Origin of the sequence: Erysipelothrix piscisicarius, from assembly GCF_003931795.1 — a bacterium.
GTDB lineage: Bacteria > Bacillota_I > Bacilli_A > Erysipelotrichales > Erysipelotrichaceae > Erysipelothrix > Erysipelothrix piscisicarius.
Window position 1 is genome coordinate 1612903 of sequence record NZ_CP034234.1, and the last position, 56577, is coordinate 1669479.

The 56577-nt window shown below is 36.5% G+C and carries 68 protein-coding genes, 10 tRNA genes and 4 pseudogenes (2 of these 82 cut by a window edge); 34 read left to right on the forward strand and 48 right to left on the reverse strand.

What is annotated here, in order from left to right; genetic code table 11:
- Both pflB and EEI45_RS07950 read right to left on the reverse strand, forming a co-directional pair.
- Positions 1–1814 carry the 5' portion of a formate C-acetyltransferase gene (gene pflB / locus EEI45_RS07945; protein WP_125164816.1) on the reverse strand. 424 nt of this gene lie to the left of the window's left edge, so 1814 of the gene's 2238 nt are visible here — the first part of the coding sequence; its start codon is at positions 1812–1814; its stop codon lies beyond the left edge, outside the window.
- Between the two features lie 449 nt (positions 1815–2263).
- Complete coding sequence (locus tag EEI45_RS07950) at positions 2264–2785, reverse strand: type 1 glutamine amidotransferase domain-containing protein (RefSeq protein ID WP_125164817.1); 522 nt, start codon at positions 2783–2785, stop codon at positions 2264–2266.
- A gap of 129 nt (positions 2786–2914) precedes the next feature.
- Between EEI45_RS07950 and EEI45_RS07955 the strand changes: the two genes are divergently transcribed.
- The 11 genes from EEI45_RS07955 to EEI45_RS07995 all read left to right on the forward strand — a co-directional run bounded on the left by EEI45_RS07955 (position 2915) and on the right by EEI45_RS07995 (position 8487).
- The gene (locus tag EEI45_RS07955) at positions 2915–3748 is read left to right on the forward strand and encodes a deoxyribonuclease IV (protein ID WP_125164818.1); all 834 of its coding nucleotides are present in this window, start codon (positions 2915–2917) and stop codon (positions 3746–3748) included.
- 86 nt (positions 3749–3834) lie between these two features.
- Positions 3835–4272: a LytTR family DNA-binding domain-containing protein gene (locus EEI45_RS07960; protein ID WP_125164819.1), complete on the forward strand. Its 438-nt coding sequence runs from the start codon at positions 3835–3837 to the stop codon at positions 4270–4272.
- Positions 4272–5039, forward strand: coding sequence for a LiaF transmembrane domain-containing protein (locus EEI45_RS07965; protein ID WP_125164820.1), 768 nt, complete (start codon positions 4272–4274; stop codon positions 5037–5039). The genes EEI45_RS07960 and EEI45_RS07965 overlap by 1 nt, the downstream gene beginning before the upstream one ends.
- 126 nt (positions 5040–5165) lie before the next feature.
- Positions 5166–5248 (forward strand) — tRNA-Leu (locus EEI45_RS07970).
- A gap of 107 nt (positions 5249–5355) precedes the next feature.
- Entirely contained in the window at positions 5356–5667 is a 312-nt protein-coding gene (locus EEI45_RS07975) for a DUF7000 family protein (RefSeq protein WP_228410337.1), read from the forward strand.
- A gap of 28 nt (positions 5668–5695) precedes the next feature.
- Positions 5696–5824, forward strand: a complete 129-nt coding sequence (locus EEI45_RS10120) for a hypothetical protein (protein WP_407644016.1) — start codon at positions 5696–5698, stop codon at positions 5822–5824.
- A 135-nt stretch (positions 5825–5959) separates the two neighbouring features.
- A complete protein-coding gene (locus EEI45_RS09680) occupies positions 5960–6286 on the forward strand; it encodes a hypothetical protein (protein ID WP_228410338.1) in 327 nt (108 codons plus the stop codon).
- Complete coding sequence (locus EEI45_RS09685) at positions 6255–6674, forward strand: B3/B4 domain-containing protein (protein ID WP_228410339.1); 420 nt, start codon at positions 6255–6257, stop codon at positions 6672–6674. The genes EEI45_RS09680 and EEI45_RS09685 overlap by 32 nt, the downstream gene beginning before the upstream one ends.
- Positions 6675–6691: 17 nt before the next feature.
- Entirely contained in the window at positions 6692–7216 is a 525-nt protein-coding gene (locus EEI45_RS07985) for a ClbS/DfsB family four-helix bundle protein (RefSeq protein ID WP_125164821.1), read from the forward strand.
- A 14-nt stretch (positions 7217–7230) separates the two neighbouring features.
- A complete protein-coding gene (locus EEI45_RS07990) occupies positions 7231–7611 on the forward strand; it encodes a hypothetical protein (protein ID WP_125164822.1) in 381 nt (126 codons plus the stop codon).
- Positions 7612–7740: 129 nt separating this feature from the next.
- Positions 7741–8487: a phospholipase D-like domain-containing protein gene (locus EEI45_RS07995; RefSeq protein WP_125164823.1), complete on the forward strand. Its 747-nt coding sequence runs from the start codon at positions 7741–7743 to the stop codon at positions 8485–8487.
- Between the two features lie 22 nt (positions 8488–8509).
- Here EEI45_RS07995 and EEI45_RS08000 read toward each other — a convergent pair whose 3' ends face one another.
- The 5 genes from EEI45_RS08000 to EEI45_RS08010 all read right to left on the reverse strand — a co-directional run bounded on the left by EEI45_RS08000 (position 8510) and on the right by EEI45_RS08010 (position 11413).
- Positions 8510–9055 (reverse strand): sugar O-acetyltransferase, encoded by a 546-nt coding sequence (locus EEI45_RS08000; protein ID WP_323368220.1) that lies wholly within the window; start codon positions 9053–9055, stop codon positions 8510–8512.
- Positions 9048–9263: a hypothetical protein gene (locus EEI45_RS09690; RefSeq protein WP_228410340.1), complete on the reverse strand. Its 216-nt coding sequence runs from the start codon at positions 9261–9263 to the stop codon at positions 9048–9050. Before EEI45_RS09690 ends, EEI45_RS08000 begins: the two co-directional genes overlap by 8 nt.
- A gap of 12 nt (positions 9264–9275) precedes the next feature.
- Positions 9276–9893, reverse strand: coding sequence for a hypothetical protein (locus tag EEI45_RS09695; RefSeq protein WP_228410341.1), 618 nt, complete (start codon positions 9891–9893; stop codon positions 9276–9278).
- Positions 9862–10119, reverse strand: a complete 258-nt coding sequence (locus EEI45_RS09700; RefSeq protein WP_228410342.1) for a hypothetical protein — start codon at positions 10117–10119, stop codon at positions 9862–9864. The genes EEI45_RS09695 and EEI45_RS09700 overlap by 32 nt, the downstream gene beginning before the upstream one ends.
- A 61-nt stretch (positions 10120–10180) precedes the next feature.
- On the reverse strand, positions 10181–11413 hold the full coding sequence (locus EEI45_RS08010; RefSeq protein WP_125164825.1) for a DUF349 domain-containing protein: 1233 nt from the start codon (positions 11411–11413) through the stop codon (positions 10181–10183).
- Positions 11414–11812: 399 nt separating this feature from the next.
- Between EEI45_RS08010 and EEI45_RS08015 the strand changes: the two genes are divergently transcribed.
- The 4 genes and pseudogenes from EEI45_RS08015 (at position 11813) to EEI45_RS08030 (ending at position 14531) form a co-directional block, all read left to right on the forward strand.
- Positions 11813–12496 (forward strand): DUF969 domain-containing protein, encoded by a 684-nt coding sequence (locus EEI45_RS08015; RefSeq protein WP_125164826.1) that lies wholly within the window; start codon positions 11813–11815, stop codon positions 12494–12496.
- Positions 12497–12540: 44 nt separating this feature from the next.
- Positions 12541–13448, forward strand: a pseudogene (locus EEI45_RS08020) (DUF979 domain-containing protein).
- A gap of 25 nt (positions 13449–13473) precedes the next feature.
- The gene (gene pcp / locus EEI45_RS08025) at positions 13474–14115 is read left to right on the forward strand and encodes a pyroglutamyl-peptidase I (RefSeq protein ID WP_125164827.1); all 642 of its coding nucleotides are present in this window, start codon (positions 13474–13476) and stop codon (positions 14113–14115) included.
- Complete coding sequence (locus tag EEI45_RS08030) at positions 14115–14531, forward strand: gamma-glutamylcyclotransferase family protein (RefSeq protein WP_125164828.1); 417 nt, start codon at positions 14115–14117, stop codon at positions 14529–14531. Before pcp ends, EEI45_RS08030 begins: the two co-directional genes overlap by 1 nt.
- A 51-nt stretch (positions 14532–14582) precedes the next feature.
- On the opposite strand, the gene EEI45_RS08035 is transcribed toward EEI45_RS08030, so the two are convergent.
- The 7 genes from EEI45_RS08035 to EEI45_RS09720 form a co-directional block, all read right to left on the reverse strand.
- A complete protein-coding gene (locus EEI45_RS08035) occupies positions 14583–15092 on the reverse strand; it encodes a DDE-type integrase/transposase/recombinase (RefSeq protein WP_228410283.1) in 510 nt (169 codons plus the stop codon).
- On the reverse strand, positions 15071–15394 hold the full coding sequence (locus EEI45_RS09705; protein ID WP_228410258.1) for a hypothetical protein: 324 nt from the start codon (positions 15392–15394) through the stop codon (positions 15071–15073). Before EEI45_RS09705 ends, EEI45_RS08035 begins: the two co-directional genes overlap by 22 nt.
- A gap of 47 nt (positions 15395–15441) precedes the next feature.
- On the reverse strand, positions 15442–15657 hold the full coding sequence (locus EEI45_RS08040) for an ArsR family transcriptional regulator (RefSeq protein ID WP_125164829.1): 216 nt from the start codon (positions 15655–15657) through the stop codon (positions 15442–15444).
- Complete coding sequence (locus EEI45_RS08610; protein ID WP_164503737.1) at positions 15633–15806, reverse strand: hypothetical protein; 174 nt, start codon at positions 15804–15806, stop codon at positions 15633–15635. The genes EEI45_RS08040 and EEI45_RS08610 overlap by 25 nt, the downstream gene beginning before the upstream one ends.
- A gap of 105 nt (positions 15807–15911) precedes the next feature.
- The gene (locus EEI45_RS09710) at positions 15912–16124 is read right to left on the reverse strand and encodes a hypothetical protein (protein WP_228410343.1); all 213 of its coding nucleotides are present in this window, start codon (positions 16122–16124) and stop codon (positions 15912–15914) included.
- A 115-nt stretch (positions 16125–16239) separates the two neighbouring features.
- Positions 16240–16842, reverse strand: a complete 603-nt coding sequence (locus EEI45_RS09715) for a beta-galactosidase small subunit-related protein (RefSeq protein ID WP_228410344.1) — start codon at positions 16840–16842, stop codon at positions 16240–16242.
- On the reverse strand, positions 16830–17354 hold the full coding sequence (locus EEI45_RS09720; protein WP_228410345.1) for a hypothetical protein: 525 nt from the start codon (positions 17352–17354) through the stop codon (positions 16830–16832). The genes EEI45_RS09715 and EEI45_RS09720 overlap by 13 nt, the downstream gene beginning before the upstream one ends.
- 169 nt (positions 17355–17523) lie before the next feature.
- Between EEI45_RS09720 and EEI45_RS08050 the strand changes: the two genes are divergently transcribed.
- On the forward strand, positions 17524–18006 hold the full coding sequence (locus tag EEI45_RS08050) for a hypothetical protein (RefSeq protein ID WP_125164830.1): 483 nt from the start codon (positions 17524–17526) through the stop codon (positions 18004–18006).
- A 29-nt stretch (positions 18007–18035) separates the two neighbouring features.
- Here EEI45_RS08050 and EEI45_RS08055 read toward each other — a convergent pair whose 3' ends face one another.
- The 4 genes and pseudogenes from EEI45_RS08055 to EEI45_RS08070 form a co-directional block, all read right to left on the reverse strand.
- Complete coding sequence (locus EEI45_RS08055; RefSeq protein ID WP_003775485.1) at positions 18036–18284, reverse strand: metal-sensitive transcriptional regulator; 249 nt, start codon at positions 18282–18284, stop codon at positions 18036–18038.
- Positions 18285–18286: 2 nt separating this feature from the next.
- Positions 18287–18583 (reverse strand): rhodanese-like domain-containing protein, encoded by a 297-nt coding sequence (locus tag EEI45_RS08060; protein WP_125164831.1) that lies wholly within the window; start codon positions 18581–18583, stop codon positions 18287–18289.
- A 62-nt stretch (positions 18584–18645) separates the two neighbouring features.
- Positions 18646–18957: a thioredoxin gene (gene trxA, locus EEI45_RS08065; RefSeq protein WP_125164832.1), complete on the reverse strand. Its 312-nt coding sequence runs from the start codon at positions 18955–18957 to the stop codon at positions 18646–18648.
- Between the two features lie 211 nt (positions 18958–19168).
- Positions 19169–20504: pseudogene (locus EEI45_RS08070) on the reverse strand (IS3 family transposase).
- Positions 20505–20569: 65 nt separating this feature from the next.
- On the opposite strand from EEI45_RS08070, the pseudogene EEI45_RS08075 reads away from it, so the two are divergent.
- Positions 20570–21500 (forward strand): annotated as a pseudogene (locus EEI45_RS08075) (IS30 family transposase).
- A gap of 37 nt (positions 21501–21537) precedes the next feature.
- Here EEI45_RS08075 and EEI45_RS08080 read toward each other — a convergent pair.
- The 8 genes from EEI45_RS08080 to EEI45_RS08110 form a co-directional block, all read right to left on the reverse strand.
- Positions 21538–22854, reverse strand: coding sequence for a HAMP domain-containing sensor histidine kinase (locus EEI45_RS08080; protein WP_125164833.1), 1317 nt, complete (start codon positions 22852–22854; stop codon positions 21538–21540).
- Positions 22847–23542, reverse strand: a complete 696-nt coding sequence (locus EEI45_RS08085; protein WP_125164834.1) for a response regulator transcription factor — start codon at positions 23540–23542, stop codon at positions 22847–22849. Before EEI45_RS08085 ends, EEI45_RS08080 begins: the two co-directional genes overlap by 8 nt.
- A gap of 95 nt (positions 23543–23637) precedes the next feature.
- Positions 23638–24588, reverse strand: coding sequence for an SGNH/GDSL hydrolase family protein (locus EEI45_RS08090; RefSeq protein WP_125164835.1), 951 nt, complete (start codon positions 24586–24588; stop codon positions 23638–23640).
- A gap of 8 nt (positions 24589–24596) precedes the next feature.
- Positions 24597–25271, reverse strand: coding sequence for an MBOAT family O-acyltransferase (locus EEI45_RS09725; RefSeq protein ID WP_228410346.1), 675 nt, complete (start codon positions 25269–25271; stop codon positions 24597–24599).
- On the reverse strand, positions 25268–26107 hold the full coding sequence (locus EEI45_RS09730) for an MBOAT family O-acyltransferase (protein ID WP_228410347.1): 840 nt from the start codon (positions 26105–26107) through the stop codon (positions 25268–25270). The genes EEI45_RS09725 and EEI45_RS09730 overlap by 4 nt, the downstream gene beginning before the upstream one ends.
- Positions 26107–26337 carry an acyl carrier protein gene (locus EEI45_RS08100; RefSeq protein ID WP_125164836.1) on the reverse strand — a complete coding sequence of 77 codons (231 nt, stop codon included), beginning with the start codon at positions 26335–26337 and terminating at the stop codon, positions 26107–26109. The genes EEI45_RS09730 and EEI45_RS08100 overlap by 1 nt, the downstream gene beginning before the upstream one ends.
- 161 nt (positions 26338–26498) lie before the next feature.
- Entirely contained in the window at positions 26499–27509 is a 1011-nt protein-coding gene (locus EEI45_RS08105) for an alanine racemase (protein ID WP_228410348.1), read from the reverse strand.
- A complete protein-coding gene (locus tag EEI45_RS08110; RefSeq protein WP_125164837.1) occupies positions 27506–29020 on the reverse strand; it encodes an amino acid adenylation domain-containing protein in 1515 nt (504 codons plus the stop codon). The genes EEI45_RS08105 and EEI45_RS08110 overlap by 4 nt, the downstream gene beginning before the upstream one ends.
- A gap of 135 nt (positions 29021–29155) precedes the next feature.
- Between EEI45_RS08110 and EEI45_RS08115 the strand changes: the two genes are divergently transcribed.
- A complete protein-coding gene (locus EEI45_RS08115) occupies positions 29156–29686 on the forward strand; it encodes a 4'-phosphopantetheinyl transferase family protein (RefSeq protein WP_125164838.1) in 531 nt (176 codons plus the stop codon).
- Between the two features lie 131 nt (positions 29687–29817).
- Entirely contained in the window at positions 29818–30603 is a 786-nt protein-coding gene (locus EEI45_RS08120; RefSeq protein ID WP_125164839.1) for an aspartate dehydrogenase domain-containing protein, read from the forward strand.
- Between the two features lie 45 nt (positions 30604–30648).
- Here the strand turns inward: EEI45_RS08120 and EEI45_RS08125 are convergent, their stop codons facing one another.
- From EEI45_RS08125 to EEI45_RS08165, 10 genes are all read right to left on the reverse strand, one after another.
- Positions 30649–31884, reverse strand: a complete 1236-nt coding sequence (locus EEI45_RS08125; protein WP_125164840.1) for an ABC transporter permease — start codon at positions 31882–31884, stop codon at positions 30649–30651.
- Entirely contained in the window at positions 31877–32785 is a 909-nt protein-coding gene (locus EEI45_RS08130) for an ABC transporter ATP-binding protein (protein ID WP_125164841.1), read from the reverse strand. The genes EEI45_RS08125 and EEI45_RS08130 overlap by 8 nt, the downstream gene beginning before the upstream one ends.
- A 165-nt stretch (positions 32786–32950) precedes the next feature.
- Entirely contained in the window at positions 32951–34693 is a 1743-nt protein-coding gene (locus tag EEI45_RS09735) for an InlB B-repeat-containing protein (RefSeq protein ID WP_228410349.1), read from the reverse strand.
- A gap of 159 nt (positions 34694–34852) precedes the next feature.
- Entirely contained in the window at positions 34853–35101 is a 249-nt protein-coding gene (locus EEI45_RS09740) for a hypothetical protein (RefSeq protein WP_228410350.1), read from the reverse strand.
- Entirely contained in the window at positions 35095–35907 is an 813-nt protein-coding gene (locus EEI45_RS09745; protein ID WP_228410351.1) for a hypothetical protein, read from the reverse strand. Before EEI45_RS09745 ends, EEI45_RS09740 begins: the two co-directional genes overlap by 7 nt.
- A 180-nt stretch (positions 35908–36087) precedes the next feature.
- Positions 36088–36873 (reverse strand): InlB B-repeat-containing protein, encoded by a 786-nt coding sequence (locus EEI45_RS08140; RefSeq protein ID WP_125164842.1) that lies wholly within the window; start codon positions 36871–36873, stop codon positions 36088–36090.
- Between the two features lie 93 nt (positions 36874–36966).
- Entirely contained in the window at positions 36967–37461 is a 495-nt protein-coding gene (locus EEI45_RS08150; RefSeq protein WP_125164843.1) for a hypothetical protein, read from the reverse strand.
- 536 nt (positions 37462–37997) lie between these two features.
- A tRNA-Gln gene (locus tag EEI45_RS08155) sits at positions 37998–38072 on the reverse strand.
- Between the two features lie 150 nt (positions 38073–38222).
- The gene (locus tag EEI45_RS08160; protein WP_125164844.1) at positions 38223–38525 is read right to left on the reverse strand and encodes a hypothetical protein; all 303 of its coding nucleotides are present in this window, start codon (positions 38523–38525) and stop codon (positions 38223–38225) included.
- A gap of 51 nt (positions 38526–38576) precedes the next feature.
- Positions 38577–39680, reverse strand: coding sequence for an ABC transporter ATP-binding protein (locus EEI45_RS08165; protein ID WP_125164845.1), 1104 nt, complete (start codon positions 39678–39680; stop codon positions 38577–38579).
- A gap of 97 nt (positions 39681–39777) precedes the next feature.
- On the opposite strand from EEI45_RS08165, the gene EEI45_RS08170 reads away from it, so the two are divergent.
- The 9 genes and pseudogenes from EEI45_RS08170 (at position 39778) to EEI45_RS08210 (ending at position 44675) form a co-directional block, all read left to right on the forward strand.
- On the forward strand, positions 39778–40605 hold the full coding sequence (locus tag EEI45_RS08170) for a helix-turn-helix domain-containing protein (RefSeq protein ID WP_125164846.1): 828 nt from the start codon (positions 39778–39780) through the stop codon (positions 40603–40605).
- Between the two features lie 93 nt (positions 40606–40698).
- A complete protein-coding gene (gene pta, locus EEI45_RS08175) occupies positions 40699–41679 on the forward strand; it encodes a phosphate acetyltransferase (RefSeq protein ID WP_125164847.1) in 981 nt (326 codons plus the stop codon).
- A 243-nt stretch (positions 41680–41922) separates the two neighbouring features.
- Positions 41923–41998 (forward strand) — tRNA-Val (locus tag EEI45_RS08180).
- A gap of 5 nt (positions 41999–42003) precedes the next feature.
- Positions 42004–42079, forward strand: a tRNA-Thr gene (locus EEI45_RS08185).
- A gap of 14 nt (positions 42080–42093) precedes the next feature.
- A tRNA-Tyr gene (locus tag EEI45_RS08190) sits at positions 42094–42175 on the forward strand.
- A gap of 7 nt (positions 42176–42182) precedes the next feature.
- A tRNA-Lys gene (locus EEI45_RS08195) sits at positions 42183–42258 on the forward strand.
- A gap of 8 nt (positions 42259–42266) precedes the next feature.
- Positions 42267–42334 (forward strand) — tRNA-Leu (locus tag EEI45_RS08200).
- 242 nt (positions 42335–42576) lie between these two features.
- Positions 42577–43404 carry an acyl-CoA acyltransferase gene (locus EEI45_RS08205; RefSeq protein ID WP_125164848.1) on the forward strand — a complete coding sequence of 276 codons (828 nt, stop codon included), beginning with the start codon at positions 42577–42579 and terminating at the stop codon, positions 43402–43404.
- Positions 43405–43534: 130 nt separating this feature from the next.
- Positions 43535–44675, forward strand: a pseudogene (locus tag EEI45_RS08210) (IS3 family transposase).
- A gap of 42 nt (positions 44676–44717) precedes the next feature.
- Here the strand turns inward: EEI45_RS08210 and glpK are convergent.
- Positions 44718–46208: a glycerol kinase GlpK gene (glpK, locus tag EEI45_RS08215; protein ID WP_125164849.1), complete on the reverse strand. Its 1491-nt coding sequence runs from the start codon at positions 46206–46208 to the stop codon at positions 44718–44720.
- 204 nt (positions 46209–46412) lie between these two features.
- On the opposite strand from glpK, the gene EEI45_RS08220 reads away from it, so the two are divergent.
- The 6 genes from EEI45_RS08220 (at position 46413) to EEI45_RS08245 (ending at position 48295) form a co-directional block, all read left to right on the forward strand.
- Positions 46413–46488 (forward strand) — tRNA-Val (locus EEI45_RS08220).
- A gap of 18 nt (positions 46489–46506) precedes the next feature.
- Positions 46507–46582 (forward strand) — tRNA-Thr (locus tag EEI45_RS08225).
- A gap of 4 nt (positions 46583–46586) precedes the next feature.
- Positions 46587–46662: transfer RNA gene (locus tag EEI45_RS08230), tRNA-Lys, on the forward strand.
- Positions 46663–46814: 152 nt separating this feature from the next.
- Positions 46815–47129 carry a CidA/LrgA family protein gene (locus tag EEI45_RS08235; protein ID WP_228410600.1) on the forward strand — a complete coding sequence of 105 codons (315 nt, stop codon included), beginning with the start codon at positions 46815–46817 and terminating at the stop codon, positions 47127–47129.
- Positions 47129–47833 (forward strand): LrgB family protein, encoded by a 705-nt coding sequence (locus EEI45_RS08240; RefSeq protein WP_228410352.1) that lies wholly within the window; start codon positions 47129–47131, stop codon positions 47831–47833. Before EEI45_RS08235 ends, EEI45_RS08240 begins: the two co-directional genes overlap by 1 nt.
- A 12-nt stretch (positions 47834–47845) precedes the next feature.
- Positions 47846–48295, forward strand: coding sequence for a low molecular weight protein-tyrosine-phosphatase (locus EEI45_RS08245; protein WP_125164851.1), 450 nt, complete (start codon positions 47846–47848; stop codon positions 48293–48295).
- 8 nt (positions 48296–48303) lie between these two features.
- On the opposite strand, the gene EEI45_RS08250 is transcribed toward EEI45_RS08245, so the two are convergent.
- The 11 genes from EEI45_RS08250 to leuS all read right to left on the reverse strand — a co-directional run.
- The gene (locus tag EEI45_RS08250) at positions 48304–49218 is read right to left on the reverse strand and encodes a permease prefix domain 1-containing protein (protein ID WP_125164852.1); all 915 of its coding nucleotides are present in this window, start codon (positions 49216–49218) and stop codon (positions 48304–48306) included.
- Positions 49215–49556, reverse strand: a complete 342-nt coding sequence (locus EEI45_RS08255) for a PadR family transcriptional regulator (RefSeq protein ID WP_125164853.1) — start codon at positions 49554–49556, stop codon at positions 49215–49217. The genes EEI45_RS08250 and EEI45_RS08255 overlap by 4 nt, the downstream gene beginning before the upstream one ends.
- A 122-nt stretch (positions 49557–49678) precedes the next feature.
- On the reverse strand, positions 49679–50479 hold the full coding sequence (locus EEI45_RS08260; RefSeq protein ID WP_125164854.1) for a metallophosphoesterase: 801 nt from the start codon (positions 50477–50479) through the stop codon (positions 49679–49681).
- Between the two features lie 56 nt (positions 50480–50535).
- Positions 50536–51309, reverse strand: a complete 774-nt coding sequence (locus EEI45_RS08265; RefSeq protein WP_125164923.1) for a type III pantothenate kinase — start codon at positions 51307–51309, stop codon at positions 50536–50538.
- Between the two features lie 387 nt (positions 51310–51696).
- Positions 51697–51849, reverse strand: a complete 153-nt coding sequence (locus EEI45_RS08615; RefSeq protein WP_003775800.1) for a hypothetical protein — start codon at positions 51847–51849, stop codon at positions 51697–51699.
- Entirely contained in the window at positions 51846–52562 is a 717-nt protein-coding gene (locus EEI45_RS08275) for a hypothetical protein (protein WP_228410602.1), read from the reverse strand. Before EEI45_RS08275 ends, EEI45_RS08615 begins: the two co-directional genes overlap by 4 nt.
- 1 nt (position 52563) lies before the next feature.
- Positions 52564–53280 carry a beta-carotene 15,15'-monooxygenase gene (locus tag EEI45_RS08280; RefSeq protein WP_228410353.1) on the reverse strand — a complete coding sequence of 239 codons (717 nt, stop codon included), beginning with the start codon at positions 53278–53280 and terminating at the stop codon, positions 52564–52566.
- 95 nt (positions 53281–53375) lie between these two features.
- The gene (locus EEI45_RS08285) at positions 53376–54362 is read right to left on the reverse strand and encodes a CpaF/VirB11 family protein (protein ID WP_228410354.1); all 987 of its coding nucleotides are present in this window, start codon (positions 54360–54362) and stop codon (positions 53376–53378) included.
- Complete coding sequence (locus EEI45_RS08290) at positions 54337–54954, reverse strand: SAF domain-containing protein (RefSeq protein WP_228410355.1); 618 nt, start codon at positions 54952–54954, stop codon at positions 54337–54339. The genes EEI45_RS08285 and EEI45_RS08290 overlap by 26 nt, the downstream gene beginning before the upstream one ends.
- A 64-nt stretch (positions 54955–55018) precedes the next feature.
- Complete coding sequence (locus tag EEI45_RS08295) at positions 55019–55339, reverse strand: hypothetical protein (protein ID WP_125164858.1); 321 nt, start codon at positions 55337–55339, stop codon at positions 55019–55021.
- A gap of 74 nt (positions 55340–55413) precedes the next feature.
- Positions 55414–56577, reverse strand: partial view of a leucine--tRNA ligase gene (leuS, locus tag EEI45_RS08300; RefSeq protein WP_125164859.1) — the final stretch only. Its footprint extends 1239 nt past the window's final position; the window shows 1164 of its 2403 coding nt (coding positions 1240–2403); the start codon falls outside the window, past its right edge — the gene reads right to left on this strand; the stop codon is at positions 55414–55416.

The window sequence follows — 56577 nt, forward strand, 5'->3', positions numbered from 1 at the left end:
GCTTTACCATAAACAACATTTGATGTGATTGTAAGCAAGCTTAATGTTGGTGTTGAGTTGCGGTATGTATGGTGACGTTTGATTTGTCCCATGAAGTATTGTAATGCCCAGTTTGCAAGATCATCTGCACGGTCATCATCATTACCATATTTAGGGAAGTCTCCTTCGACTTCATAATCTACTACTAAACCTTTTTCGTCACGGATCGTCTTAACCTTAGCGTATTTGATTGCTGATAAGGAGTCAGCAACGTGTGAAATACCTGCAATACCAGTTGCAAACGTACGTTTAAGATCGGAATCCATTAATGCAAGTTGGGCTTTTTCATAAGCATATTTATCATGCATGTAGTGAATTGAGTTTAATGTATTTACATATAATTCAGCTAACCAGTCCATCATGTCTTGGTAAGCAACTTTAACTTCATCAAAGTTTAAGTATTCTGAAGTAATTGGACGTAAACGTGGTCCAACTTGTGCTTTTGTCACTTCATCAATACCGCCGTTGATAGCGTAAAGTAAACATTTAATTAAGTTCGCACGTGCTCCAAAGAATTGCATATCTTTACCAATTACAGTAGCGGATACACAACATGCAATCGCAACGTCGTCTGAACCCCATTTTTCACGAAGTAATGTATCATTTTCAAATTGAATTGAAGATGTTTCAATAGCAATTCGTGAAGCAAATGTACGGAATCCTTCTGGTAATTCTTTACAGTAAAGAACTGTTAAGTTTGGTTCTGGTGAAGGTCCCATGTTAATGAGTGTATGAAGTAAACGGAAGTCTGTCTTTGTAACGAGTGAACGTCCATCAAATTCCATACCTGCGATTGATAATGTTGCCCAAATTGGGTATCCACTAAATAGTGCATTATATTCAGGTGTACGCGCAAATTTAACCATACGTAGTTTCATTACGAGGTGGTCAATAAGTTCTTGTGCTTCTTTTTCAGTAATCACACCATTGTCTAAATCACGTTGGATATAGATATCAAGGAATTCTGAGATACGTCCAATTGACATCGCTGCACCGTTATTTTCTTTGATTGCTGCTAAGTAACCAAAGTATAACCATTGAACTGCTTCTTTTGCATTTCCAGCAGGTTGTGAGATATCGAATCCATAAGCTGCAGCCATTTCTTTAATTTCTGCTAATGCGTGAATTTGATCACTAATTTCTTCACGAAGACGAATGACATCGTCAGTCATTGTTTTATAACCTGTATGTGCTAAATCATTTTTCTTTCCAGCTACAAGACGATCGATACCATAAAGAGCAATACGACGGTAATCACCAATAATACGTCCACGTCCGTAAGCATCTGGAAGACCAGTAATAATCTTATTCTTACGTGCTGCACGCATTTCTGGTGTATAAACATCAAATACCCCTTGGTTGTGTGTTTTACGCCATTTTGTAAAGATATGTACTAACTCCTCATCGGGTTCATAACCATTACTTTCAAGAGCTTTCACAGCCATTCCAATTCCACCGAAAGGAATAAATGCTTGTTTTAATGGTTCATCTGTTTGGAACCCAACAATTTGCTCTTTATCCTTATCCATGTAACCTGGACCGTGTGAACTTACAGTTGATACAATTTTTGTATCCATGTTGTAAACGCCAGCTTTTTCACGTTGTACAGCATTCATTTCTTCAAGTTGTTCCATAAGATCCAACGTATTTTGAGTTGGTCCTTCTAAGAACTCATCGTTACCAGTATACTCTGTGTAGTTATTTTTAATAAAATCACGAGTATCAATGTTTTCTTTCCAATAGCTTCCTTTGAAGCCTTTCCATTGATTATACATTAAGATACCTCCTTATTCTCGGGTTTGATTCCCAATATCTTATTTGTATTACACGCATATTATATCAAACTTAGTACAATACGTTTTATTTTTCACATCCTTTTTAGGCACGTTCTGGTATACACTTGTGCTTAATTGCTTCAAATCATACTAGTTTGCGAATTCACAGACTTTTTTCACAAAATTAATTACACCACTTGGAAATCAAAAATGCTCATTTCTAAGTGAACTTCGTTCAAATGAAAACCTTTTCGAATTGTATACCCAATTCACAAACTCACTCGCACCAATTAGCACTATCTTGCTCTATACTGTTCGTGTTACCGACAAGCGAGAGGCGATTTAAGTATGGTTTTAATGTTATTCATTAAGAATGTATTGCTTTCTCTATGGATTTAAAGATTTAAAAGCAAGATTGTTTCAATTAAAATAAAAAGACTGATATAAAATCAGTCCTTAAGTGCTTCAATCAACATTGGTAAATAAATTGGTAGATCCGGTGGACGTCTCCCAGAAACAACATGCCCATCTCGAACTGCAGGTTCATCAACCCAATGTGCACCGGCATACATTAAGTCATGCTTAATCCCAGGCGTACTGGTCACTGTTTTCCCCGATAAGACCCCTGCTGAAGAGAGTACCCAGCCCGCATGACATATTTGTCCAATAACTTTTTTATGGGAATCCATGTACTTCACAAAGTCAAGCACAGGATCCAATCGTCTTAAATAATCTGGAGCCCATCCTCCAGGAATTACAAGCCCATCATAAGTTGTAATATCCACATCATGAAATGCTAAATCACTTACAACCGATAGCCCATATTTTCCACGATAGGTCTTCGCTGACGCTTCAGCAGCAACATCAACATGAGCACCTGCTTCACGAAGCCGAAGGATTGGATACCATAATTCTAAGTCATCAAAATCATCACTTACAAGGGTTAAAACGCGTTTTCCACTTAATTCCATGTCATCACCTCTTATATAAACCCTATCAATATCCCTTTTGAATGTATAGTTATTTGCTTAAAGATTGTAGTCTCAGAGACATCTTGTTACGATACATATATATATATATATATATAAGGAGGAATTTTTATGTTTTATCTTGGTTGTCATCTCTCATTTGCGAAAGGTTATGAAGCAATGGGACATGAATCACTTCGTATTGATGCCAATACGTTTCAGTTTTTCACGCGAAGTCCTCGCGGCGGAAAAGCAAAACCCCTCAATCTTGAGGATCTCGGAAAGCTTAATACGTTAATCAAAGCAAATCATTTCAAACATATCCTTGCTCATGCTCCATATACCATGAACCCATGCAGTAATAAGGATTATACGCGTGATTATGCAGAAGAACTCATGCTTGATGATTTGTCTCGTATGAGCCACATCAAGGGAAGTCTTTATAACTTCCATCCGGGAAGTCATGTCGGACAAGGCGTTGAACCCGCGATTGTTATGATTTCTGATATGTTAAATCGTGTCTTAGATCCCACTCAAGAAACCATAGTTTTACTTGAAACGATGGCGGGCAAAGGAACTGAGGTCGGACGTACGTTTGAAGAAATTGCAGCAATCATTCATAATATAACGGTCAAAGAAAAGATTGGCGTATGTTGGGATACCTGTCATATCTATGACGCAGGGTATGATATTGTTAATGATTTAGATGGGGTTATAGAACACTTTGATAACGTTGTTGGATTGGATAAGCTTTATGCAATTCATCTCAACGATAGCAAAAATCCATTTAAATCCCATAAAGACCGTCATGAAAAAATTGGTCAAGGGTACATCGGTTTGGAGACATTTGAGAAAATCATCAATCACCCTAAATTACGTCATCTTCCTTTTTATCTTGAAACCCCACAAGATGATAATGATGGTTATAAGGCAGAGATTGAACTTCTAAGATCTCTACGTAAATAACAACTTACCACTTATTTATGACATCTTGATCCTTTTTTATATCGAATCAACGATAATTATTTATAATAGTATCAGGAGGAACATCCGTGAAAATTAAGGTTATTATCAATCCAAAACTTGAAGACGATGTTGTTTTGGAATGTCGTGAAATGACACCGCAGATTGAGAAATTAATTAAAAATTTGGAAACACAATCGATTCACGCAAGTCACCGTGGGAAAGATATATCGATCAATCTCAATGATATATGTTTTTTTGAAACAGAGGATGATGCTGTGTACGCGCATACAGCCAGGGATTCATTTCGAACACACTATCGTTTGTATGAATTAGAATCATCTCTTCCCAGTTCATTTATGAGAGCATCAAAGTCGACCATCGTGAATTTGAATCAAATCGATTCCATCGAGCGTAATATCACCTCTTCGCGAAGTGTTCAATTTTATGGCAGTCATAAAATAACGTATGTTTCACGCATGTATTTCCAACAGATTAAAAAACGATTAAAGGAGGAAAGCATTTAATGAAGAAAAATGATTATTTTTGGGGATTTGTACTCGTATTACTTGCATTTGGGTTATTTGGCAGTGCCTTTAACCTTTATAGTTTCGGACCTAATGTCTTTAAAATTGCCTTTACAGTGGCGCTTGTTGCTTTCGCAATTTCAAACATGCCTAAATTAAATTTCTTTGGGATAATTTATCCACTTACTTTGGCACTTTGGATTAACCGTGTATATTTTAATATTCATGGGAATGGTGGCATGTTGTTTTGGGCAAGTACGTTTTTAGCAATTGGTCTTTCAGTAATTTTTAAACGACGTAAACGTCAGGTAAATTTTAAGAAGTATGAATCATACCGTGAAAGTACAACCTATGCCACAGACGAAGATGGCAATCATTATGAGTACCATACTGGGACACAACATAACCGTTCCGGTTATTGGGATGATGATCACGCCGACTTTATAAATATCGAAGCAATTTTTACCGATCGCACGCGTTATATTCGTTCAAAGAACTTTACAGGTGGATATATTGATAATACATTTGCTTCATTGTCAATCTATTTCGACCAAGCACAGTTTAATCCATCAGGTGCACAACTTGAAGTAAATTGCGCGTTTGGTCAAGTGAAATTGTTTATCCCTTATAACATTAATGTCATAAACAATATCGATAATACATTGGCAAGTGTAAACGATCCACACCGTAATACGGTCGTTGATGGTCCTACATTAACTTTAAATGGCGATGTAAGACTCGGTGAAGTTAAAATTGTATACGTATAATCACTCTTTAAGCGGTTTTTAACCGCTTTTTTTTATTTTTTTAATCTTTTTTAATTTTTATTGAATTTGGGCATTGCTTTCTTAGAAATGGCTTGTTATAATCTATTAGCAATACAAAGTGAATACGCGGGCGTGGTGAAATTGGCAGACACACTAGACTTAGGATCTAGCGCTTCGGCATGGAGGTTCGAGTCCTCTCGCCCGCACCAATTATTAAATCACAGTCATTACTTCGGTAATGACTTTTTTATGCCGGAATGGTCTCTAATTGTTTTCAAAATAAGAATTTGTTATAGTTGGTGAAAAGGAGAGCACAATGAAACTTTCGATCAACCAACGAATCCTTAGATACCAAGAAAGCATCAATAAAAACGACATACCTTCAACGTATAAATTTCTAATTGACACAATGAGTGTGATTCAGCGCAATTTCAAACTTGATTCATTCACAGCGAAATCTGTCCTGAATGGCTATCTTGATTACACCTATTTTTATTTCGATGATGGTTTTCTTCGTTCAAAGGGTTTAAAGTTAGGCCTTATCTTAAATCATCAAGAAATGAAGTTTGAGCTTTGGCTTATGGGACGAACAAAACTGATTCAAAAAAAAATATTGGGATGTCTTTAAAGCGTCCCCCTTGAATAGTTTAAAGGAGATGCCTCAGTGGTTTATTGTCTCAATCGATTTGGAGACGCATCCGAACTTCGAAGATCTTGACGCACTCACACAAAACCTTCTCCAAAAGGTTCCTCGTGCTTATGCTCTAATGCACGCTTATCTCTAAGTGAAAAACTTGATACACGATCAAGTTTTTTTATTTTGAGCCGTTTTAGAACATGGTTTTTCTTTTTTCATCACATTTACAACCACACCCTCGCACCGGTGTACTATAATAAGCATATAGAAAGAAGGTACTTCCATGAAACAATTTATTATATCCGATGATTTTTGGTCTTTATTTCGTGACGCTTGTTTTGGGATTGTGCTCGCACACAATGTCCGAAACAAGGATATCAACCCTGAATCTATGAATGCAATTACTAAATTTCTTGAAGCGAGTCATCATGACGCTCACAAGTATCTTACCGAAGATGTTTTGAGTCAAAATGATGTCATTGCAGTTTGGCGTGATGCGTATCAAAAATTTAAAACCAAGAAAGGAGCACGTGTATCGATTGAGGCTTTATTAAAGCGTGTCTCAAAGGGAAATGGGGTTGGATCAATTAATCCCCTTGTCGATATATAATGGAATCTCGCTGACTTATGGCCTTCCTTGCGGTGGAGAAGACATCGATACCTTTGTAGGTTCGTTACAGTTAATAAAAACTCAAGGTGATGATCACTTTATAGCACTTGGCGATTTGGAACCTGACAATACCCTCCCTGGCGAAATCGCATACGTTGATGATGTTGGTGCGGTCTGTCGTTGTTGGAATTGGCGTGATGGTCAACGAACCATGTTAACAGATGACACAACGAATGCATTCTTAATTATTGAGTGTGTCGATCCAACACGTCGTGACGATTTAGAAAAGGCTACTCAACACCTTGCAACATGTGTTGAGAAGTATCTTGACGGATCCGTTAAACATGTTATTATGGACCGGAATAATGCAATCCTAGATCTCGAATAACTAAAAGGAGAATCATAATGGCACGGCCACAAACAAAAGAAGCACTACTAGAAGCAGCAAACCTAAATTTCAATAAACTCATGAGCTATATCGATGCCTTAAGCGAGCAAGAACGTCATGCGACATTTGTACTTGAGGATCGAGATCGAAATTTACGCGATGTTTTATGTCATCTTATTGAGTGGCATAAGATGCTCGCTGGATGGTACCAGGTTGGTGTCGTTGAAAACGGAATGCCAGATATCCCTGCAAAAGGATATACATGGAAAACGACCCCTGAACTCAATCAAAAAATTTGGGAAGCATATCAAAACACATCTTTGGAAGCGGCGCTTCAAGAACTCAAAAAAACACACACAGAAATTGTAGCGTTAATTCCTCAACATTCCCAAGAATCCCTGTTTGATCGTAAGGTTTATCCTTTCACCAAAACAACAACATTAGGTGCCTATTTTATTAGTGGCACTTCATCCCACTATGACTGGGCTCTAAAAAAATTGAGAAAGCATTATAAGGCGTTGAAGCGTGATATAATAGATTAAAAGGAAGTGATACCATGAGTATTGAGGATTGCTTTAATTTTCGTCCTAAAGAAGTCCTCGAACACGATCGCGCAAACTATCAGAAGAAAATCTTTCCACGAGGCGATCAACAGAAAGCGATGATTCAAACGGTTTTACTCGAATTGTTTCCAAAACGAGATCAGATGGAATTGCTCTACCATTATATTGTTTGTAAAGAGATAATAACAAATGATGCATTGGATCCCTTTGATCAAATTCATAGAATTGAAAAAGCACTGAAACGGATCCGTCCAAAATTAGATTTTACTGAAACAGAGACGTTATCCAATCTCCTTTATATCGATGCGAATGAATTCGATATAATTGATGCACAAAAACTACTTAAACGTGTTAAACATAAAGCCATCGTATGATGGCTTTTTTATTGAATCTATCGCAATTTTTGCCCTTTTAGTACCCGTTTCTTGTGCGATTGAACGCGTAATCTTGTAAGTATTTCGTTCCTTAATTATGATGTGTATCGTTACTAAAGGAGATTTATTGTGTCTAATCATTTAAATTTAAATCGTGTCGATGGCGATCTTTATATTGGTAAAGGTGCCGGAAAAGAAATTATGGCCCGATTTAATCAAAGCAAACATACAATTAAAATTGTATCCCCTTATGTTAATAAGGAATATGTCGAGAAGTTGATTCAGCAACATCAATCAGGTATTACAACAGGTTTAGTATTTACCTGGGATTATAAACAAGGTCAAAAAGCAAATCAAGAATTAGCGCGTTCCCTCTTTACTCAAACGCGTACTCAAAGTGATGATGCACTTCGAAAAAAACGGATGGGTCGTTTGATTGCTCTTGGATGGTGTTTTGTTAATTTCATCATTTTGGCTCATGCCATAACGCTTAAAGGTAGTGTCGGTTTTTGGTTTGAAATCAGTGTAGTCATCTTGCTATTCGCTGCAAATTTTAAATACTTTGATCGAGTTCATAAAACCCCTATTTATAGTTATGGTTACGAACCTAAAATGCCCATCGCAATTTGGAAAACAAATCGTTATCAAAAACTTCATACGAAGCTGTATCTTGTGGATGATATCGCATTTATCGGTTCGTTGAACTTTACAAAAAATGGATTTTATACAAATTATGAATCCTGCATGAGCATTCATCAAAAAAATGAGGTAGACGATTTACATCGGTATATTGATTCCCTCTTAAACGACAAAGAATATCAACAGTTTTATTTTAATGAGATTGGAAAACAATATTTTGAAGAACCTGCATATTAAAAAAGTCCGAATACGGACTTTTTTAATATGCATTCGTTTGAATGATTTTCTCGGGATTTCCCGCAATGACGACATTATCACCAAAACTTTGTGTCACAACTGAACCCGCACCAACCACGACATTATTTCCCAATGAAACACCAGGTAAAATCACACAACTACCGCCCAACCAGACATTATTTCCAATTGTTACCGGTTTTCCATACTCCCACCCAGAATTACGCTGTGTAGGATCGATTGGATGTGTTGCAGTATAAATCTGTACGTTTGGTCCGCACATACAATGATCTCCAAATCGGATCTCGCAGACATCCAACATCACACAGTTATGATTCGCAAAAAAATGATTACCCAGATGGATATTTATACCATAATCGCACGCAAATCCCGGACAAATACAAAAGGTTTCCGGAGCTGTTCCTAAAATCTCACGATAGATTTCTGATCTTAGCGCTCCGCTCGGTTCCAAGTTGGCTCGAATCGTACACGTCAATGCCTTTAAATTCAGTTGCATTAAGGTTGGATCATCACTTCGATACATCTCCCCGCGAATCATTTTCTCAAACATTTCCATGGTTTTGTTTCGCTTCGAAATCCATGAGTTCTTTATAGATTAATTCTACATCATGACGATAAGGGTAATGTTTCGTATCCTTTAAAAATGTAGCAAGGATATGAGCACCACGTTCTGGGTTTTTATCAACCACAACCGCTTTTAAATACTCAAACTTAAGACAATCCGGATTGCCCTTTATTTTCTTTACAATTGTATTCATCATGGGGGTCGGTTAGACGATTTCTCCTTCCAACATCAAACACGAAGCATGATCAATCTCAACCAAAACTTTTTGAAGTGGAATCATATTCATTTCTTGAAGAGCTTCATATGCCGCAATACGTTCACGATTTGATGATAGCGATTCGATATAAATAAGCTGTGCTGTGAGTCCAATCGGATTGTCGCAATCACGAAGTGGAATTGATTGAAGGAGATGAGGATCAAGTTCATCATACCCTTTTCCAAGTGCCTGCATGCCAATAACATAGAGTTGTAACCAGAAATAAGGACGCAATTCTGGTCGATGTCTCAATAATGAAGCATTATAACCATCGTTGGGTGTATCTTCCATGATGAGCCCATTAACTAGAATTGCGAAAATCCCAAGTAAGATGAGTAATGTTAGGAATATTTGCATATAGGGAACCAAGAGTACACCTAAGGACACTAAAGCAATCACGCCATTGGTAATAATTCCGCCTAGATTATAAAGTTGCGTTGGAAATGGTTCATTCATCGTTTTGGGTGGCATCATTAAACATTGCCCTGCTGTTCCTGGAATATTTAACGACTTTAATTGATAACCCTGATCCGTTTTAATCAAAGCAATGGAAAAAAAACGGATCAAGATAAATTGATAACCGGTGATGCGTCCAAAAAAAAATAAGATGACCGGTTTCATGCATCACAATATGAATGACAAAACTGAGTATGATAAACCCCATTGAAGCGAGAAAAATATTAAGGGGCCCCATACTGTAGGTAAAAGATAATTTTTGGGCCATATGACCCCCTGCAAATCCTAAAAATGCACAAAGAAAAACTAACGTTGCTTTCATTAATTTATTTTTCATAGAATCCTCTTTTCATGTTTATTAGACCATAAAAAAACCACTCATGCAAGAGTGGTTAATCCTAGAAGATCCGATTTAATTCGTTTTGAAGTTTTGCTTGTTCACGAACATATTCATCGAGCTTTGCTTCATTTTCTTCATAGTTGTTTTTAAGACCCGCAATTTCTTCTTGTAACGTTTCAGAATCATTGGTTTGTGCTTGTCCCTCTAGACTCGCAATCTTAATTTTAATTTTTTCGTGGAGTTCTTCTAAAGCATCACAACGTACATCAAGAAGTTCAAGTTCTTCTTCAATTTCATGACGACGGGATTCTTGTTGATTAAAATCGCGATTTTTTATGCGTGCATAGAAATCGTCTTGAATGCTTCTAAAGGTATCCCATAGTTTTGGCTCATGATCACGTCCACTATGACCTGCCTCTTTCCATTCATTAAACAACGCTTCCATATTTTCGCGTGTCGTTGCATCATTAAATGATTCCACGAGCGCTTTTGCTTTTCCAATAATCACTTCTTTTTTCTCACGAGCACTATCTTGTTCTGCACGCAATCCGTCAAAGAATTCACGTTGCTTTTGATAGAAACTTTGACGATGACCATTAAACACTTCCCATAGACGGTCTTCATGTTCACGTCCCGCAAAGCCAGCTTCTTTCCAACGTGTCATTAAGTCACGCATTGCATCGGATGTTTCTTTCAATTCCGTTGAATCTTTAATGGCTTCGACTTCTTCAATTAAGGCTTCTTTCAATGCTTTCGCATCTTTACGAAGCAATGTCATCTCTTCGAAATGAGCACTGCGAGCATCAAAGAACTCATCATTAATTGCACGGAATTTTTCCCAAAGTTCTTGATCAACATCTTGACCTGCAAACCCTGCTTCTTTCCATTGTTTTTGAAGTTCTTGTAATTTAACTGCAGTTTTATTCCAGTCTGTAGATTTTTTTAATTGATCAGCTTGTTCAATCAAGTCTTTTTTAATTGCACGTGCACTTTCAAGTCGTTCTTGACGATGTTCGTATTGATCAAGTGCTGCTTTAAATCTTTCTTCCAAATCTTCATCGATTCCTTCTTCTGATAAAGATTCCCACTCTTTCTTGACAAACTCAATGCGTTCATCATCCCCTGTACTCATAACACTGTATACTTCTGAAATTAATTGGTTTTGTCGAGACGTTTCCACAGAAGCAAGACTTTCCCAGCCAAAATCATGTCGTGAAAATTCAGGCTCTCTTACTTCCTTTTCTACTACTTCTTCTGTCTCATTAATTTGTTTCTCGTTAATGTCGAACACCTCTTTCTTATCAATAAAAATATTTTATCATACGCAATTCATACGTAGTGTAAAACACTTCTTTTTTATCTAATAAATCATATCATTTATATGTGATTGAAACGTGAAAATCATGTGTGCAAACGCGCGTTTTTCGATTTCTTACATTTATTTTGATTAATTTTTTCAGTTTATCACGCATTCCACTCTGAAAATCGCTGAAACCGTTAAATACTCCCTGTTTAAAGCCTCAATTCTTTGATTTGTGATTAATTTTTATCGCATATATTCATGAAAATAAGTTGGTTTTTGGAAGTTGATGGCTTCAATCATAAAAATACCGACGTCTTATAGTTGTAATGAATCCTGTTTCATTTTATAATCTTACGTATAGTTAAATCTATACGAGAGGAGAAGTGTATGGTCGATACTGTTAATCTTTGGCTCCTAGTTGGAGTACTTATTATTGTTGTTGGATTTGCAATGAAAATTGATTCAATCGCTGTTGTTTTAGTCGCTGCCGTTGTTACCGCGTTAATTGGTGGTATGAACTTTGTCGAGATTTTAGAAACATTGGGTTCTAACTTTGTTAAGTCCCGTGGTTTAACAATCTTTGTCCTAACGTTACCAGTAGTTGGGGTATGTGAACGTTATGGATTAAAAGAACAAGCTGTAAAACTAATTCAAAAAATGAAAGTTCTTACAGCAGGACGTGTAATTTGGGTTTACCAACTAATTCGTCAAGCTGCCGCTGCTGGCGCATTACGTTTAGGAGGACATCCACAATTTGTCCGTCCACTCATTCATCCAATGGCTGAAGGTGCTGGAATTCAAGAAAAAGGTTCTGCACTTACGGTTGCCGAGGAAGAAGAAATTAAAGCAGGGGCTGCTGCCGCTGAAAACTATGGGAACTTCTTTGGTCAAAACTTATTTCCTTATGCAAGTGGTGTTATCTTAATTGTTGAAACACTGGTTGAACAAGGTTATGACGTAACACACCAAGGCATTGCACTTTGGAGCGTTCCAGTCTTTGTAATTGCTCTAGTACTTGGAGGCGTTCAAACAGTTCTGTTAGATCGCCGCATTAAGAAAGGGGCTAAATAATTATGACAGCAAATTTTTGGGAATTATTCTTAGAAATGTGGTATATGATTGTCGGATGTATTTTTATCGCTACAGCGATTTCAGCATACCGCAATATTGATGATAACCGTAAATACGGTGCCGCATCATTTTGGATTATTTTAGCCGTACTATTTATGTTAGGTAAATATATTCCTAATAATATTAATGGATTACTTGTCTTAGCACTTGGAGTTCTTTCATTTATGAAGACGGTTAATATTGGAGATATTGAGCAAATTTCTCAAGATTTCCGTGATGAACAATCAGATCGAATTGGATTTAAAATCTTTATTCCTTCTGTATTTATTGCAATTGGAGCATTCTTATTCTCCTTTGTATTACCCAAAATTGCACCCGGTGTTAGTGCTGGTGTTTTAGGGTATATTGCAATTGGATTATCTGCAGCATGTGGATTAATCGCAACCTTTATTATTACAAAAACAAAACCTAAAGGGGTCGTCAATGATGCAACGCGTCTCATGCGTACAATGGGTTCATTCAGCATCTTGCCACAATTACTTTCAGCGCTTGGCGTTGTCTTCACAACTGCAGGTGTCGGAAATCTTATCGCAACACTACTTGGTAGCTTTATTCCTAATGGAAACATCTTTGCAGGTGTTGTTGCTTACTGTGTTGGTATGGCCATCTTTACTATTATTATGGGAAATGCGTTTGCGGCATTTACCGTTATTACAATTGGAATTGGGCTTCCATTTGTATTTGCTCAAGGTGCAAACCCACTCATTGCAGGTGCGCTTGCAATGACAGCAGGGTTCTGTGGTACTTTACTTACACCCATGGCTGCGAACTTCAATATTGTTCCGGCTGCTTTACTTGAGACACACAATATTGTATTATTAAATATCAAGCACCTATGGCTCTTATTATGCTCGTAATCCATATCTTCTTGATGTATTTCTTAGCTTTCTAATTAATTATTGAAGGAGGACGTATCTATGAAAGTTTTAATTACAGGTTTTGATCCATTTGGTGGGGAAAAAATGAATCCTGCTTATGAAGCAGTTAAATTACTCCCTGATACAATCGAAGGGGCCGAAGTACTTAAACTCGAAGTTCCAACCGTCTTCAACAAATCGGTTGAGGTATTAGATGAAGCGATGGCTAAACATCAACCTGACATTGTCATCTGTGTTGGTCAAGCTGGAAATCGTTTTGGGGTTACACCAGAACGTGTAGCCATCAACCAAGATGATGCACGCATCAAAGACAACGAAGGGAATCAACCTATTGATGAAACAATCTTTGAAGATGGTAAAGCAGCCTATTTCGCTACCTTGCCAATCAAAGCAATGGTTGAGAATATGAAACAAGCATCAATTCCTGCAAGTGTTTCGAACACTGCGGGTACCTTTGTATGCAATCACCTGATGTACGGATTGCTTTATCTTGTTGATAAAAAATATTCTAATGTTCGTGGTGGATTTATTCATGTTCCTTTCGCAACACAACAAGTTATGGACAAGCCTACTGTACCAAGTTTAACCTTAGAACAAATCGCTAAAGGTTTAGAAGTGTGTATCGCAACAGCTGTAACCGTTAAAGAAGATCATAAGATTCAAGGTGGCGCAATTAGCTAATGAATAATCAAATGTTTGTTTATGGATCTTTAATGGAAGGGTTTTTTAATTATAATAAATATGTCGATGGACATGTTGTTTCAATTGAAAAAGCATATGTTCTTGGAACCTTGTACGATATGCCTTATAAAGGATATCCCGCGCTTCTTCAAGAAGGCGACACAAAGGTTTGGGGTGAAATCATTACAGTCAAAGACCTCAGTCTTATCATCGATGATATTGATGCAATGGAAGGGTTTAATGGCCGTGATGATGATGAGTATAAGCGCATCCCCTCTACCATTACCAAAGAAAATGGTGAAACCGTAGAGCTCGGTGTTTACTTCTATAACCTTAAAGATCATGATGTTCGGTTTCATGAAGCAATTCTTCTTCCGGAAGGAAGTTGGAGAGCATTCAAAGCCTTAGAAAAATAAAACATGCCTTATCGGTGGAGTTGTCAAACAAAAGTAGACATTAATAAAAGACTAGAAACCCTTATCCATTTTATATTGGATAGGGGTTTTGTAATTTAAACAGTAAGCAGGTCTTTCAAAATTGAAATAATGTACATATTCTTCGATAAAATTTTCAAAGTTATCTACGGACCAGTATTGATAATCACACGCCATTTCTGCTTTAATCCATCCATTTAATGATTCGATAATTGGATTATCTGTAGGTGTTCCAGCTCGCGACATAGATCTAATTATGTTATAATTTTCATGCGCTTTAGCGAAAGCTTTAGAGTGGTAGACAGCTCCTTGATCTGTGTGAAGAATCGTGGGAGCTGTTTTTTTATTATCCTTAAGTAGCGCAAGGAGATCCTCGAGACACTTGTAGTAAGGCTTAGGATCACCAGTTGTACGCGATAATGCAGAACTGATAATTTCATTGTTAAAGGTATCAACCATTAAAGTCCATTCATAATTAATCCCTTTGTTTCGAATATGTGTCATATCTGAAACAATAATTTCTAAAGGTTTGGTTGCCTCCATTGATTCTTTATAATATTAGGATAAATTCGACTTTGTGTTCCAGGTTTTTTATAGGAATAGTGTTTCACTTTTGATTTAATATTTAAAAACTTGCAACACTTGTGGATTAAATTATCGGAAAATTCAATCCCTAAATCACTTTGCTTTCTCATGACTGCAGCGATATCATGATAACCATAACTTGGAAAACGGCGATGCCAGTCTTTAATCACAAAGCTAAGAATCGCTCTTTTTTGTTCATAAATATTGAGATCATTCTTATGCTTTAACCACTTGTAATAACCAGATCGGTTCAAATTCATAAATCTAAGAATGAACGTAATCGGATGTTTAAAAGATAAATCATGTGCTATTTGGAATTCTTGTCTTTTAAAGTAACGAACTCCTTGTTTACACCAACTCCTTTCACCTGGTACCATTTTTTTAATCGTGCAATCTCAATATCTCGTTTTAGAATTTCGAGTTGAAGTCGTTCGATCTCAGTTAATGATGTACTCGTATGAAGCGCAGAAAAATGATTTCCTGTCTTTTTCTTGTTTTTTAAACCCTCTTTACCATCACGCATGAGTCGATCAATCCAACCATTAATCGTTCCTTTAGGACTTGTGATAGTTTCGCAGCACTTATATGTTCATCAATATGACGTGTAACGACTTTAATACGATCCTCATAAGTCCATTTATTATTTAATCCACCTTTGGGTCTTCCCATCATTAATACCTCCGTTTTATCTCTGATTTTATTATTACACAAAAAAGTAGACAAGTCTTTTTTACTTGTCTACTTTTAGTTTACTACTCCACCTTATCGGCATGTTTTTTATATCATTTTTACTTTATAATACGCATCTTCTTGTCCCTTTAAAACAGGAATCAATTCAAATTCATAATGATATTCACGATGTACATCTAGAAATTGCGGATCATGCTTCGAGAGCCATCCAACTACATCAACCGCTACAATCCATTCCACACTTTGATCAAGTGCTCTGCGTGCCCCAACATTTAACGGTACTCGATCAGACTTAATCATGAGTCCTTGTCGCGATGCATTCGTTAGGGACGCCCAAAACACCTGTGTATGATTTCGAAATGTCTTTGAGCTTACCTCTTGTTAAAGGGACTCATGATAAACCGCAAAACCCAATTCATCGTTTAGATTTTATAATTTGCATGGGGTCCTTTTCAAAATACGCCAAGGTATCATAAGCACGCTTTAATGGAATTTCAATTCCAATCATTGAGAGTTCTGAGTGATTTGCCGGTTTAAAGGTTTGTCGCACCCAAATACGTCCATCAGCAAAGATCTTATAAACCGTATGGGCCACAGACCCATTTACAAGCACACTACGTGTTGTAATCCGAATTCTTGAATCATTAACGACTACAATAGAAAAATGCTGTGCTGACGACTTAACGCCTTCCTGCGCCCACGCATGTGTAAAAGTATTCCAATGCTCATTGTCTTCATAATTCATGGGACCACGATTACACAACAAAGACATCGGTCGTGAAAGCATTTCATCCCCATCGTATCGGCATGAGTCCATAAAACCCGTTTCTTTATCAAACGATAACGAAAACTTCTCACCTGTTACCGTGCAACGTGTTTGTGTCTCCACGACTGATAGCGGTTTAAATTCCTCCGACATTGTTACTTCTTGCTTTACCAAATGATGCAGACGTATTTGATGACACAATACCGCTTCATCGGTATAAGGGTCCATAACGTATAGATTTAGATGATACATCGCATCAAATTCATAAAACTTGGTACATCGATACTTATTTCTTGAGTCTCCCCCACATCTAAAACCAGGCTGAAACTTGACTTTGATCCTTCAATGCTGTGCCCATCCTTGAGCACACACGACCGAAACACCGCATGTTCCGTGTTTAGATACTTAAAATTATTGCGTACACTTATTGTTTTAGTTTGAGGATTAAATTGCGTAAACGTCAAAACGTGATAGCGTGGCGAAAAATGCCCCGATATCTTACCCTGACACCATTCATGAAGTTCATCCAATTGTTTTTTTATTGAACACTTCGTTGGTTTCGAATAATCATGTTTATACGACCCATCACAATCTGTATACCTTGGTTTTGTAGCAATGCATAACTGCCTATCTACACCTACGTCATTACCAAAACATCCACTTAGAAAATGACCGCTAACCTTCGGAATACTTATTGTTTTTTTCTTAGAGCTACACGGAAGTTCATCTTCCTGACTCTTCAACTCAATCTGATCGCATTTCATGATTTCGCCTCCTTAAAACTCCTTGCATTTGAATGCGCTTTCTAAAAAGATACCACCCCAAAGTGTTGATGTCAAATATTATTCAATCCATAAGTAATTCGAGGCATATTCCTTTTTATATATACCCCCTGTGGTATAATGGTTGTGTAATAATAAGAGGTGAACAAAGATGTTTAATGAAGCATTGCAGAAATTAAAGTCACCGAGGTCTTTGATGAAACTTGCGTTGTTTACGATTTTCTTTCTAGGAATCTATACGCTCATCGATTCTTTCAACCTCAGTTACCGTGAGATGATTCTTGGATATGGTATTTATCTCGTTATTATCAATGTGTTTATGAATCTACTCATGGCCCTACTCAGTGGCCTGTTGATGGTATTAAACACAGTAATGGTAGATCTCAAAGGTATCGAAAGTAAAGGAGCAAATCTCAGCTTTGTATCCATTCTTTTCGGAATTCTTACCTACGGGTGTACCCCTTGTGGTATTGCATTTTTTGCGAATATCGGAATTGCATTCTCTGTGATTGTACTTCCTTTAGCCGGACTTCCGTACAAATTACTTTCTCTCGTATTAATCCTTCTCGGACTGATCTGGACTCGTTATGAAATCAATAATACAACATGTAAAATAAAAGCACCTACTGCATAGGTGCTTTTGTTTTTGTATTTAAATGTGTTTTAACGAGACTTTACAATAAGGTTGATTGCATCTTGAACCCGTTCATGATCACGACCCGATTCATCGACACAATCAAGGAGGTTATCTACGGCTATGAGTTTAATGATACGATCAACACTTGATCGAACAGCAGTCAATTGGACTAGCACATCCTGACAACTCTCTCCTTCTTCAAGCATACGTGTAACGCCACGTATTTGACCTTCCGCACGTTTTAAACGGTTTAATAATTGTTTTTCACATGTCATTGTTACATCGCTCCCTTATAAATCGACATACCACCCATTACATTCACAACATGATATCCTTTGTCCGCAAGAAAACGTGATGCCTCTTGAGAACGATGTCCCGTAAGACAAATAATATGGTACGTAATCTCTTTCGAAAGATTGGTATAGTGACGGTTTAATTCACCCAGTGGAATATTGATTGCGCCATCAATATGACCGCTTTCATATTCCCATTCATCCCGGACATCAATTATATTTAAAGGCACTTTGCGACCAAGTTGTGATTCTAATTCGGGGGTCATAATAGTTTTATACATAGTTATACCCTTCCTAAAAAATATAATGTGGCACTTGCCACATTATATAATATCTTTATAAATTATAATTTACTGTCTAAGTATTTTTCAAGTGCTTGTTTTGGTTGGAATCCACTGATTTTTTCAATAGGTTCGCCATCTTTAAACAAGATCATTGTCGGAATACTCATAACATTAAATTCCGTTGCTGTTTGACGGTTTTCATCAATGTCTAATTTCGCTACTTTGATTTTGCCTTCATATTTATCTGCAAGCTCATCAATAACAGGTGCGAGCATCTTACATGGTCCACACCATTCCGCAAAGAAATCTACAAATACAAGTCCCTCTGAAGTTTGTTCTTTAAAATCTTTATCTGTTATATGTAATGCCATAATTGTTACACTCCTTTTGGTTATTTACCTTATGACACTATTATACCCCCTACGGTATAATAGTAAAGACATTTGCTTAAAAAAAGACAATCTTTTAAAAGATTGTCCTTTCCTAAATTCAAATCTCAACCGCACCACCCAAGGTGCGGTTGTTTTTGTATAATAAAAGGAGCCCACCCGACTATGAACTGAACCCCAAATTTTGGACAAGCTAATTATCTTTTAAATTTAAGGATTGATTCCTGTATTGAACAGGGGTCAGTCCTTTTAGTTTGCTCTTAATTCTCTTGTTATTATAAGAGTCGATATATTCATCAATTGCATCAACTAATTCTTCTACCTTTTTATACTTATGTTCTTGGTCATAATACATTTCTGATTTTAGTAGCCCAAAAAAGCCCTCCATGAGTCCGTTATCAATACTATTTCCCTTTCTTGACATACTTCTAATCATCGAATGTGCTTCTAATTCTTTCACATAAAATTGATGTTGGTATTGCCATCCTCTATCCGAATGAATAATTGTTCCTTGCGTATCGTTACAAGAAAATGCCTTGTGAAGCACGTCTCTAGTTTGATCAAATTAGGACTTGTAGATATGTTGTAAGATACAATGTATCTACCATATGCATCAAGTATTGGTGAAAGATAGATTTTCTTCCTTGCACATTAAACTCAGTGATATCCGTAAACCATTTTGATTGGGTTTATCAGCTTCAAAATCTCTTTGAACTCGATTCTCAACAATGGTTCCCACTGTCCCTTTATATGAAGAATACTTACGTTTCTTTCTTATGATTGAATGTAATCCCATTTATTCATAAGTCTCAAGACTTTCTTGTGATTTACACGAATTCCTCGATTATTTAGTTCTAAAGTAATTCTACGATAACCATATCGTCCTTTGTGATCATAATAGATTTCTATAATCTCTTGCATGAGTTCGTCGTTTTGGTATCAAAATCAATTTTGAAACGTAGAAGTAGTAAGTAGATCGAGCGAGTCGGATATTTTAAAAGAATCTCTAAGGGATATTTTGTCGTAGTAAGGAAACTACTCTGGTTTTCTTCTTTCGCGCTCCACCCTTTGTTTCACTACGGCATTCAATTTTTAAATATTCATTCTCCGCTTCCAAATACTTGTTTTTCTTCAATGCCTTTAGTTCATCATTAACTGTTAACAGTTTAGTTGGTTTTGTCATAGATGGTTTACCTCGTTTCCGTTCTATGACATTATAGCCGTTTTCTTTATAATTTTAATCAATTGTAAATCAATCCATCAGAACTTAATCCAAGTTCGATGGCGATAGCTATTGTACTTTCTCCATCCATTAATATCCGATTTATTACTTCTGACTTAAATTCATGAGAATAAAAGTGATTTTTGTTTCGTCTTAGAACATTGGGTCCATGTTGATCGATAAGTCTTACCAAATATTTAATACTTGATTTATTAATACCATACTCATTTACTAATGAACATACTGATTGTCCTAACTTTCGTTTTTCATATATTTCAATTTTTTGTTTTCGTGTTAGCTTAGCCATAAAAAACCGCACCTCCTCATCTTTGTCCAAGATTCGGGGTGCGGTTCACTAAAAGGAGCTCCCATATGAAGTATAAACAATTAGATAAAAAAATGAAAGACCAAATTGATATTCTATTAAGCATCGGCTACTCTATGCGCAAGGCAGCACGTAAACTCAATATATCTCATTCTACGATTTCTAGATATAAAATAATGTCTATAAGAAACGAACGATTGATATTCGAGAAAAATATTCCCACTTAATCGAATATCTGCATTCTCACTATGATCCTAAAGTTCATTGGGTAGAAGTATGCTTGAGTAACTATAAACGATATCATCCATATAAACCGTGTGTTTCATCGCAGCAAGTCTATAACTGGATTAATCAAGGTAAACTTGATATAAACCAAATAGAATGTGCTATAAACGTCGAAAACGTAAAGAGAATTAGTGGAATGATGAATCACTTGAGATGGAACTTGGAAAAAACGGTACTTCAATTAGCCTTAGACCTAAATACATTGAGGAACGTAACGAGATTGGCCATCTCGAAATCGACTCTATAATCGGTAAGAAACATGAATCTGCAGCGATTATATCCATTGTAGACCGCTGCTCAAGAATGACCTGGCTTATTAAAGCAGAATATCGATATGACTATTACACATCAAACTTAATTCGAAAATTTATTGAAGAGAATAATATAACCACGAAATCGATAACAGTAGATAATGGACTTGAATTTAAAACATTAGGAATTACAGCCAAGCGGTTGGGTGTGAAACTATATAAGTGTGATCCATACTGTTCTTTTCAACGTGGAACCAATGAACGAGCGAATGCAATCGTTAGAAGGTTTATACCAAAAGGAAAATCAATGTATGATATAGCGCAACAATATCTTGATGATATTTGCTTCAAAATTAACTCAATGCCGCGAAAAATATTTGACTTCAAAACGGCCTATGAGATAGACTTTAATAAAAGTGAAAGTGGTGCGGTTGAGATTTGATAAAAGAAAAAAACAGCGTGTTGCACTCGCTGTTTTTTTATGGGTTTATGGGTAATTCTACTTTCGTTATAAATACACCTTCATTTTGTGATGTGGAAAAATGGCCTTTATGCGTATCTACAATTTTTCGACATGAGAGCAATCCAAAACCTGAAGCATTTTCTGTCACCTGGTCTATCCGCGTGATATTGGAAATCTCGAGGGTACACCATAAATTTTCAAGCGTAATTTGAATTTGAATCTCTGACATGGGTTCTGCATACTTTAAGAGATTCGAAATAATATTTTCAAACAAGCGATCCATATAGTATAGATTCAAATTTACATAATAGTCATCATCTGTTATCGTTTGACGAACTTCAACTTCAAATTCATTTAACTTTAAATCAGATTTTAGACGGTCTACAGCACCCTCAATAAAATCTTGAACATAAACTCGTTCGAGGGGTAATTCGCTGTCTTCATTTAACGAGAGCGTTGAAAAAAGTGAAAACAGTTCATCCGAAATGGTTTTCATTTGAAGTGCCTTCTGCTCACATCGATTCGCAAGTTCTTCGATATCTTCAGATTGAGACTCCAATTTAATAAGGGTAATATAACCGATCAATGAAGTAAGTGGCGTTCTTAAATCATGAGCAAGACTTGTCACAAGTTCTTTAAGTGCATTTTCAGAAATAACCAGTTCTTGGTTCTTTTGAGATAACTCAGTAATCAGTGCATTAATTTCAAAACTTAAACGTCCGAGCTCATCGTTTCCTTTGTCACTAATGTAACTGTTGGGGGTTCCTGCCCCAATAATTTCAATTTCATTGGTAAGCTGCTTAACCCTTTTGGTGATATTTCGGATACCATAATAAAAAACAAGTAAAAATGTAATGGATGAAAGCGTGAGTCCAAGATAGGTAGCGTAGTTTTCCACTTCCGCCCGCACTGAATACAACATATCAATATAGAAGTATTTACCACCAATATAAAGCATTGTCGATTCAAGTGACGTATTTCCGGCAATCTCGAGTTCTTTACTTATAAAGAGATCGTCGTTTGTATAGACGATGTTATTATTGTCAACATCTACGATATAGATAATCATACACTTATGATTTTCCAACCATGGACTTAGATCTTCAATGTTCATTTCGGTAATGTCGTTATCAATAATGTAATGCTGGAGATCTTGCTTGTCACGAAGCATTCGCGAGTGAATCCGCTCTTCACCCTTTACATATGTTGCAATCGGGTCAATCGAAACCGATATCGTAACAACAAATACGAATAACGATACAAAAATTGATCCCACCGTTATAAGAAATATTTTTAAGCCAAGTGTGAGTGACTGCTTCTGATGTTTAATCAATTTTATATCCTCGACCCCATATGTTTTTGATAATATTTGGGTTTTCAGGACAATGTTCAATTTTCTTTCTTAAATTACGAATATGAACCATGACTGTATTTGCAGAGGCGTAGAGATACTCATCTTGCCAAACATTTTCATAAATACTTTGAATTGAGAATATCTTCCCACGATTAGTCGCCAATAATTTTAAAATACGAAATTCTCGTTCTGTTAAATCGAGGGGTAACCCATCTTTTAAAGTGATTCCTTTTTCAAGATCGATGGTGATGGAGTCAATGGTGTTTATTATGTTTTGTGCTGCCCGATGCTCCGTAGCACGATCGTATTGAATGTATCGTCTTAGTAATGATTTTACACGGAGGCTGAGCTCAGAAAAAGAAAATGGTTTGCTTAGGTAGTCATCCCCACCAACAGAAAAACCTACAAATTTATCTTGCTCTGTAGCTTTTGCAGAAACAAATAAGATTGGAACATTATACTTTCTTCTTATGGCCTCGCTTACCTCAAATCCCGTAACCTCAGGCATCATAACATCTAAAATCACGAGTTTGATGCTTTCATCGAGATAACGCATTGCGTCATTTCCATCAGAGGCAACAACAACCTCATAACCATCAATTTCTAAATAGCGTTTCATCAAATCTCTAATCTCTTTGTCGTCGTCAACAATTAGTATCTTTTTCATAAGCACCTCCTTTCTTCTATTATATGTTTCTTTTACAATACATTGTGAGCTATTTAAGAAATTTTAAGATTTAACACCTTTAATTTCTTGTTAAATTAGGGGTTAATTTGCTGAATAAATGCATCAAAATCTTTTTGCCATAAAGCACGTTCCGCTTCGTCGGTGTCACTTTTAATGTTGTAGTTTTGAGCGATGTATTCAATTAGACGCTTCGTTACTTTTTCAGCACCTTTTAAATTCAAGTGGTCCCCTTTGTCATATGTGTCTTCCTGCCAATTCATGCCAATAGAATCTGCTTCCAAATTTAAATCTAGAAATGGAATGTTATTTTCGTTAGCGTAGGCACTCACACCATTATGTTTTTCGTAGGTCCAATTTCTTGGAGACGGTACGCTCACTAAAATTAATTGAATGTTTTCTTCTTTGCACAGTGCTACGATTTGATCGAGATAGTGTCGATTCAAGGAAGGAATTTCTTTTGATTCTAACGTCTGGTGCATATACGGTCCACGCTCATACGCATTTTCTTTACGATTAATTCGCCAGCCTTTTAGAGGCTTCCGCTTGATTTCTACGCTTTTTGCTTTTTGTAGCGAAAGTATTTGTTTCCAATTATCGTGATGGTTTAAGATGGGGAACACATTCGCCAAAGTATTGGTCATGGATTTATCCACTAGATTCGCGATGCCACCAATACTGGTATAAATCTGATTCGTCTCTAACACTATCACTTTCGGATTTTGTTTTTGAATGATATGGCTTATGGTCTTATGTCCATCCGCTAAATTTTGAGAAGCAACCGCAATGTTGTAAGACTTTATCCCTAATTTCTCCCAAAATCGCATGGGCATAAAAGAGGTGAAGGATTCACTGTCTCCACTAAATAACATATCCAAACGATTCGTATCTTCGGCAAAAATACCATTAAATGCAGTACTATTCCCTTTCGCAAATTGATCGATTTCATATGGCGCAAAAAGAGGTGTTATTGTAAATAATATAGCAATAAAACCGAGGGTAAACACAATTGATCTAATTATTTTCATAATACCTCCTAAAAATTTGCATAGATAAGCTCTACGATTGCATAGCCGTAACCATAGGCTCCAAAAATAACTAAGAATAACATCGCAGCATAGTAAAACGGAGTGCGCACATACCACTTCCACTGCGAAATACGATTTCTAATGTGAACACCCTTTTCTTTAAGAAAGCCCACAACAACCATGATCACAAAACCCACAATAACAACACCAAAGTCATGAATATCCATCCCCTTATTCAGCAGTGAGCCATCGGTGATTTGTGTCATATTAAAATCACCAAGCATCCGCGTAAACATGAAAATTGCTTTTGAGATACCGTGTGACCGAAACAACATCATTCCAACATTCACAATCGCCATGGTTCTGATCCATCTCATTGCATTTAAACCTTTGCTTTCGCGATTGATTTTTGTTTTCTTAAAAAAGAGCGAAAACAGCGGTTCTAAAAGCATTCCGACTGCAATAATGACAAAATAGTACATTCCATATGCGAGATATTGCCATTGGGCTCCGTGCCATAAACCATTGCAAATCCAAACGACCAATAACGCTCCTAAGGTTGGGACTAATCGACTGTAGCGTTTTCCTATTTTTGTTTTTAACCATTTTGTGAGTTTACGATTAAATTTCGATAAAGAAATGGGATAAAAAATATAATCTTTAAAAAAACCTCCCAAAGTCATATGCCAACGTCGCCAAAATTCTGAAGCACTTTTGGAGAAAAGGGTTGATTAAAATTCTCCGGGAGCTTTATCCCAAAAATTTCAGCGGTACCCAACACGATATCCATCGTTCCAGAGAATTCGGAATAAAGTTGAAGCGTGTACGCAAGGATGGCAATTAGAATCACAACACCACCATTTGTATCAACATTTTTGAATACAGATCCTACAAAGGGGTCTAATCGGTCAGCAATCACAATTTTCTTAATAAGACCCCAAAGCATTCTTTGTAGACCAAAAGTTAATGATGCATACGTAATTGATTCCCCGGTATTCAATTGTGGAATCACTTGATTGTATCGCGCTATAGGACCTTCAATGATTGTCGGGAAAAAGGATAAGAACAATATGATTTTTAGTGGATTTCGTTCTGCTTGAATGTTTCCCATTTTCACATCTACAAGGTAACTCATTGCTTGTAAAGAGAAGAATGAAATTCCAATGGGTTGTATGAATTTTCGATATGGAAGAGTCACTTCAAAACCTTTTAGAACTGAATTAAGGTTTTCACCGATAAAATTGTAATATTTAAAAACGGTTAATATCGTAAGTGGTATTAAAATCCCAAGAAATAAGAGTAACTTTTTATGTTTGGATTGGGCTAGACCCAATCCAATAGCATATGTTGATAAACTTATGATGAGTAGGTAAGTGATTAGTGTTGAACTCATCAAGAGATAAAAAGTAATGCTTCCAAGAAGCATTACAAGATAGCGATATTTTTGACTGCATATTTGATATGCAATCATCACAATCGGTAAAAGCAAGAAAAGGTAAATATAATTGTGATATGCCATTAATTTTCACCGCTAAGACGACTTACCATTTCCCACATATTCTTGAGTGTATTAAAATTATTTGGTTTAATCTCATCAAATGGAATTTCAATATCAAAGGAATCTTCCAATTCAGCAACCAATGTAAGAATTGAAAACGAATCAAGAATTCGTTTATCAACCAATTCACACTCATTTTCATAATCAATATTTGGTTTTATATCTTCTAATATTTCTAATAATTTATTCATTCTGATTTCTCCTTCGCTGAATTTAGCGTATCAATGTGTACGATGTCTCTAAGTGTTACGAGTCCTTGGTCTTTACTAAATACATTTACTTGTGGCAGATCTCTACTGAGAAAAGACTTATCCTTCTGTGATGCTATACGCACCAACATTTTTAAATGCAATCACGTCATTGTAAGCAAGAGCAGTCTCAAAGTCTTTACCAAGACATCCGCCACAGTACATAGAGAGCCGCATAAATTCCAAGTTGCTTGCGTTTCCATAGATTCTCCTAAAGCGATACGCTCAATATTGGGACACTTCATCCCTAGAAACTGACCGTAGTAACTAACGTGGTGAATACCGCCATCAAGTATTGCGTAATGCTTATGATCGTTAAGCTTTAAATCCACAACTTTGGTTAAATAAGTACCACACGATGCAACAATAATGCGTCCCATTTCCAAAACAACAGTTCCATCAAAATCCAAATTTTGAAGCATTGAACCAAACTCTGAAACGGAGACCGTTGGTTTATCGGATTCAAAATATTGAACACCCAATCCCGGACCAAATTCTAAACACGGTAATGCAATCTTGTAGCGATCGCGTAAATCTTCAATGTATTTTTTCTGAGTTTCGAGTTCCTTTTGAACCTTATCAAGCTTGTGCTTTTGGGTTCCTGAATACAATTGTATTCCATACCACTTCAAATATGGATATTCATCCTTTCGATCTAGTATTTCATCAATCGTTGAGGCATCCATACCGAATTGGTTTCCGCTTGTAAGCCTTAAAATAACCGATATGGTTTTTTGATACGCCTTCGATAAATCATTCAGTATTTCAAGATGTTTCATGGATTCAATTGTATAAATGGGTTGTTCGTCCATTTCAATAATTTTCCTGATGTCTTCATCGTTTTTGTAAACACCCGAAAGAATTATTTTTTGGTTTGAAATGTGGTTTCTTTGACAAATACGGAATTCTCCGGGTGAACACACTTCGAAAGAATCCACATAAGGATCTAAGATACCAACTAGAAATGGGTTTGCTTTCATGGCGTAACACAACTTTGCATTGTGAGGTAATAATGACTTTATTGTATTTACATGATTTTCTAGATGATCAATATCAAAAACATAACTTGGTGTTTTAAGTTCCTTATAAGAAGTACATAGTTTGTTTAGATTCATACGTGGATCCCCACTTCCGATTTTAAGAGTTGTCGATCAATCTTACCGTTTTTCGTCAAGGGCATCTGGTGCACCTGAATAAAGGTATTGGGAATCATGTAATGGGGAAGCTTTGTTTCCAGATACGATATTAACGCCTTAACATCCAAATTCCCCTGGTAGATTCCATAAATCTTATATTTTTTTTCATGGTATACGCAACAGGCTCTCGAAACGGATGGATGTTCTTCAATTTTCCGTTCAATTTCTTCAAGTTCGATACGATGACCCATGTGTTTGATTTGAAAATCTTTTCGACCTCTAATACATAATTCACCGTTTTGATTATAGAATCCTAAATCACCCGTACGATAGATGATGTCTCGATAATAGGGATTCAACGGATTTTGAATAAATACCCGGTCCGTTTGTTCTTTATTATTAAAATATCCCAGTGCTAAACTCAATCCTCCGACGCAAATTTCACCCAGGACATTTGAGGAGACCACTTTAGAATTAGAATCATCTAATAAAAATACTTCGTCATCATAAAATGGAATTCCTATTGGAAGGTCTTCATCGTATTTACATTCCGATTCCAAAACATAATATGTACAATTGCATGTAATTTCAGTTGGGCCATATAAGTTTACAAATGTCGTATTCGGACACGCTTCATGCCACGTTTCCAAATGCTTGATTGGCATGCGCTCCCCACTGAACATTATTTGTCGTAACTGATTTGGTTGTCGATACGATAATCCTTTTAGCTGACTTACTAAACATAACGCAGAGACCGCCCATGTCAGTACCGTTGAATTTGATTCACAGATATAGTCTAATAACATAACTGGATTTGTAAAATACAATTTCGGTATTAAAACCAAGGTAGCACCTGTCCTGAGAGCACTATAAATATCTTTTACCGAAACATCAAAATCAAAAGGTGCTTGATTCGCAATTACATCGTCTTTTGAAAATTGAAACGTCTTGGTAAAATCATTGATAAATCGAATGACCGATGAATGGGATACAACGACACCTTTTGGATTCCCTGTCGAGCCTGATGTAAAGAGAATATAGAGCGGATGCGTTGATATATGCGATCCCATACGTTGTTTAATCTGATCTTCTTGACTGATTCCGTTCAATATGGATTTTGACTCAATATAATTAATCTGAGCATTCAATTGTTCAATTCGAGATTTTTGCGCTTCATCAGACACGATGAAATGTGTCTCTAATGTCTTTAGAATCGAAATAACACGATTATCGGGTTGTGAAGGATCCACAATGACGTAAGGACAACACGCGTAGGCTGCCCCAAACATTAACGCAAGCGTTTCAATTCCCTTTTCTCTGAAAATAACGATTGGTTGATTTTTTTCGAAATGATTAATAAAAAATGTTCCTGCTATACGCGCTTTATCTTTTAAATCACGATACGTAATCGACTGATTCGGTTCGACTACTGCGGTTTTATTGGGATAATGCGCTGCACTTAATTCAAGATACTTTAAGATATGATTCATCGTTAAACTCCTTTAATTTCGTGCCAATTATACCATTCGTATTCTTAACACAATCTTAAGAACGGCTTATAGATTCTTAAGTCTACGAATCAAAGATCAAAACAATGATATGCTTGCATTATTAAGGAGAAATTTATGGAAAATCATGTCATTATTTATCAATCAAAAAATCCTACAAGCCATACACTTGATACTTGCATTCATGACTTTACAGATCGCAATCAACTGGATGATACATGGTATCTTTATAAAACTGAAAATGGTAAACCAGTCATCTTAAACAATGATTTTTATTATAGTAAGACGATAACCGATGCGTTCTCTACGTATGCGTTCAGTCTTAATCCATTAAGTATTGATATCCAAAAGTACAAGGAAGATGTGAACTTTCAAAAAATCGCGAATCGCTTCTATCATCCCAACGAAATCGAATTTGTGAGACAGCACGGTATCCAAAGTTTCTATAAATTATGGTGTCTCAAGGAATGTTATATTAAATTTTTCGACTTAAAAATTGAAAAAGATTTCCCAAACTTCTCTGTCTTAGAGATCTTAGAAAACCAAATGAAAAATTTAACCTATACATCGTTACCATTAAGTGCAAGCTATTACGGTTCATTACTTACTGAAAAAAAGACCACATTCGAATTCATAGACCTTGATTGATGAAGATTACATAACAATTCACAAAACCAATAAGACAAAATTCACACGTTGAATTAACAAAATCCTTATAAACCGGTTCACTTACCTAAATATATGTTAAGATACATATATAAATGAGGAAAGGAATTAATATGAAAAAATTAAAATTAGCTTTAATTGGGCCAGGATTTCTTAATGACATCGTTGCTCAAGCGTGGGTAGATGGCTACCTACCTGAATACGAACTTGTAGGTGTTCTAGGTCGCAATCCACTTCGTACAGCAGCATTCGCAAACCATTATGGTTGTAAAGCATGTGCAACAATCGAAGAGTTAATGGCACTCGAACCTGATTATACATCTGAAGCCGCTTCGGTTAAATCAGTCGTTGACTATACTGAAACAGTTCTTCGTTCCGGTTCAAATCTTGTTGTACTTTCAATCGGAGCTTTTGCTGATGCATCATTCTATAACCATATACAAGATGTAGCGCGCGAAACTGGTAAAAAGGTTCATATTGCAAGTGGCGCAGTCGGAGAATTTGATATCCTACGAACGGCTACATTAATGAGCCCTGTCAATGTAAAAATGACGGGTATGAAATCCCCTCGTGCCCTAGTTCATACATCTCTAAATCGAGAAGGACTCATCGATATTCAAGAACCTGTAGAAGTCTTCGCAGGAACCACAAAAGAAGCTATTGCTGCATTACCAACACACGTAAACGTTTCTGTAGCAATAGCCCTTGCAAGTGCTGGTCCCGAAAATACAACGTTAAACATTAATGCCGTACCGGGTTATGTGGGTGACGAACATCGCATAATGCTTGAAGGCGAAGAAATAAAAACAGACTTGAAAATCTATAGCCGCACCAGTCGTGTAGCAGGTTGGAGTATTGTTGCAGTCCTACAGAATATTGTAGCTCCAATCGTATTTTAAATAAAAAATCAATGATCGATATCAAAAAAAATAACTCTTAAAGAGTTATTTTTTTGCTTTCAGTATGTCTTTAATTTTTAATTTATTTCCATAATTTAACGAACCAAAACGATAGATGTAGACCGAAATCTTCGCAATCACTAAGGTTGATAAAATCATAATTGCCATTGAAACCACAATTTCAATCCAATTTACCGATGTAAGCATAAAACGAATTGGCATTGTAAATAACGAGACAAACGGTACATAGGAACTAATAATCGTTAGTTGGCTATCCGGCGCACTTAAACTACTTGAGGCAATAAAGAATGCGATAACAAATAAAACAGTAATTGGTGTAGTCGCAGAACTTACATCTTCTACTTTAGAAATCAACGAACCCAATGCCGCAAAAATATAAAGGTATAAAATATAACCTGCAATTGAGAATACTAAATACACAATTGCTGTATAGAACGTAAGCGATCCTTGTACCATCATTAAAATATCTGGATCATAATTCACCTTATTTACCATAAAACCTATAAATACGGACAATAAGATTGTACCAACTTGCAACAATCCAACAGCTCCCATTGCAAATACTTTTCCAAGAATAAGAACTTTAGGATCCGTGCTGGTAATAAGCAATTCCATGGTTCGACTGTCTTTCTCACGTGCAACGGACGTTGCTACGGATTGACCAAAGAAAAGAATCAACATATACATTGCAAACATAATAACGTAAGCTATAAAGAATCCTTGTGAGGAATCCTTCCCGATTGTTTCGACCTCTGATGTAATTGAAACATTCATCGCATTACGCGCTTCGTTTACATCAATATTATTTGCCTTAAAATTTTCATCAATGGCCATTGTTTTTAATGTATCTTCAATTATACCATCTTCAAAACCAAACATATCCTTGTCAATTGTCAGTGCTTTATAGGCTGTACTGCTGTGTAAAATAAATCCTTTTTTTATTTCTTTATTAAGCAATGATGTTTTCATTGTCGTCTCGGAATCAAATTGTTTAAGATGGTCGAGACCAAGCATTGAAGCAAACATTGCTTTATCAATCGATTCATCCTCGAAGATAAATCCCCACTCATTTCGGATTTCAGTTACCACTTCACCTGTTTGAGGTTCACTTGATGGATCTTCCTTAAAGAATGTTTGGATTGTCGGAATTGATGTGATGAACAAAACCGCCATGAATAAAATTAACGTTGTTACTTTTACACTGCGTTTTCGTAACATTTCTAAAAATTCAAATTTAAATACAGTACTCAGTTTATTCATGATGATCTCCTACCTTTGCTACAAAAATATCTTGAAGACTTGGTTCATAATCTGACAAGAGTTTTAAATCAATATCGGATTCAATCACGGATGCCATCCATGCCTTCTTTGACAATTCTTTTGATAAAGAAACAATCACCGATTTCTCATCCGCCTCAACATGCACTTGATCACTGCTCAACAATGCCATGAGTTGATTCGAATCATAATTATGGGCTTGAATACGAATTTTATCCTTTCCAAGCTCTTTTTTAATTGTATTAAGGGATCCATTTAAAACAATTGATCCTTGATTAATAATGGCAATGTCATCACAAAATGTTTCGACATAACTCATTTGGTGACTTGAAAAAATAATAATCTTATCATCCGCAATATAATTCGTTAAGGCATCTTGAAATACTTGAGAATTCACAGGGTCTAAACCACTAAATGGTTCATCAAGGATTAAGATGTCTGGATTATTTAAAAAAGCTTGCGTAATTTGTACTTTTTGTTGGTTCCCTTTCGACAAGGTTTCCAATTTACGGTCGAGATATTCTTCTATCTTAAATTGTTTAGCCCAATAGTTTACAGAATCCATCGCTTCTTCGCGGGTAGCACCGCGAAGCATTGCAAAATAGACAAGTTGATCAATAACACGTGTTTTAGAATACATACCACGTTCTTCGGGAAGGTAACCAATGCGATAATCTTCGCGACTAAATGGTTTCCCATCTATGGTAATATTCCCCGAATTGGGTTTAAAAACATCCATTAAGATTCGAATTGACGTTGTTTTTCCCGCTCCATTACGACCAAGATAGCCAAAGATTTGTCCACTGTTCACTTCAAATGAAATATCTTTGAGCACATGATGTTCGTCAAAATACTTGTTAATCTGATTAAATTCTAATTTCATAACATTTCTCCTTCTCACTTTAAAAATATTTTATCATGGGAATTTGTAATAAAGGTGATGCGGTTCTAAATCGACCTATTTCATACCCAAATGACATAAAATGCTCCCACTCTCAAAAAAAGCTTAGCATCTCTCAATGCTAAGCTTTCTAAATATCCGTCCTAACTATGCTTCTTCTTGTTTACGTTTTTTAACAAGTACCAAGCCTAATCCGATTAAAGTAATACTTGCAATCACTGCAACACTACTATCAGATACCCCAGTTTGAGGTAAATCCGTCTGATTGTTTTCGCCAGGTTTTGTTGGATCTACTGGTTTTGTAGGGTCAACAGGTTTTGTTGCTTTAATCCATTGTGCGTAGAGTTTAACATTTCCTACTACATCAATTGAGTCGCCAGGTGCATAACTATCACCTTTTCCATCCGCTTGAGTATTCCAGCCAATAAAGTTATAACCTTCTTTAACTAAATTATTTGAACTCATTACGATAATGTTTTCACCCTTTTCGTAAGGATGTGAATCAATCGGTGCATTTCCGGAAGTGTTTCCATTTCCATCATACTCAACCGTATATGTATCTACAACAACAATTACTTTTTTCCACTGTGCATAAAGTGTAACATCCGCATTAACAGTCACTGAGCCACTTACTGTGTCACCTTTTCCATCAGCTTGGGTGTTCCAACCTATAAATTCATATCCGTCTTTTGAGAGGTCTCCAGCACCAAGAATGGTTGCTGATTCACCTTTTTCATATTCTTTAGTATCAACAGGTGCTGTTCCAGCTGTATTCTCATTACCTTTATAAGTAACTGTGAATTTTTCTGTAACTGGAGGTGTAACATCTTCTTCCCATTGTGCATAAAGATCTACATTTTGTGTCATCGTAATGTTGGCATCTTTCGCATAGTCCGTTCCTGTTCCATCAGCAAGTGTATTCCAGCCAATAAAACTACAACCATCTTTGACTAAAGTCGATTCACCTAGAACAACTGCATTTTCATTTGTATCATAGGTATTTGAATCTGTTGGTTCAACACCCGCTGTATTTCCATTACCATGATAGGTAACCGTGAACGCATCCCCTACACGCCATACAGCGTATAGACGTAGACTGTCATCAGCAACTTTCACAGGTTTACGTGTGTTAAAGTCTGCATCTGGTGTTGTTGCATTGATATCTTTTGACCATCCCATAAACTTGTATCCTACACGTTCTGGATGAATGCTATCTTCTGTCTGTTCTTCTTTAATAGACTCAGCTGAAGTTATATCATAATAGGAAACACCTTTTGAAGACGCATCTTTTTCATAGTAAGTTTCACCTTCGTAGTCATTCATTTCCTCTAAGTCAAAATTCCCGCCATTAGCATCATAGTTAATCCAAAGGATTTCTACAGCACCAATATCACCTAAACGTTTCTTCCCACGTTGATCATATCCATCAGTATTTCCACCGATGAAGCCATCATCTGCTGGTCCTTCAGGTTTAATTGCGATTGTAGGAATGACTTCCCCTTCAATCCCTGCCACTAACTCCGATTGATCACGACTTAAGCCAACATTTTTAAATCCAAAAATTTCTTTTTTAGCTTGAGTTGCTACTTCTGGTGTGCTTTGATCGATATTAATAATATTACCATTTCTCATTACCGAAGATGAACTGTTCGAAATGTCTTTAAATTTAGCCGTTGGGTCAATCACGCCATTTTTGTAAACTTGATTGCCGAAGAATAGTGATCCCTTATAATTAATCGTAGCAGTAGCGAGCATTCCCGCACCACTTAAAGAGATCGCTCCACCTTTAAACTCAGTATCAACATCTGCATTCCCTGCGACATTATCCATAAATGTAGAGCCCGAAATAGTGTTCGACATTTTCGAAGATCCACCATTTTTAAAGTACATGATTGCTCCACCGGGTAGATTCGCTCCATCAGTACCGCCGGCTTTATTGCCATAGAATGTACTGTTGTGGATGTTTGTAGTTAATCCTGCGGGAGTCCCTGAACCTTGGAATAAGATTGCACCACCATCATCTTTTGCTTCATTGTATGCAAAGGTTGTTTAATCAATATCGACGGTTGCGCCATCACGACCATCAAAGATATAAATTGCGCCTCCATCATAGGTTTCAGAATGGCCATCACCACCTGCTTTATTTCCTTTGAAATAACTTTGTTTAATCGTCATATTTCCACGATAGTAGTGTAATGCGATTGCACCACCACCAAATACACCGGTATTAATGGAATCGTTGTGATTATTACTTAAAATTGTATTTGCAATATTAATATCACTGTAGATGTTTACCACCGATGGCTCCTGGTATATCCGCCACTAGTACCCGTATTATTTGAAATTGTACTATTTGTAACGTTGAAGGTACCTCGGCTGTTTTCAGAAAGTTGTACAGCAGATCCACCTGTCACACCCTTATTATTGTTAATAAGAGTTGTATCAATCGTGAACTCAGCTCCTGACTGAATATTTGCAGTAATTGGTGTTGCACCGTTATTGATAAATTTACTGTTACTTAAATTAATAACACCTGTTGGATTTGAAATACGAAGTAGATTTGATGTATGTCCTACCCCATCCATAACAAGATTCTTAATATTAAGTGTTACGTTGTGAGCAACCGTAACTTCAAGGGTTGAATTTGTCCAGATAACATGATTCGCATCAAATGTAATGTTTGCATTTGGAACTGTTATTGAAACATCTTCTGCTACAAAATCAGATGCTAAAGTGATGACGTCACCTTCAAGAGCGCCTGCAAATGCTGCTTCAAGCTCTGTTTTGTTTTTAATTGCGCCAAGATTATATTTGACTGCTTTAACCTTCTTAGCTTCTTCTTTAGTTTCTTCTTCAACTGCATCAGTAGATGGTTCAACAGTTTCCGTTAAAATCGCTTCTTCTTCAACTGTTTCGTCTATTTCTTTATCGTCAACTTCTGTAGATTCTTCTTGTTCTTGATCTATTGCTTCTGTTGTGACAACGGAATCTTCCGAAATAAATTCCGGGTCTTCATTTGCGAATGCAACTTGAGCGGTTCCCACGCCGAGCATTAGACATAACATAATTACCAATGATCTAGCATAAGTACTTTGTTTTTTCATACCCTTACCTCCATGCAATCATTATATTTTCTATCAAATAAAAATTTATTCAAATGTCATTAATCGATAAATCTATGTTATAAAGAAAATATAGTTTATGAATCAAGCAACAATTTCTATGATTTATTTATTAATAATAAATAAAAAAAAGGATGAGGTTTCCTCATCCTTAACACTGCATTATGATTCTTTTTTCTTTAGAATAACAAGCGTAATACCAATAATGATTATTCCTGATCCTACAATTGGAACAAGAAGGTTCTCATTCACACCCGTACTTGGAAGTACCGCATCACTTTGTACATTTCCAACAGCCTCTTGATGGTCATTCTCTATTTCATCGATGTTCAAATTAGGCTTCGTTACTTCTGGTTTTGTTATTTCTGGATCAGTAGGTATTGGTTTTTGTTCTAATTCCCATTGAGCATAGAGTACTTTATCCGAAGTAACTGTCAATTTATCTTTCGCATCAAAATGGTTTCCCGTACCATCTGCTTTATCATTCCACCCCATAAATTTATGGTTTTTAAGAGTCAGATTATTTGTGTTTCCAAGGATTTCATAGACCGTGTTCTCCGTAACCGTTGATCCATTTGGAACTGACCCTTGTGTCGCACCGTTCGCATTGTATGTAATTGAATAATCAACGACTGGAACGATTGCTTTTTTCCATTGTGCATAGAATACTGTATCTTCAGTTACAGTAAATAACGCATTGGGTTGAACCGCTTGACCCGTTCCATCTTGTGCAGTATTCCATCCATCAAATGTATAGCCTGGATTGGCTAGATTTGGAAGCGTATCGAGCACGGTATATACTGTGTTCTCCTCAACGCGTGTTCCATTTGGAACATCACCACTTAAAGCCCCATTTCCATCATATGATACGGAATAGTCCACAATCACAGGATCCTCAGACCAAATAGCAAATAGGTTCTCATGCCAATCCACTAATTGATTATCCAAACCCCATATATAACCACTTCCCGCGTTATCCAGTTCCCATCCTTCAAACGTAAATCCTGGGCGAACTGGTTCTTGGTAACCTTGGTCATATGTTCAAAGTTGATCCAAATAAGTTGTAATCGTGTAAGTGTCTGAACCGTCTTGAAATGTTCCACCCTCTGCGGAAAATGTTGCAACGAAGCTATTTGCCGTGTCAAATGTACTCTTCGCTATAACACCTGCTTGTTTGTTCACCATTAAGATATGTGATTTGACCACGCCAAGATTAACATTATCGACTAATTTAAAATAAACTTTCTCCATAACATCAGCTTCATCTTCGCAAATTACCGTATCAATCAATTCAAGAACACCCGTATTGTATTCAAAATAGAGTTCGTATTCGATTGGATAGGATAAGGCTGATGGATTGGTAACCTCAGGGATAAATCCTACTTGGTATGATGGTGATAAAATACTCGAACTATGATATTCCAAAAGATCGGCTGAATTATAGTCCGCTTTCACACCACCGCTGACCATCACGACATTTACCATCAACATCGCGACTAAGACAAAACTTAAAATGTGCTTTCTTAATTTTTTCATCTTAATTCTCCTTTATTAGATGTATTCTCAATTTAACATCTGTTAAGAAAATTAAGATTAATATGACACAATCCTGTCAGAATTTGTAATAAACGGACATTTTTTGGCTTTTTTTCATAAAATATTATTACAAATGCGTCGCATTCATAGATTACGCTTTACCGAATCGAATCTAATTATGATTTGAAAACGTGTTCATACAAACGCATTTAATGTTTGACCGCATTCTTCGTAATTCTCAATTAATTCATAAACTTAACATTTTAGTTTTAATACTTTCATCTTTTTTTAATGAAATCTTTGGCCTTACCCTTCAATCTTCTTGATTTTAATGACACGCGATTGATCCTTACAACCCTTCCTGCAAGGAGGCATCGTAAGTAAAATTTTTAATAAAGGCTATTATGAAGACCTTGAATCCATACAATGCGCTTGAGAAGAAGCTGTATTTACTAACTATTGCGGAAAAATACGATATCCTTCATCCATGAGACAAAAAAAAACAAACAATGAAATTGTTTGTTTGATTATCATATTGGCTGGGCCACCTGGGATCGAACCAGGGAATGTCACAGTCAAAGTGTGATGCCTTACCGCTTGGCTATGGCCCAATATCTTTCAGTGTTTGCTTGTTTATTATAGCATAACACGTAGGCAATGCAAGGGGTAAAACACATTTTTTTATATAATTCTTAAACTTTGAAATATTACCTTCTAAATGTGATTTTCGTTCACGATTAACAAGCCAAATAACAGCATAATCATCGCACCACATAGTGATATACAATAAGTATCAACATCGGTAAGACAATAAAAAACATATCTGTAGAAACGCTTATCAGCTCCGAACGTTGTTTCTTATGATTACTTTTAGGATGTTTTTTCTCTTTACGACCTAGAATCACATTTCCAAGTCCAACCAAGACTATCCCCAATAAAACTAAAGACGCTAAGAACTCTAACATGGAATAAAATTGAAACGGTAGAACAAAACTTAATCCATAAGTAATTGCGGAAAGAATCAAACCTAATGCTATATAAATCATATTCTTATATTCTTTCATAGTTTCTCCTTATATATAGGAAAAAGGAGACTGAGTCTCCTTGAATAAAACCTACTTAATAATATTTTCTGAATCAATGTCGAAGAAGTGACCTTTACTTAAGTTCATTGAGAGTTCAACTTCTTGACCTGAGCTATACGCTTCATTAACCCCAAGACGAGAAATAAAGTCTTGTCCGTCGATTGAAGCATGAACCATTGTTTCAGCTCCTAATAACTCTGATACAGAAATCAATGCCTTAACAATTGATTCCGGTTGTGAGTCAAGAACCAGTGGTTCATCATGAATATCTTCTGGGCGGATTCCAAAAATAACATCTTTTCCTTCATAACCATTATCTTGAAGGACTTTGTATTTTCCTTCTGGAATTGGTACATTTAGATTTTCACTTGCGATGAAGTGTCCATTTTCAACGCGTCCTTTAAAGAAGTTCATGGCCGGTGATCCGATGAATCCAGCTACGAATACATTATTTGGTGAATTGTAAACTTCTTTTGGCGTTCCGATTTGTTGTACAATTCCCTTTTTCATAATAACAATTCGATCTGCCATTGTCATCGCTTCGGTTTGGTCATGAGTAACATAGATTGTTGTTGTTTTAAGACGTTGGTGTAATTTCGTAATTTCCGCACGCATTGCTACACGTAATTTCGCATCAAGGTTACTTAATGGCTCATCCATTAAGAATACTTCTGCATCACGAACAATCGCACGTCCAAGTGCAACACGTTGGCGTTCACCACCTGATAGCGCTGCTGGTTTACGATCTAAATAAGTATCCAAGCCTAAAATCTCAGCTGCATTTTTAACCGCCTTATCGATTTCATCTTTTGGTGTCTTACGAATCTTAAGACCAAAAGCCATATTGTCATACACTGTCATATGCGGATATAAAGCGTAGTTTGGGAAAACCATCGCAATATCACGATCTTTAGGTTCGACATCATTTACCAGACGATCTCCAATCCATAATTCACCAGAAGTAATATCTTCTAAACCTGCAATCATTCTTAATGTCGTTGATTTACCACATCCAGATGGCCCAACAAACACAATAAATTCTTGATCTTGAATTTCGAGATTAAAATCAACAACGGTATCGTGATCATTTTTGTCATATCGTTTATAAATACTCTTTAAGCTAATATTTGCCATGTAATTATCCCCTTTTACTTTCTTAAATACATTATAATAAAGCGGTTACAAATATGATATAGTATTGTTGAACAAAGAAATTGTGCAAGGAGACCATATGACATTTAACGACCTACAAAAACTCTATCCCAGTGCTCGGGTAAGCCAAATTAATAATGCTTCCGAATCAGAGTTTGTGCTTTATGACGGATATCAATATTTGATGATTAATGTTTCTGTTCTCAACAAAACAGAGAAAGACTTATTATCCTTAATGTTTAAAGAAAAAGATCAAAAATCAATGTGGTATCAGCATCTTATCAACGGTGAGGCCTTGATGCTTGCATCTACCAAGTCTTATCATTTTATCCATTTTCATGTGAAGTATCTCAATCAAGATCATGACTTGTGGTTGAAAACGTTTAAGCACTTCTTTGAAAACCCATTAGATGCTTTCTATATTAATAATCATTCAGGTCTTGTGGTTTTAGATTCACGACTTTATGACTTAGAATCGCTTAAAGGGTTTATCGCTGCCTTGGATGATGATTTCTCTACAAACACATCCTTATATATAGGTTCCGATCGAATGATGAATGATGACTTGATTGCTTTATTTAAAGAAGAAACGTTGTTATTTCATAAGTCAGGCTACCCGGCACGTATTAATAACTTTTCAAATACTTACCTTCAAGCATATGTAACGCCACATATACGTTCCAGCTCAATTGGGTCCTCCATGCGACAACTCATTTTGTCACAAGATGATATGGTTGAAACAATTATTTGCATGTGGGAACACGAAGGTAATGTAACCTCTTCAGCGCAAGCACTATTTATACACAGAAATACGCTTAACTACCGTATTGATAAATTTCATGAATTGACCGGATTATCATTACGTCATTTGGATGATCTGCTTTTAGCATATCTTCTTGTTCTATAAATTGTTCTTTTTGGTTTCTTTTTAAGCCATTTTCTTTTACTCGTGAACATTTGGTGTATAATAAGTAAATGTATATAGGAGGTAAACTTACAAATGGATTTATTTGAAGGTTTAAAAGAAAAGATTTCCGGAAAAGACATTAAAGTTGTTTTTCCAGAAGGTGTTGATGCACGAATTATCGGTGCTGCAGTACGTTTAGCAGCTGATGGACTTTGTCATCCAATCATCTTAGGTAATAAAGAAGTAATTTTATCGTCAGCACAAGATTTAGGTTTCTTGATGGATAAAGTAGAGATTATCGATCCCGAAACTTACCCTGAAGACAAAAAAGAAGCAATGGTTGATGCCCTTGTGGAACGTCGTAAAGGTAAATTAGCTAAAGAAGATGCTTACGAATGGATTAAAAATGTAAACTACTTTGGAACAATGTTAACGTATATGGGAGATGCTGATGCTATGGTGAGTGGTGCAATTCACTCAACAGGTGATACAGTGCGTCCAGCATTACAAATTATTAAGACAAAACCTGGTGTGAGTCGTACAAGTGGTGCATTTATTATTTTCAAACGTCATGAATCATACTTATTCTCAGATTGCGCCATCAACATCAACCCTAGTTCACAAGAATTAGCAGAAATTGCTGTTGAAAGTGCAAAAACAGCTGAACTCTTTGATATCGACCCAATTGTATCACTCTTAAGTTTCTCAACTAAAGGTTCTGCAAAGAGTGAAGAAGTTGATAAAGTTGTGGAAGCAACACGTATCGCTCAAGAGCTTGCGCCTGAATATCAAATTGATGGAGAATTGCAATTTGATGCATCATTTGTGCCTACAGTTGCTCAATTAAAAGCTCCTGAATCAAGTGTAGCAGGTAATGCCCGTGTATTTATCTTCCCAGATCTTCAATCCGGAAATATTGGATATAAGATTGCACAACGTCTTGGTGGATATGAAGCAATTGGACCAATTCTTCAAGGTCTAAACAAACCAGTATCTGACTTATCACGTGGATGTGTTGAAGAAGATGTTTATAAACTTGCAATTATTACTGCAGCTCAAACATTAATTAAATAATATCGGACACTCTTCGGAGTGTTCTTTTATTTTTGTGGACTCAGATTAAGATAAGAAATACACTATAAATATGCATAATAATGCTTTAAAAAGGGCTTATTGTACCTTTTAAAGAACCTTTTCACATTTAATAAAAACTTTATTCAAATATTTGAAATAAATCGACTTTTAGTGTTGACTATATCAAGAAGCGTATGGTATATTATTAAGGCGTTAAGGAATACAAACAAACGCAACAGACCTGGAGGTTTAGCTCAGTTGGGAGAGCATCTGCCTTACAAGCAGAGGGTCAGCGGTTCGAGCCCGTTAACCTCCACCATATTTGCCGACTTAGCTCAATTGGTAGAGCAACTGATTTGTAATCAGTAGGTTGGGGGTTCAAGTCCTCTAGTCGGCACCATTTTGAATAAGAATGGGGAGATAGCGAAGTGGCTAAACGCGGGTGACTGTAAATCATCTCCTTAGGGTTCGGCGGTTCGAATCCGTCTCCCCACCATTCTTTTGTCTCGTTAGCTCAGGTGGTAGAGCAACTGACTTTTAATCAGTGGGTCGTAGGTTCGAGTCCTACACGAGACACCATTCAAAATGCGGGTGTAGTTTAATGGTAAAACTCAGCCTTCAAGCTGGCTACGGAGTTCGATTCTCCTCACCCGCTCAATTATATTTATAACAACCGTATGTACGGTTTTTGCTGTTTTTATTCGTTTTGTATATATTCTGGTCCAATATCCTCATAGTATTGCTCAGATTCCAGAACTGATTGACTTCATATTTTTCCCTCGTTATGATAAAAGTGCTCAAGATATGTGATCGAAAGCAAAAGCAGAATTCATGTTCTGCTTTTTTTACCTTTAACTTACTTCATATCCAAGTTATAATAGTCGAAAGGAGATTTATATGATACGTATATGTTATTCAATGGATTTGGACGACGCAATAGACTATGCATGGTCTCATCAATCAAATCCTTTAACTCAATCATTTCCAAAATATAAGACAAAATCAGAACTCTCAAAAATCATTAAGAAATCGCTTTGCCTTGCTAAATTCAACGATCATCAGGAAATTGTTGAATTTGGTGCATTCGCAATTGCAGAGGACGATTGCATTATGCAAACCGTAGCAGGTATCTATGCTTCGAATGATTACCAAGCAGTGTTAAGGGCATTTATTGATTATTTAAAAGCTGCGTTCCCAAGCTATCAATTACTTTGCGGTTTTCCAATCTCAAATCAAACCGCTTTAGAGGCTTACGATGATTTCGATGCGATTCTAATCGATGATTGTACTGTAATGACCTTAGATGTCGAACGCATTCCAAAATTGAAGCACGCTACTTTGCATATGGAACCTTTACTTGAATCGAACGAACAGCGATTTAAGCACCATCACGACCAGGTAAACCCCGATATTTTTTGGTCTGCAGATAAAATATTTAGAAATAAGAAACCATGGTTTGTTTTTCTAGAAATGAGTAATCAATCCGTGGTAGGTTCCATCACATTAAAAAAATACAACCATATCTATGCAGAGGTATTTTCGTTTTATTCAAGCATGGAGTCCGCATATGAATTCTTGAACCGTTCTGTAAGGTATTGCGCAGATCAAGTAATCGAAGAAATACTCTTCTTCGTAGATACCGAAAACGCTATCGCCCTTGCTGCCGCTACAGCGAATGGTTTTAGAGAACAAGACCATTATTTTAGTTTTAAGATTTCCCTTTAAAATATTTCCTGGGTGATTTTTAAGAACAAAGAAACACACGCATTGGAACTGACCTAGTTCCGTGGGACTAAAGAAAAAAACCTCTTGTATGAGAATTATTGTAAAATAGTTCAATATAGGAGGTTTTTATATGGGAACACGAACTATGCATAGCTATGAGACAAAGATGAAAGTTATAGAAATGAAATTGGCAGGCTACTCAAGCAGGTTTATTCAGACTGAACTTGGAATAAAAAATGTAACACAAGTCAAAACATGGTGGAGATGGTATCGAAATGGTGAACACTATCGATTTTCTCAACCTGTAGGCAAGCAATATACTTTTGGAAAGGGCCTGAAGGAGACACGGTCGAAGAAACACAAAGACTTAGAATTAAATCTTTGGAGCAACAAATTGAACTATTAAAAGTATTTGGAAGAGAAAGGATGTGGTTCCTGAAATAATCATCAAGCTCGTTGAAGAGTATCGCAACACTGTATCTCTTAAAGATATCTTGAATCTTTTGGGGTACCTAAGTCAACGTATTACCGTTGGACTAAAAGAGCAACTAGAGTCTAATAATTATTCTGTCAATGAAGCATTAGTAATTGAACTTTGTAAAGAAAATAAATTTCGTTATGGATATCGAAAATAACTGCATTAATTCGAAAGAAAGAATTATCAATAAGAACACTGTTCAAAGATAATGCAGAAACACCAATGTCAATGCCGTGTTAAGGTCAAACGGTATCGAAAACAAAATCCGAAGATCATTATGCCCAATATCATTAATCGCGACTTTAAATCACTACGTCCTCTAGAGAAATTGGTGACAGATATCACTTACATCCCTTATGGCCATAAGATGATCTATTTATCTACGATCATGGATTTATATAATGGTGAGATTATTGCGTCTACATTGAGTGACAGACAAAACCTAGAATGTGTGGTTGATACATTAAATCAACTTCCGGATATCGTTCAGCCATGTATTCTTCATTCTGATCAAGGGAGTGTCTATACATCAAAAGAGTATCAACTCAAAGTAAAAAATAAAAGCATTACCATGAGTATGTCCCGTAAGGGTACACCCGCTGATAATGCTCCTATCGAATCGTTTCATGCCTCGCTAAAGTGTGAAACATTCGAATTAAACCCAGAACTAAAGGGTTCTACTGAAATTGTATCACAAACTGTGATAAACTATTTAAAATATTACAATGAAAATCGAATACAAGAAAAGCTAGGATATCAATCTCCCGTAAATTATCGGTTAACTTCATCCTAACTTGGTTTTTTCTTTAGTCCCAAGGAACTAGGTCAGTTCCATTTATTGCGCGTGTTTTTTTGTTAATGTTTTTCCGATAGCACGATGCCACTCTGATAATTTAAGTTGTCGTTTCTCATCATCAATTCTTGAGTCCCATGAAGTATTTTTTGCGCGCACATCAATAAATGCCGCTTTATCTTTAAAAAAACCTGTCTGTAAGCCCGCTAAGAAACAAGCACCAAGGGATGTAGACTCCGACGTAAAGGATCGTTGTACATTCACATTTAAAAGGTCAGCTTGAAATTGCATCAAGAAATTATTGTTTGATGCACCGCCGTCAACTTTAAGGGATGTGATGTTAATGTTTGAGTCTTCTTCCATCGCCTTCATAATATCATAGCTTTGAAAAGCAATTGATTCTAACGCCGCTCGAATGATGTGATTTTTGTTTGTACCTCGGGTCAATCCAAATATGGTCCCTGTTGCATCCATATCCCAATAAGGTGCACCCAAACCAGTGAGTGCAGGAACAAAGTAAACACCCCCGCAATCACGGACTTTTTGGGCGAAGTATTCCACATCAGAGGCATCATCAATAATCCCCAATTCGTCACGCAACCATTGAATCACAGCGCCCGCAATAAACACCGACCCTTCTAAGGCATATTCTATCTTCCCATTTAGCCCAATCGCAATGGTTGTAAGCAAGCCATTCTCACTCTCTACAAATCGTTCTTTTGTGTTCATAAGTAAGAAGCAACCCGTTCCATATGTATTTTTCACATCTCCCGAATTGAAACACGTCTGTCCAAATAAAGCCGCTTGTTGGTCCCCTACAACACTGGAAATTGGAATTTGATACCCTTGAATGTTTGTATAGCCATATAAATGACTGCTGTCAAACACGTGGGGCAGCATGGACCTTGGAATATCCAATGCATTTAAGATGGTGTCATCCCACTCTAAATCCCTTATATTATAGAGCATTGTTCTTGAGGCATTTGTATAATCTGTAGCATGAATTTTGCCTCCCGTGAGATTATAAAGCAGCCATGAATCAACAGTTCCAAATAACAATTCTCCTCGATCTGCTTGTTCCCGCGCCCCTTCAACATGATCAAGAATCCATTTCACTTTAGTTCCTGAAAAATAGGCATCAACAATTAGACCCGTATGTTTTTTAATATAATCTGATAATCCGAGATCTTTGAGGTCTTCACAAATTGGAGCGGTACGACGACATTGCCATACTATCGCATTATAGATGGGGCCCCCCGTATTTTTATTCCACACAACCGTTGTTTCACGTTGATTTGTAATTCCAATCGTTTCAATATGCTCGGGTCCAATACCCGCACGCGCTAAAACTTCATTTAAAACACCACTTTGTGTCGCCCAAATTTCCATGGGGTCTTGTTCGACCCACCCTTGTTTGGGATAGATCTGTGTGGTCTCTGTCTGTGCTTTCGCAATAATATTGTATTCTTTATCGAAAATGATGGCACGCGAACTTGTTGTTCCTTGATCTAGTGTAATAATATAGTCCTTCATGATTATCTCCTTACATGATTTTATTATACCATTCTAGTTCTGTTCTTATGTGAGTATTTGTAGGCTAAGGTTATTTTAATCCTCAATATGTGGAGAATAAATCACGTTTTGAATATTTAACCATAATATTTCATTTTTTCACTTTTTTTGCTTTACATTGTTCAGTTTGTTTGTTAATATAGTAAAGCATTAAGGAAGTAATTCGGAGGTTTAGCTCAGTTGGGAGAGCATCTGCCTTACAAGCAGAGGGTCAGCGGTTCGAGCCCGTTAACCTCCACCATTTTTTTTTGCTCAAACTGCCGACTTAGCTCAATTGGTAGAGCAACTGATTTGTAATCAGTAGGTTGGGGGTTCAAGTCCTCTAGTCGGCACCATAATGTCTCGTTAGCTCAGGTGGTAGAGCAACTGACTTTTAATCAGTGGGTCGTAGGTTCGAGTCCTACACGAGACACCATTTAATTTAAAAATATAAGCATCGTTTTTGATGCTTTTTTTGTGCTCACATCTTTCTCCATACAAATAATTTCTACAGAAAGCGATAACATCATGTTTTTTTTACACAATACTTCGGAAAAGTGATAAAATGTATGCAGTTTTATTAAGGAGATTTCTTATGCTGGCGAAACACTTACAACCCTCCTTCATCTTCCAGTTCCAGGAAGTATCGTTGGGCTTTTTCTTTTATTCGGTGCACTTCAATTTAAACTTATTAAAGTCAAGCACGTTGAGGAATCTGGTTCGTGGCTTAAAAATAATATGGCATTTCTCTTTGTACCTGCAACGGTTGGAATTATGCCTTACTTTGATATTATTCAAAAATCATGGATAAATATTACGATCATCTTAATTTGTTCGACCTTGATTACCTATATCGTTACAGTTCTTGTCGCAGAGTTTTTAAATAAGAAGGGAGTGCATTAATGATGAATTCACTCTTTAACAATCCTTTATTTGGTCTTGCACTAACTTTCGGTGTTTATTTAGGTTCTCAAAAACTACAAAAAAAGTTTAAGTCCCCGCTATTAAATCCACTTCTTATTACTTCCCTAGCAATTATTGTAATGCTCACGGTATTTGGTATTGACTACGAAAATTATAACCAAGGTGGAAAATTTTTAACAGCGTTAATTGGGCCCGCAACTGTAGCCCTCGCAATTCCCCTTTATAATAATCTTGATCTCCTCAAAAAATATAAAAAATTAGTCTTGATAAGTACGCTAACCGGTGTCATTGTACACGCAGTGTGTATTCTGATTTTATCTTTAGTTTTAAATCTTGATTCTCAAATGATTGCAACTGTTATTCCAAAATCTGTAACGACCGCAATCGCCGCAGATGTTGCGCTGAGTTTAGGTGGTCTTAAGACGCTTACAATATGCATTGTGATTGTGACTGGAATCCTTGGTGCCGCACTTGCTCCAATTCTTAATAAGGTCTTTCACATCGATAATCCCTTAGCGCAAGGTCTTGCTTTAGGAACTGCCGCACATGCAGTAGGAACTTCTAAAGCAATTGAGATGGGTGAGTTACAAGGAACAATGGCGACTTTATCTCTCATTCTTACAGGACTTGTTCCCGTAGCGTTGAGTCCACTAACATTGAAAATTATAACTGCTATAATATAGTAGAGGTGAATTATGAAACATATTTTATTTGTATGTCTAGGTAATATTTGCCGTTCTCCGATGGCAGAAGGAATTTTTAAAGATTTATATGGAGATAAGTATGTCGTGAAATCAGCAGCAACGAGTTCTTGGGAGCATGGAAATCCGGTCCACCCTGGAACTGCATCGATTTTAGAAGCGATGGGAATTTCCTGTAAGGGTATGACCTCTTCACAAATCACAATTGAAGATTTCTATCACTATGACTGTATCATCGGAATGGACAAAAGCAATATCCAAAATCTTTTAAAAATCGCAACCAAAGGTACTGAACACAAGATTCATTTGTTTTTGGATCAAGTTGATGACTTAAAAGGACATGAGGTTCCAGATCCTTATTATACCGGAGATTTCGAAGAGACTAAGGATCTTGTTTTACGAGGTTCACACGCTTGGGATCAATATCTTAGTAAAAAAGAATAAACTTTTGTTTATTCTTTTTTTATGCTTTTAATTAATTCTCCAACTAAGGCAATTATTGGAAAGATAATCCAACCGGGATGCCATAAGTTCATGGTGAAGCCAAGAATAAGGTAAACCATTGACGCTAACCCCATTAGAATTCCCGTTATGTTTTCAAGTCGCTCTTCCCGTTCTAATGTTTCTTTTAAACTTGAAGACTGCGCCTTACTTTTAGCCCACTCATAACGTGTTGTCAGTGCATCAATATGAGTTTTATTAACACCCGCATTAATAAATAATACGACCGCAACTGCGGTAATACTCATAAACACTAAAGGTGCGTACTCGCTAACCAACAAATATTCTTCCAAATACACAACTGAAAACACTGCGATGATACAGAGGGCAACACCCAAAACAATTGAACGAATAAATGAAGGTTGATTGTCTTTTTGGATTTGATCAATTCGTTGATATTGAACTGAGTCCACAATCCCTTTATTCGTAATATCGTAATAGGTTGCATAGATCATGCCATAGTATACAAAGAGGGTTACACCCACAATCAGAGATAAAAAGAAAATTATTAAATTATTGAAAGACGCTGTTGCGCCTACACCAACCATAATGACCGCAACTCCTAATGAAATCATCATCGCGAATCGCTTAATAAAGTTGAGATATGCTTCAACTCGTGTAGCTTCCAGATAAACATTCACTTCATCATCAGCCATGTTTAAATCTAAGGCCTCTTTCAGTTCATCAATACTGCCAAACTCTCCAATTACCAAACCAATTGCTTCCGACTCTCCTTTTCCTTCTTCAATATACTGATTGAATTTTAATTCCATTGAGTCTGTTAGGTTCATTTTTAGTTTTACAACTTCATCTGTTTGTGGCAGTGATTTAAACATCACTTCGATATAATCTAATATTTGATTCATAAGGTGTCCTCCTGATTTTGTGTAAAAATATCAATAATTTCTTTTACGAGCTTCCACTCGACACACTTCTCTAGATAGTATTGATTTCCTAAATCTGTAATATGATAGTACGTTCGTTGGCGTCCTTTGGTTTCGTCACCACCGCTGTAAGATTTGATATACCCATTTTTCTCGAGACGCGCAAATGTGGAATAGAGCGTTGTTTCTTTTATTATGTACTTTCGATTGGATAGCTCTTGGATTTTTTGACCAATTTCATATCCATAGGAATCATTTGTGCGTAAGATATAAAGAACAATCGTATCATTGTATCCACGCATTACATCACTACTTAACATTAAACCACCTCTACTTCATCTGTCGTAGTAAATATAACACATCTACTACGACAGATGAAGTAGTTTTGTGATTTTTGTCCATTCTCCACAAAAAAACCAACTGCGAATGCAATTGGTCTTGTTTAAAAATCGATGACAACAATTTCAGGTCGAGCAAAGAGACGCATCGGAAGGACATACACCGTTCCTCCAACACCTGAAGTTATATAGATACTCATATGGTCATCATGGACCATTCCGTAGCGATAGCGCTGTCCATACTCACTATGATTCGCAGCTGGAGCATAGAGACCAAAGAATGTTAGTTGTCCACCATGGAGATGACCCGCTAATGCGATGTCAATATCAGCACCCTTACTGAGTTTGGGTGCATAATCAGGGTTATGTGTAACAAGAAGATTCAGACTGTTATCATACTCAGGAAGTTTTATTTTACCGCGTTTATAGTCATCCACACCGATGATATTCATACCATGAAATCGAACTGTTTCGTTCTTAATCACCTGAACGTCAGCGTATTTCAAACCTTCAAGCGATGTTTCAAGATCACGATAATCATGATTACCAAGAACTCCAATTTTAGGTGCTTCAATTTCTTTTAAGTAATCAAAAATTCGTGTGTTTCTACGATGTTTTTGATGAATATAATCCCCACCAAGAATGACTAAGTCTGGTTCAAGCTGATTTGTTTTATCGACTACGTTTTGGGCTGCATGGTCCAGAAAATTACGGGCACGATGATCGAATTGAAAATCAGACAGGAAGATAATTCGCTTTCCACGCAATTGTTCGGGAATTTCTTTTTTAATTTTAAAGTCTTTTACATTAATCTGTTTTGTTTTAAGCCAATAGTACGCAATCATTCCATAAACGATCAATACTATGACTAGGATTAAAATAAATAATATTAGTTTAAATACCATACGTTACTCCATTCATAAACTTATCGAAAGTTCGGAAACAAACTATATCATGTTCACTATTCATTGTCATTAATGATACTTGTTGATTTCAAATCCCTTCGTTGATACAGAATTCTCAATCCGTCATTCAGTAAATCACGATTATAAATAAATTCTTTCATTTGGCTATGGATAAGTTGAGCATACCCGCCCGTAATGATTTTGGTGCATTCCATGCCCAATTCTTTCTCCATCATCATTGCAAGTCCGCTTATTTGAGCTATTAATCCATATGTAATCCCCGATTGAATACAATGCTCTGTATTGGTTCCAATCACATGGACTGGGATGTCCAACGCCACCTCCGGAAGGTGGGGAATATATTGTATTAACGCATCCAGTGATGTTTGTAAACCTGGAATAATTGCACCACCCATAAAGGAACCATCCGCGTCAATCACACTTAATTTTGATGCACTTCCAATATCTGCAATTATCATCGGCGCTTGATATTGTGCATAAGCACCAACAGCCGTCGCAATGAAATCCGCACCTATTTCATGAGGTTTATCTAATTTAACCCTAAAGTTTTTGGTGTTTTCGATTGACACACAATGAATATCACATTGAAACTGTTTTACCAAAACATCCATAATTGCTTGAGTGATACTTGGTACAACACTTGAAAGGACTACAGCATCAACCTTCGTTTCAATCGTTTCAAAAACTGAAGTATAGTATTTAAGTACATCTTTTTTTTCTGTGATTACTCTTTTTTTATAAACGCTTTCGTTATCAACATAACCAATTAGAACAGTATTTGAGTTACCAACATCGATTGTTAAGATCATAGCCTTACCTCTTTTCATAATTACCATACACCATTTCATCATATTATTCTATAATTCATGATACAGAAAATCATGTCTGTATCATGTACGTAAGCCAGAAATCTTCCAATTTCATCGGTAAGTCTATGAAGAACAAAGAAATGTTTTTCATAAGTATGATCCGGTATCGCTCACCTTCTTGTGCAACTTGAATTGAGGTGCCTTTGCACATCTCTAAATCCGATGTGTTGATTTTTATACTGTGAAAATGGTTCATTCTCGAAATCACGTGTTCCTTACACAGCGCCAAGTTATTTTGGTTTCGATTCAAATCAACAATACAAAGAAAAAAACACATCGAAAGCATCAGTATTAAGATTTGTAGGTATCCTTCAAGGGCTTGTTTCATTAATTACGTGTTGTCATTGTTTGCCACTGATTAAGTAGTGTAGTTTTGAGCACGTCTTTAAATTCATTCGAAAAGACGATCATCCCCGTAGCAATGACTGTTACCACAAGGACCAAACCATATTCCTCAAAAAATGCTTTTATACAACTCACCCCCCTTCCATAAGTGAGACAACCACAAGTCCCATTAAAAGTAAAAACAATAAGCCTACACAAATTAGTGGAATTAATCCCAGCGCACTCACATGGGTTATTCTTACTTCTTTTTTTTGATTTCGAGAAAACATTAACCAATGATGCGACTCGACAATCATGGCATTGAGCCGTATGTTTGCATCATTGGTTCCTGAGACGCTGACGCGATGAAGCACCTTCATAACCTTTCTCACCTCTAAACTATCATAGTCTTTTAGGAAATTATGATATGGACCAATCGAAGATGGCTGTACCTCAATACCTCTTACAAGTTCTTTAATCGAGCCGCGCAATGATTTTGGGGCAATGGGATAACTCAACTTAATTGCTTGATAAACCGTATTGTACGCTAAAAGGCACTGCAGTTCTCTTAACCACATTGGAAACTCATAGAGTAACAGCTCAAGTTGTTTTTTATACTGACGATAGACGTTCAAGTAAATCATTCCCTCTAAAAGCAGAAGTATTATGATACCACTCAAAAGAACTTTTCCACCAACTAAAATAAATGGAACAAGTATAAACATGAGGTTCTTATGAAGTTTCATGTACGTTGATGGATTTTCTTGTGTTATCCGTTTAAATCGATGATATCTACGAAGCAACAGCGCATCAAATAAAGGATCTTTGACGGCATGAATAAAGAAAATATAAACGAAACTCACACACATTCTAATCAATACATTCTTCCTCACAAATCCATGATGCCTTCATCCCTTTCATGGTTTCCATCAATACAATTAAAATTACGATAAGAAATCCAGTCACTGTGTATTGGTAAAACAAAGAATGATTAATGGGTACGGTCTCACGTAGCATTCCAATTGAAAGATAAGCAATCCCTACACTCATTACTATAAGAAGCAAAACTTTTAATCGCATTCCCAAAAGTTCTTGATTTAACTTCTCAGTGTATACCTTCCATTGATCGAGATCTTCCTCATAACTAAGAAGTGCGTGATCAAGACCCGCATTTCCATATGTTTCAGCCATCTCCATGATCACCGCAAGGGTCACAACTAAGTAATGTGGAGAGACGCGTTTATAAGCTTGTATCAATGATTCTCCCGAATTTATCGCCTCTAGAATAACTTCGGTATAGCAGTGAAATTCAGGTTCGATGCTTGCAAGGTGTTCTAAGCATGGCAAGGCTTTCTCCCAGTTTCGAAAAAAAGATGCATTCGAACTTAAAAATAGATACAGCGACTCAAAGGCAATTTTCTGATTTTGATAACAGCAAAGAATGTGAAGTTGAAACACACCACAGCATAATGCGAATCCACTTAGGAGTAGAATGAGAGTGGCTTTTAGTTTGAATATCGTCCCTAGATAAATAATCAACAATAATAAAATCGCTCCCATAAGATACAATGTGCACATTTTATCCATGCCGGTATAAAGATGTGGTTTTGTGATGCGTTTTATTGCTTGACTAAAATCACTACGATTTTTGTAGATATAAATTAGTAAGATTCCTATAAGTATCACCATTTGACACCATACAATTCTGCTTTTTCTTTAATCAACTCTGGTATTTTGGCCTGAAGCCGTTTTCCTTTAAAAGAATAGAGACGATAGTGACCTTCTCGTGTAAAAACTACAATTTCACGAATAAATCGTTGAATGCCATTCGCGCATATTTTTAAATCAATATGAATCCCAATATTAATCGCGTCAAATATTTTCTGTTCATTGATGTATTCTGTAACAGGTGTCATTTGCTGAATCCGATCTGGTATTTCCATTGCACTTCGAGCATGCACTGTACTCATTACACTTGCACCCGTTGAAATACACCTCAATAAATCAACAATCTCAGCACCGCGAACTTCACTCAATAATAGCCAATTCGGTCTTTGTCGCAAACACGCTTTAATTGCATGCGAATAGCTAAATCGTTCATCAACCGTAATTTCAACAGTATCGAGCGTTGGGTAGATTTGTTTAAGATGCAATTCATAGGAATCCTCGATTGTAATAATTCGTTCATCACGACTAATATATCCCGCTAAAAACTTTATAAGTTCTGTTTTCCCAGCTCCAGGCAGTCCACTCACTAAAATATTACACTTAGACCGAACTGCATATTTCAGAAATTTTAACGCCGATATGCTCATATATGAGGAAGCCCCAATATACGATTCACTTAAACGTAGTTTATAAGTTGTCTTTCGAATCGAAACGCTTAAAAATCGGGTAATGCTTGGATGAATCACACTTATCCGCAAATGATTAAAATCCGTTTCTAAGACAGGGTGTTGCTGATTAAAGGGTAAATTAACGATGTTTGACAGACGTGAACAAATCCTCCACATGACTTCGTGACTGGAAAAATTACGATGAACGAGTCTACCTCTCACAAGATCATCGATCCATAAATCAACGCCATTAAAATTAATATCTGTAATATTTTCATCTTCCACAAATGGGGTTAAGGGTCCAAAATCAAAGATTGATGTTAAAATGTTCAACCACCTCTTTTTGTAGATCATTAATAACGTGAGGAATCCCGCTACAAATAACGACTGACAAGTCACCCATTTCCAATGCTTTATGAACAATATTCTCTAATTTTTGCGGGATTGCAAAACTAAGTACATTGGGTTGTTTTCCGGCTTCAATCTCATGTCCATCACGATCACGTACATTCACAATACGCACTCCTTTTAATAATGGAATTATCTTCCCTGAGCCATCAAACTCTCGCACTCGTACGCTTAGATTCACGTAATCACCGGCCCTCAAGAGATTACCACCCGTATTTACCATTGATGCTTCCGCACTCATTAGCACCTCTTCAGGTTCAAGTAATAATAGCGACTTACCTTGTGAATCATCAAAATGCTCAAAATCACGACGATCCAAAATTTGCCCTTTGTAAAGAGTATGACCTAAACGTACATATCGTCCAACGATATTTTCCTTTGTACGGATCATCGTTTCATTAAGAATTTTCTTTGGAATTGATATTTCTTCCAAATGATGCGCTTCAATTTTTTCTCGTTGCACTAAATCCGTATTAAGACGATATACTTTTTCAAATTGACACCGAATTCGCGTCATAATTTCAACCAAACTCCCCAGCATAATAATAGATAGCACCGCCAAAAAAACTCTTTTTTTTATACTAAAATCCCTCCTCAATCATTAATTCTCCAAAGGTAACTTCCCAGCCTGCTATTTTTGTTTTATACATGACTTGGATTAATTTTGGATAAAAATGGTATGTAATATCAAGAACCTCCCCCTGTTGATCTTTCATAAGATTTAAAAACTTCGACTCGAGATGATCAGTGGGTTGCATTTCTGTCATTAACGTTTCTAAAGCATTGCGATATTGGAATCGTTTTTGTTGGTAATCACGCTTAAAGACAGAATAGGAAACCATCAGGGCCAAGAGCATCATCATCACAACAGTATAGCCATACGCTAAAACAATACCTTTCATAAATCACCCACTTCTAATTAATTCAAAATCATTGATTTCCCTTTTAAAAATAAAAAAACAGACTTTCGTCTGTTTTAGTTTGGCTTCACAACCAAATTAACAATCTTATTCTTAATCACAATTTCTTTGATAACGGTCATACCTTCAAGATTTTTTTGAACTTGTGCTTGATCATATACAAGAGCTTTTAATTCATCTTCTGGTAAATTATTAGGTGCAATAAATTTAGCACGTACTTTCCCATTAATTTGAACAACAATTTCTAATTCATCAAGCACTAATTTACTTGGATCAAACTTTGGCCATGGTTCATAGCTAATATCGCCATTCCCAGACACAATTTCATAAAGTTCTTCACCCAAATGCGGTGCAAAACATGCAAGCATTTTAATAAATCCGAGAGCGTAATCTTTATACAATGTCTCTGCTTTATATGCTTCATTCACAAAAATCATCAACTGTGAAATTGCAGTATTCATACCAAATGTTTCAATATCATGTGTAACTTTTTGAACCGTTTGGTTATATACAAAATCAAGGCTACCATCATTAGTTTCCGTAATCTTATCGGACTCAACCATTAAACGGTAGACACGATCAAGCCATTTACGAATTCCATCAAGGCCACGTGTACTCCATGCAATAGCGCCATCTAAGGGGCCCATGAACATTTCGTAAACACGAAGAGCATCCGCACCATGACTTTCTACGATATCATCAGGATTCACAACATTTCCTCGTGACTTACTCATCTTCTCATTATTAGCACCGAGAATCATCCCTTGGTGATAAAGTTTACCAAATGGTTCTTTGGTATCCACAACACCTAGGTCAAATAGGACCTTATGCCAGAATCGTGCATAAAGAAGGTGGAGAACAGCATGCTCCGAGCCACCCATATAAAGATCCACAGGCATCCAATGTTTTAGAAGTTCTGGATCACCGATTGCATCATTATTTTCTGGATCAATATAACGTAAGTAGTACCAGCAAGATCCTGCCCATTGTGGCATTGTATTTGTTTCTCGGCGTCCTTTTGTGCCATCCGCAAACGTTACGTCCAACCAATCACCGGCATTCGCAAGTGGCGATTGACCATCACTCGCTGGTTTGTAATTTTCAACCTCAGGAAGTTCAAGAGGAAGTTCATCAAGTTCAACTGTACGCATGGTTCCATCTTCTAAATGAACAATTGGAATTGGCTCTCCCCAATAACGTTGTCTTGAGAATAACCAATC

Coding starts and splice junctions, on each gene's coding strand:
- EEI45_RS08115 (WP_125164838.1), top strand. CDS start 29,156: ATGGAAAATCATGTCATTATTTATCAATCAAAAAATCCTACAAGCCAT.
- EEI45_RS07990 (WP_125164822.1), top strand. CDS start 7,231: ATGAGTATTGAGGATTGCTTTAATTTTCGTCCTAAAGAAGTCCTCGAA.
- EEI45_RS08275 (WP_228410602.1), bottom strand. CDS start 52,562: ATGTGTGTGAGTTTCGTTTATATTTTCTTTATTCATGCCGTCAAAGAT.
- EEI45_RS08165 (WP_125164845.1), bottom strand. CDS start 39,680: ATGGCAAATATTAGCTTAAAGAGTATTTATAAACGATATGACAAAAAT.
- EEI45_RS08250 (WP_125164852.1), bottom strand. CDS start 49,218: ATGAATCAAATATTAGATTATATCGAAGTGATGTTTAAATCACTGCCA.
- pta (WP_125164847.1), top strand. CDS start 40,699: ATGGATTTATTTGAAGGTTTAAAAGAAAAGATTTCCGGAAAAGACATT.
- EEI45_RS08120 (WP_125164839.1), top strand. CDS start 29,818: ATGAAAAAATTAAAATTAGCTTTAATTGGGCCAGGATTTCTTAATGAC.
- EEI45_RS08085 (WP_125164834.1), bottom strand. CDS start 23,542: ATGAAAAAGATACTAATTGTTGACGACGACAAAGAGATTAGAGATTTG.
- EEI45_RS08110 (WP_125164837.1), bottom strand. CDS start 29,020: ATGAATCATATCTTAAAGTATCTTGAATTAAGTGCAGCGCATTATCCC.
- EEI45_RS07965 (WP_125164820.1), top strand. CDS start 4,272: ATGAAGAAAAATGATTATTTTTGGGGATTTGTACTCGTATTACTTGCA.
- EEI45_RS07985 (WP_125164821.1), top strand. CDS start 6,692: ATGGCACGGCCACAAACAAAAGAAGCACTACTAGAAGCAGCAAACCTA.
- EEI45_RS08160 (WP_125164844.1), bottom strand. CDS start 38,525: ATGAAAGAATATAAGAATATGATTTATATAGCATTAGGTTTGATTCTT.
- EEI45_RS07950 (WP_125164817.1), bottom strand. CDS start 2,785: ATGGAATTAAGTGGAAAACGCGTTTTAACCCTTGTAAGTGATGATTTT.
- EEI45_RS08015 (WP_125164826.1), top strand. CDS start 11,813: ATGGTCGATACTGTTAATCTTTGGCTCCTAGTTGGAGTACTTATTATT.
- EEI45_RS09735 (WP_228410349.1), bottom strand. CDS start 34,693: ATGTACTTTAAAAATGGTGGATCTTCGAAAATGTCGAACACTATTTCG.
- EEI45_RS08130 (WP_125164841.1), bottom strand. CDS start 32,785: ATGAAATTAGAATTTAATCAGATTAACAAGTATTTTGACGAACATCAT.
- EEI45_RS08030 (WP_125164828.1), top strand. CDS start 14,115: ATGAATAATCAAATGTTTGTTTATGGATCTTTAATGGAAGGGTTTTTT.
- EEI45_RS09720 (WP_228410345.1), bottom strand. CDS start 17,354: ATGAAATGCGATCAGATTGAGTTGAAGAGTCAGGAAGATGAACTTCCG.
- EEI45_RS10120 (WP_407644016.1), top strand. CDS start 5,696: ATGCCTCAGTGGTTTATTGTCTCAATCGATTTGGAGACGCATCCGAAC.
- EEI45_RS09680 (WP_228410338.1), top strand. CDS start 5,960: ATGAAACAATTTATTATATCCGATGATTTTTGGTCTTTATTTCGTGAC.
- EEI45_RS08050 (WP_125164830.1), top strand. CDS start 17,524: ATGTTTAATGAAGCATTGCAGAAATTAAAGTCACCGAGGTCTTTGATG.
- EEI45_RS08290 (WP_228410355.1), bottom strand. CDS start 54,954: ATGACGCGAATTCGGTGTCAATTTGAAAAAGTATATCGTCTTAATACG.
- EEI45_RS08035 (WP_228410283.1), bottom strand. CDS start 15,092: ATGGAGGCAACCAAACCTTTAGAAATTATTGTTTCAGATATGACACAT.
- EEI45_RS09705 (WP_228410258.1), bottom strand. CDS start 15,394: ATGAATTTGAACCGATCTGGTTATTACAAGTGGTTAAAGCATAAGAAT.
- EEI45_RS09710 (WP_228410343.1), bottom strand. CDS start 16,124: ATGATTAAGTCTGATCGAGTACCGTTAAATGTTGGGGCACGCAGAGCA.
- EEI45_RS08260 (WP_125164854.1), bottom strand. CDS start 50,479: ATGGTATTTAAACTAATATTATTTATTTTAATCCTAGTCATAGTATTG.
- EEI45_RS09745 (WP_228410351.1), bottom strand. CDS start 35,907: ATGAAAAAACAAAGTACTTATGCTAGATCATTGGTAATTATGTTATGT.
- EEI45_RS07975 (WP_228410337.1), top strand. CDS start 5,356: ATGAAACTTTCGATCAACCAACGAATCCTTAGATACCAAGAAAGCATC.
- EEI45_RS08125 (WP_125164840.1), bottom strand. CDS start 31,884: ATGAATAAACTGAGTACTGTATTTAAATTTGAATTTTTAGAAATGTTA.
- EEI45_RS08295 (WP_125164858.1), bottom strand. CDS start 55,339: ATGAAAGGTATTGTTTTAGCGTATGGCTATACTGTTGTGATGATGATG.
- EEI45_RS09700 (WP_228410342.1), bottom strand. CDS start 10,119: ATGAAAAATAAATTAATGAAAGCAACGTTAGTTTTTCTTTGTGCATTT.
- trxA (WP_125164832.1), bottom strand. CDS start 18,957: ATGGCATTACATATAACAGATAAAGATTTTAAAGAACAAACTTCAGAG.
- EEI45_RS08100 (WP_125164836.1), bottom strand. CDS start 26,337: ATGAATAAATTATTAGAAATATTAGAAGATATAAAACCAAATATTGAT.
- EEI45_RS08255 (WP_125164853.1), bottom strand. CDS start 49,556: ATGTTAAGTAGTGATGTAATGCGTGGATACAATGATACGATTGTTCTT.
- glpK (WP_125164849.1), bottom strand. CDS start 46,208: ATGAAGGACTATATTATTACACTAGATCAAGGAACAACAAGTTCGCGT.
- EEI45_RS08090 (WP_125164835.1), bottom strand. CDS start 24,588: ATGAAAATAATTAGATCAATTGTGTTTACCCTCGGTTTTATTGCTATA.
- EEI45_RS08060 (WP_125164831.1), bottom strand. CDS start 18,583: ATGTATAAAACTATTATGACCCCCGAATTAGAATCACAACTTGGTCGC.
- EEI45_RS08105 (WP_228410348.1), bottom strand. CDS start 27,509: ATGAATCTAAACAAACTATGTACTTCTTATAAGGAACTTAAAACACCA.
- EEI45_RS09715 (WP_228410344.1), bottom strand. CDS start 16,842: ATGTATCATCTAAATCTATACGTTATGGACCCTTATACCGATGAAGCG.
- EEI45_RS07955 (WP_125164818.1), top strand. CDS start 2,915: ATGTTTTATCTTGGTTGTCATCTCTCATTTGCGAAAGGTTATGAAGCA.
- EEI45_RS08280 (WP_228410353.1), bottom strand. CDS start 53,280: ATGGATAAAATGTGCACATTGTATCTTATGGGAGCGATTTTATTATTG.
- EEI45_RS08265 (WP_125164923.1), bottom strand. CDS start 51,309: ATGATCTTAACAATCGATGTTGGTAACTCAAATACTGTTCTAATTGGT.
- EEI45_RS08205 (WP_125164848.1), top strand. CDS start 42,577: ATGATACGTATATGTTATTCAATGGATTTGGACGACGCAATAGACTAT.
- EEI45_RS09730 (WP_228410347.1), bottom strand. CDS start 26,107: ATGGCATATCACAATTATATTTACCTTTTCTTGCTTTTACCGATTGTG.
- EEI45_RS08240 (WP_228410352.1), top strand. CDS start 47,129: ATGATGAATTCACTCTTTAACAATCCTTTATTTGGTCTTGCACTAACT.
- EEI45_RS09725 (WP_228410346.1), bottom strand. CDS start 25,271: ATGACTTTGGGAGGTTTTTTTAAAGATTATATTTTTTATCCCATTTCT.
- EEI45_RS08000 (WP_323368220.1), bottom strand. CDS start 9,055: ATGTTTGAGAAAATGATTCGCGGGGAGATGTATCGAAGTGATGATCCA.
- EEI45_RS09690 (WP_228410340.1), bottom strand. CDS start 9,263: ATGAATACAATTGTAAAGAAAATAAAGGGCAATCCGGATTGTCTTAAG.
- EEI45_RS08245 (WP_125164851.1), top strand. CDS start 47,846: ATGAAACATATTTTATTTGTATGTCTAGGTAATATTTGCCGTTCTCCG.
- EEI45_RS08170 (WP_125164846.1), top strand. CDS start 39,778: ATGACATTTAACGACCTACAAAAACTCTATCCCAGTGCTCGGGTAAGC.
- EEI45_RS08040 (WP_125164829.1), bottom strand. CDS start 15,657: ATGCGTGATGGTAAAGAGGGTTTAAAAAACAAGAAAAAGACAGGAAAT.
- EEI45_RS08610 (WP_164503737.1), bottom strand. CDS start 15,806: ATGATGGGAAGACCCAAAGGTGGATTAAATAATAAATGGACTTATGAG.
- EEI45_RS08055 (WP_003775485.1), bottom strand. CDS start 18,284: ATGACATGTGAAAAACAATTATTAAACCGTTTAAAACGTGCGGAAGGT.
- EEI45_RS08150 (WP_125164843.1), bottom strand. CDS start 37,461: ATGAAAAAATTAAGAAAGCACATTTTAAGTTTTGTCTTAGTCGCGATG.
- pcp (WP_125164827.1), top strand. CDS start 13,474: ATGAAAGTTTTAATTACAGGTTTTGATCCATTTGGTGGGGAAAAAATG.